This window comes from Lederbergia citri, assembly GCF_018343625.1.
Lineage (GTDB): Bacteria > Bacillota > Bacilli > Bacillales > Bacillaceae_C > Lederbergia > Lederbergia citri.
In genome coordinates, this window is record NZ_JAGYPG010000003.1 from 3,102 (window position 1) to 60,772 (window position 57,671).

The following is a 57,671-nucleotide window of genomic DNA, read 5'->3' on the forward strand; positions in this document are numbered from 1 at the left end:
AAGCCCCCCTCAAGATGAGATTTCCCATCGCGCAAGCGAGTAAGATCCCTGAAAGATGATCAGGTTGATAGGTCCGGTGTGGAAGTGTGGCGACACATGGAGCTGACGGATACTAATCGATCGAGGACTTAATCAAATACGGTTTGCCTTCTCTATTATTTGGTTTTGAGGGAATGAAAGATTTCTCTTGAAAAATACATAAAACATATTATAATAAAATATGTCGATTATGAATTGTCTGGTGGCGATGGCGAAGAGGTCACACCCGTTCCCATCCCGAACACGGAAGTTAAGCTCTTCAGCGCCGATGGTAGTAAGGGGCTTCCCCTTGCAAGAGCAGGATGCTGCCAGGCAAGACCTATCATTCCGCAGTAGCTCAGTGGTAGAGCTATCGGCTGTTAACCGATCGGTCGTAGGTTCGAATCCTACCTGCGGAGCCATGCTTCCATAGCTCAGTTGGTAGAGTGCATCCATGGTAAGGATGAGGTCACCGGTTCAAGCCCGGTTGGAAGCTTCCAATGAAGAATAATATAATGGCCCCTTGGTCAAGCGGTTAAGACACCGCCCTTTCACGGCGGTAACACGGGTTCGAATCCCGTAGGGGTCACCATTTTTAATAATATGCGCAAAATATTGGAGGATTAGCTCAGCTGGGAGAGCATCTGCCTTACAAGCAGAGGGTCGGCGGTTCGAACCCGTCATCCTCCACCATGTTTGCCGGCCTAGCTCAATTGGTAGAGCAACTGACTTGTAATCAGTAGGTTGGGGGTTCAAGTCCTCTGGCCGGCACCATTTTTTTTTTTTATTTCGGTGGGGTAGCGAAGTGGCTAAACGCGGCGGACTGTAAATCCGCTCCCTCCGGGTTCGGCGGTTCGAATCCGTCCCCCACCACCATTTACATAAAATATGGATACATTTCTGATAAGTGGGTATTATACATAGTATCAATTTTTATCCGATGGGCTATAGCCAAGCGGTAAGGCAACGGACTTTGACTCCGTCATTCGTTGGTTCGAATCCAGCTAGCCCAGCCATGAGCCATTAGCTCAGTCGGTAGAGCATCTGACTTTTAATCAGAGGGTCGCAGGTTCGAATCCTGCATGGCTCATTATCCATCTCGTTAACAGTTGCTTTGATTCTTCAAGGCTTCTTTTTCGTTACGTACCTTTTTAATAGGGGGGCCTTAGCTCAGCTGGGAGAGCGCCTGCTTTGCACGCAGGAGGTCAGCGGTTCGATCCCGCTAGGCTCCACCAACAACAATTTTAAAAAACAGTATGTCCTGGACTTTGTTCAGGGCTTTTTGTTTTATTCTTATATGGATAAAAAGACAAATTTAAAATAATCCATTGGAACAGTGTTAATATAACCCCAATCTGATCATAATCCAAAACTCTTAGTGTAATAAGTTGCAATGGAAAGATTAGCAAAAAGATAATCAACATTACTCTGTTGCTCTTCATCCAAGGTATCTTTTCTTTTGGACGTTTTTTCTTAAAATCTCGAATAATCCAAATGGTAGCCAAACATAAAAAAAGTATATCTATTGGGAATAGGATGTTTCCAATAGCAAATTCTGTTCCTAAAGTGTCCCCCTTAAAATAAATAGTTTCTGTGGAAAAAAACATTGAAGCAGATTCAATTATCAACAACAAAAGCCATATTAACAAAAGCCAGTGAAAAGGCTTTTGAGCTCCTCGCCATCCTAAAAAGATTACGGACAACAATACAGAAACAAATAAAAATAATAGCCAGTAATCACCGTAGATCCCGCTGCCTCCAATGCCCAACCACCCCGACCATGTATACGAGGAACCATCAAAGAAGCCTCTTATAATTGGTAGCCAGAACGTAAATCCACTCACCATTACATACAAAAGAATTAAGCGTAAAAGAAAATTGGAACGCTTTTTCATTTAAGATCTCTCTCCTCTGCATTATTGCACTGTTAGCTTATTTCAAGATTCGAATGTTAATTACCTCTATTTTTTTAGTGCATATATATACAAAAAAATGTTGAGTTGAGCCATAGCTATTAAAAAAGTTATGATGATTATAAAAAGGGATGGAGGAAAACCTATGAAAAAGATTTCAATATTAGGTGTTCCCATGGATCTTGGACAAACACGGCGAGGGGTAGATATGGGGCCAAGTGCGATTAGATATGCAGGGGTCTTAAATCGACTTGAGAAATTGGATTACGATGTTGAGGATATAGGCGATATCGCTGTCAAAGTCGATAATCATGAAGAAGAAAACCATACAGTATTGAAAAATTTGAAAGCGATTGCAAAAATTAGTGAAGAAATAGCACTTTCTATTCAAAATATAATCGAAAATAAACGATTTCCGCTATTATTTGGAGGGGATCATAGTATAGCTATTGGCACAATTGCTGGGATTAGTAAATATTATAAAAATCTTGGAGTTATTTGGTTTGATGCCCACGGCGATTTGAATACGGAGGAAACGTCACCGTCAGGGAATATTCATGGAATGCCTCTTGCAGCTAGTATGGGTTTTGGTCATCCTTTGCTTACAGGCATTGGAGGCTATAGTCCGAAAGTAAACCCGGAGAACGTTGTCATCATCGGTGCAAGGGATTTAGATAAAGGAGAAAGAGAGCTTATTAAGAGTAAAAACATTAAAGTTTTTACAATGCACGAAATTGACCGTTTAGGAATGACGAGGGTCATGGAAGAATCTATTGATCTTCTAAAAAAGAAAACGGATGGTGTCCATTTATCTGTTGATTTAGATGCACTTGATCCTCATGATGCTCCAGGAGTCGGAACTCCGGTTTTAGGGGGGATAAGCTATCGAGAAAGTCATTTAGCAATGGAGATGCTTGAAGAAACAAAGCTCATTACTTCTGCCGAATTCGTGGAAGTTAACCCAATTTTAGATGAAAGGAATAAAACAGCTGAAGTGGCCGTTGCCTTAATGGGTTCATTGTTTGGAGAAAAATTATTATAAAAAAGTAATAGCAGTGGTTTGTAGGTCGCTAGATTACCTTTTCCCTGAACTTAGGTCGCTAGATTACCTTTTCCCTGAACTACAGACCACTGCATGATATTTGTTTAAAAGTTTATCTAGTTCGTAGCTTAGTTTAACTACACGTTCATCCAAAAAGGATGAGGATAAGCCAAGTTCCACCATTTTAGTTCGATGAGATTCAATTTTTACTAATAAGTCTTCTGCCTCCAATCGCACTCGAGTCTCCTTCATATTATTTTTATCATCTGTATATCCATTTTACAAAATATTAAACAACAAGTTGCAAAATTTGTTAAGATAGAGGTAATGAGAATTTTGTCGATAAAAACTTGAGGGGTCAATTATAATAAGTGAAACCTTTTTTATATTCATACGTATGAATGGATAACCGCATAGAGCGGGAGGTAGAGAGAGAATGGATGCAATTGTAAATCAAAGAGTTAGGGATGTATTAAAGGGCGATCAGGAAGCATTTGGGGAAATCGTGGAATTATTTAAAGATAAAGTGTTTCATTTATGCTATCGAATGCTCGGAAATCGACATGAAGCCGAAGATATCGCGCAAGAAGCATTTGTAAGAGCTTATGTAAACATTCATAGTTTTAATCAAGGTAGGAAATTTTCCACTTGGCTTTATAGAATTGCAACTAATCTCTGCATTGATCGGATTAGAAAAAAGAAGCCCGACTATTACCTTGATGCTGAACTGGCTGGTACGGAAGGATTGACGATGTATTCTCAAATCGCTGCTGAGGGAAAATCTCCTGATTCCGAAGTAGAGACGATAGAACTCCAAGAGAGGGTTCAACAGGAAATTCTCCGCCTCCCTGATAAATATAGGATTGTAATAATATTGAGATATATTGATGATCTCTCGTTAAATGAGATCAGCGAGGTCTTGGAAATGCCGATCGGAACGGTCAAAACTCGAATACACCGTGCGCGGGAAGCGCTTCGAAAGCAATTGAACCATTTGTAGAAAGGTGAGAAGGAAAGTGAAGGCATGTCCAGAAGAGATTATTCTCTATATGCAAGAGTCTTTAGATAGTGACCTATCTCATGATAAAGAACAAATATTAAAAGATCACTTGCAAAAATGCCCAGAATGTCAAAAACATTTTCAAGAACTAAAAAGAATAGAAGCCTATATAAAAAGCCCGTCACATATACGAGTTTCCAGCGGATTTACTACTGGTGTCATGGCGAGGTTACCGAAAGAAAAAAGCAGTGCAGGTGTAAAGCGCTGGTTGCGCAATCATCCCATTTTAGCAGCAGCCTCCCTATTCATACTCCTTATGGGAGGAAGCGTACTAAATATTTGGAATGATGATCAAAAGTTTTCTGTAACAAAACAACCTAATTTAATAGTTGAAAATGATACAGTGATCGTCCCTGAAGGTGAAGTAGTAAATGGGGACATAACAGTAAAAAATGGAAACCTTCGAATTGAGGGGAAGGTTAACGGCAATGTTACCATTATTAATGGTAAACGATATCTAGCTTCAGCTGGAGATGTTACAGGGGATATTGAAGAAATTAACCAAATTTTTGAATGGCTCTGGTATAAAATAAAAGATGGCGGCAAAAAAATAATTAACCTTTTTGAAGGCGAATAAGTAAGAATAAAAGGATTGCACTTGCAATCCTTTTTTCATCTTGTTACATTCTTATCCATGTAGTTGGTTTCAGTAATAATATGTTATAATGGATTAGTTATTATCCATACTTTTAAGTGTAGAGTACTTCTGAATTTGAATAAATAGATGGAGGAAGTAACATGCCGTTTGCAGATCTTACCATCTTGGGTGTCTTATCTCACGTAGTGGACATTCTCCTCGTTTGGTTCGTTATATATAAAATGATTATGTTCATCCGGGGCACTAAAGCCGTCCAACTGTTAACAGGGATTTTTGTCATCATCCTTGTTTGGATCTTAAGTGGTGTCCTTCATTTGAATACATTGAACATGCTAATGGAAACAGTGATGACATGGGGTTTTTTAGCGATTATTATTATCTTCCAGCCTGAGTTAAGGCGTGCACTAGAGCAGCTTGGTCGAGGCAAGTTTTTTGCGAGAAGTGGAATTCAGGAAGAGGAAGAGCAGAAGAAAAGATTGGATGCTATTATAAATGCAGTTAATTATATGGCAAAAAGACGAATTGGCGCTCTCATTTCTATTGAAAAAGAAACAGGAATGGGGGACTATATTGAAACAGGAATTCCCCTACATTCAAATGTAACCCATGAACTATTAATTAATATTTTTATACCGAATACTCCACTTCACGATGGAGCCGTGATTATACAAAAAACGCAGATTGCTGCTGCTGCCTGTTATCTTCCCTTGTCGGAAAGTCCCTTTATCTCTAAAGAGCTGGGGACAAGGCATAGAGCAGCACTTGGTATTAGTGAAGTAACAGATTGTTTAACGATAGTTGTTTCTGAGGAAACGGGTGACATATCTGTTACAAAAAATGGCGAATTACTACGGGATTTATCGTTAGAGCAATTTCAAGCAGTATTAGAAAAAGAACTCACAGACGATAACAAATCAAAACAGTCTTCCTCATCCATTTGGAAAAGAAGGGAGAAGACAAAGAATGGATAAATTTATGGAAAATCCTTGGTTTGTTAGAATCATATCGATGTTGTTAGCCATTTTACTTTTCGTTACAGCTAATGATTATTTCGGAGGAAAAGATACTGGAACAATGCCGAACGATATGGAAAATGCTAATACTGATACGATAACAAACGTACCTGTTGAAGTGTATTACGATTCCGAGAACCTCGTCGTCACAGGAATACCTAAAACAGTTGATGTGAAGATTGAAGGACAGAGGAGATTTGTAGAAGCAACGAAAAGACAAAGAGATTTTACAGTTTATGTTGATTTATCTGACGTACAAATAGGACAACATCGTGTTCAAATTTTATATAAAGATATCTCTGATAAATTAAAAGTTAATATAGAACCTGCTTACGCAGATATTTCAGTTCAAGAAAAAGTAACGAAAGAATTCGGAGTAGAAGCAGAGTTTAATCGCAGTATACTTGCAGAAGGATTTGAAGCTGAGCGCCCTGATGTAGAACCTAAAACAGTGAAAATTACAGGGGCCAAGGATGTTATTGAAAAAATTTCGTACGTGAAAGCTACCATTGACGCAAGTGGTTTAATTAATGATACCATTCGACAATATGCAAAAGTGACGGTTCTTGACCGAGAATTGAACAAGCTTGATGTATGGGTCGAACCTGAATCTGTTTTAGTAACGATTCCGGTTACAAATCCTAGAAAAAATGTTCCAATAAAGATTAATACAACTGGCACACCACCGGATGATATCAATATTAAAACAATCAGTACTGTCACACCTGAAGTGATGATATTTGGAAGAACTGAAGTTTTACAAAATGTCGATGAGCTTGAAGTGACAGTGGATGTTAGTGGTATTCGTGAAGATACCGAAATCGAAGTTCCAATTAAATATCCGCTTGGCGTTAACAAAATAACGCCGGATAAAATAAAGGTCAAAATTCTGGCAGAGAAAAAGCTAGAAGAAAGAACTTTAAAGGATGTAAAAATAGAAAGTAAAGGGCTTAGCTCTGACTTAAATATGGAGTTAGTATCCCCTGCAAATGGAACAGTTTCCCTAAAAGTTACTGGCGAAAAGGACACTCTAGAGAAAGCAATTAAAGGTGATTTCCATGTGATTTTAAATATGGATGGCCTTAAAGCTGGAGAACATGAAGTAGATTTAGTAGTTGATGGTTTAAATGATGTGCAATGGGAATTAACGGAAAAAAAGGTGAAAATACGGTTAACAGAAAAGGAAAATGTCTAAATGAACTTTGTTCGAAGAAGGAGCGATAGATACAATGGGTAAATATTTTGGAACTGATGGAGTAAGAGGGGTAGCAAATTCGGAGCTGACGCCGGAGTTGGCTTTTAAATTAGGTCGCTTTGGAGGTTATGTTCTAACAAAAAATTCAGATCGCCCTAAAATTCTCATCGGCCGCGATACCCGGATTTCCGGTCACATGCTGGAAGGGGCTCTTGTATCGGGATTGTTATCAATTGGGGCGGAAGTCATGCGCTTAGGTGTGATTTCTACACCGGGAGTTGCCTATTTGACGAAAGCGTTAGGAGCCCAAGCTGGCGTCATGATTTCTGCTTCACACAATCCAGTCGCTGATAATGGAATCAAGTTTTTCGGACCAGATGGATTTAAATTGTCAGATGAGCAAGAAGAAGAAATCGAGGCTCTACTTGATTTAGAAGAAGATACCCTACCGCGACCAGTTGGGAAGGATCTTGGTCTTGTAAGTGATTATTTTGAAGGTGGACAAAAATATTTGCAATTCCTCAAGCAAACAGTAGATGAAGATTTCTCCGGTATTCACGTTGCGCTTGATTGTGCACATGGAGCTACATCATCATTGGCAACTCATCTGTTTGCAGACTTGGATGCAGATATTTCAACGATGGGCTCATCTCCAAACGGTTTGAATATTAATGACGGAGTCGGATCGACACATCCTGAAGCGTTAGCTACTTTTCTAAAAGAAAAAGGAGCAGATGTAGGTCTTGCATTCGATGGTGATGGAGACCGGGTCATAGCTATTGATGAAAATGGCGACATAGTGGACGGGGATTATATCCTGTACATATGTGCAAAGCATATGAATGAGGAAGCACGCCTAAAAGAATCAACTGTTGTTTCAACTGTCATGAGTAATCTAGGATATTACAAAGGCCTTGAACAACTAGGCATTAATAGTGCTCAAACTGCTGTAGGTGATCGCTACGTCGTTGAAGAAATGAAAAATAACGGATACAATCTCGGAGGAGAACAGTCCGGTCACATTATTTTCCTTGATTACAACACAACTGGTGACGGTCTTTTAACGGGAATACAACTTATCAATATTATGAAGCTTACTGGAAAGCCACTTTCAGAACTTGCGAGCGGCATGAAAAAATATCCGCAAAAGCTAGTGAACATCCGTGTAACAGACAAACACCACGTAACAGACAATGAAAAGGTGAAGGCAATTATTGAACAAGTGGAGTCTGAAATGAATGGAAATGGACGGATCCTCGTTCGCCCATCGGGTACAGAACCACTCGTTCGTGTAATGGCTGAAGCCCCAACTAAAGAAGCATGCGAAGATTATGTTGATCGCATCTCCGCTGTCGTAGAAGCAGAAATGGGATTAAAAGAGTAATCGCTGTAGAAATTAAGATGCAAAAGAGTGTAGTTGAAGCTCGATTGCATCTTTTGTTTTGTTGGAGATGACGGCACTGATTCGCTACGATCGTAGTAATTTTATTAATTGGTCTCGAATCCCATAATAATCGACGAAACTCAGTGCCTTTTCCATTTGGTCGAGAATCTGACACTAAATCTCGGTGAACATATTAATTTTTCCATTTGATCGAGAAATCGGAGATAATACTCGACGAAACTCAGTATCTTTTCCGTTTGGTCGGCAATTTGGCATTAATTCTCGATGAAACACTTTAGTTTTTCTATTTGGTCGAGAAATCGGAGATAATACTCGACGAAACTCAGTATCTTTTCCGTTTGGTCGAGAATTTGGCATTAATTCTCGATGAAACACATTAATTTTTCTATTTGATCGAGAAATCGGAGATAATACTCGACGAAACTCATTAATTTACCAATTTCATCGAGAATCCCGAAATAATGGGCTTGACGAAACCGATCCATAATCTAATTTTGTCTCACATTTAAGGCGCACTAACCTTTTATAAAAATAAGAAGTTAATAATTTTCAAAACTAGATCATTACTACATCACTTAGTATATTTACCTAACTACAATACTAATCCTTCGGTTTTAATAGCTGCAAAATCAAATATGCTTGCTGCATATGCAGGCTCATGACATATTGATTCGCTTGTAATAAAATATTTGCTATCGTATAATTCATGATTTCTTTTGCGATGTCGGCATCTCGGATTCTTGATTCTGCAGCAACAAGATTTTCCTCCATCGTCATCGTATTATTATATGCGTGTTCCAGCCTATTCATATAGGCTCCTATTTTAGAACGCTCTGTAGAAACCTGGCGAATGGCTTCATCGAGACCTGACATTGCATCTTCCGCACCTTGCCTCGTATCTATTTTCAAATTAGCAATTCCAATTTCCGCTGCACCCATATTACCAATCGACAATTCAATATATTGGCCTGCATTCGCTCCCGTTTGGATACGAAAAGAACTCCTAGAACCATCCAGTAACGGCATAGAGTTAAACTGCATATCCTTGGAAATGCGCTGAATTTCTTCTTTTAATTGTTCAAATTCCAATGCTAATGCTTTTCGATCCTCATCCGTATATGTATCATTTGCAGCTTGAACACTTAATTCTCTCATTCGTTGTAAAATAGCGTGAGTCTCATTCAAGCCGCCTTCTGCTGTTTGCAGCAAAGAAATTCCGTCTTGAATATTGCGTCCAGCCATATTGAGTCCGCGAATTTGGGCGCGCATTTTCTCAGATATCGCCAAACCTGCTGGATCATCACTCGCCCGATTAATCCTCATCCCTGTTGAAATTCGCTCAAGTGATCGCTGCGAGATGGTGAGATGGCGATTCATTTGATTAATCATCGATAAACCAGTGCTATACCATTTTCCCAGCATCCTTCCCGCTCCTTTCATGAGGTCATTTAGAGTAATATCGGCAAGTTTTAATAATAATAAAGTAAAAAACCTAGAGAATGTATATTTCTCCAGGTTTTAATCCCATGTTATCCCCAAACCTCTTTCGCAATTTCAACGATATATTTCAATTTTTCCCATTGTTGTTCTTCAGTTAATTTATTGCCATGATGCGTTGAAGCAAAGCCACATTGCGTACTTAGGCAAATTTGTTCCAATGGGATGTACTCGGAAGCTTCTTTAATACGAGCAATGACCTCATTCTTATCCTCTAATTCGCCTTTCTTAGAAGTAAGAACCCCTAGAACAACTTTTGCGCCTCCTCTTGGAATGTATTCCAAAGCTTTGAAATCACCGGAACGTTCGTCGTCGTACTCTAAAAAGAAGCCGTCCACTTTTTCCTTTGCTAATAAAGTTGGGGCAATCAAATCATAACTTCCTGAAAATGCCCAATTTGAACGATAGTTTCCACGACAGAGATGGGTTGTAATGTATAAATCATCTGGTTTTCCTTCCAAAACTCCATTTACCACACGAAGTGCTAAATCAATTAAATATTCTCTTGAATAAGCACCATCGTTAAAAGGAATATCTGGCGAGGAAAGACCCGCAATATATACATCATCTAATTGTAAATAGCGGACTCCCGCATCATAAAACGCTTTGATTGCATCACGGTATGCTTGAATAATATCATTTGCGTACTCTTCAATGTCAGGATAAATGCTTTCATCACGGATTCCGATATTAAATAATTGGTTCGGACTTGGAATCGTTTGTTTCGCAACCGCACGGCCAGCGACAATTTCTTTAAATTCAATAAAATCCTTCACGTGTGGGTGATCTGGGTTGAATGAAATTTTTCCAGTGTTACGGATATTGTATCTTTCTGTTTCTTCGTTTCCGCTAAAAATATATCCAACATCAGGCACATAACCCTCGACTCCATTCAAATGCTCAAGAAAATCTGTGTGCCAAAATCTGCGTCTGAACTCTCCATCTGTTACCGCTTCTAGACCAACTTCAATTTGTTTATCAACAATTCTTTTAATTTCTTGCGTTTCCACTTCACGTAATTGCTCAGCTGTAATCGTTCCTTCTTGAAAATCTATTCTCGCCTTATGCAAGTTATCAGGTCTTAATAAACTTCCTACTTGATCTGCTCTAAAAGGTGCTTTTATTAATGTTTTTGTCATGATTCATTTCTCCTCTTTTTTAAAATGTAATATAAGTAAAACAGGTTAAGACGCGAATTACGGCCACCACCTCCTTTAATGGCATTCTCCTTAAATGATAGGGTCCCAATTTAGGAGGCATCAGCGTTTTGTTCAAGAGTGTCTAGATAGAGCCCGAATCGAGACAGAAACCGGTGCTTTACTGTAATTCAGTCCCGATTGAGCCTAAATCGAGACAGAAACCGGTGCTTTACCAGAACTCAGTCCCGATTGAGCCCGAATCGAGACAGAAACCGGTGCTTTACCAGAATTCGGTCCCGATTGAGCCCGAATCGAGACAGAAATCGCTGTTTTACCGGAATTCAGTCCCGATTAAGGCCGAATCGAGACAGAAACCGGTGCTTTGCCAGAATTCAGTCCCAATCGGGCTCATTTTCAAATCAAACTCCAACTTCCTCTCTAATTGCCCCAAAAACTTGTTCCAAGTCAGCAATTAAATCCTCTACATTTTCAATGCCTACGGAAAATCGAAGCAACCGGTCGCATATTCCGCGTGCGTTCCGCTCTTCTTCTGGGATATCTGCGTGAGTTTGAGTGGCCGGATACGTAATAAAACTTTCTACACCACCAAGGCTTTCCGCGAAAAAGATTAACTTGAGCTTTCGCAAAAAGAAATCTACCCAATCACTTTCCCAAAGACGAAACGCTAGCATGCCACCTTTTCCGGAGTATAAAACATCCGTAACAAGGGGTTCGTTTCGTAAGAACTCAACTATTTTCTTCGCATTTTCATCATGTTGTTTCATCCGCAAATGAAGAGTTTTTAATCCTCTGATCAACAACCACGAATCAGTTGGAGAAAGAACTGCGCCAATTGCATTATGGAGAACAAATAATTTTTCACAAAGAGCATTCCCTTTTGCTACGACCAATCCCGCCAACACATCATTATGACCTCCAATATATTTGGTTGCGCTATGTATTACGATATCTGCACCTAATTCTATTGGTCTTTGAAAATAGGGCGTTAAAAATGTGTTATCAACAATCAGTAATAAATTATGTTTTTTGGCTAGGCGCGAATATTGACTAATATCAATTTCTTCCATCAACGGGTTAGTCGGACTTTCAATGAAAAGTGCCCTCGTTTTTTCTGTAATATGCTTTTCCATCTCGTTGATATCTTTGAACTTTGTATAAATTGTCCTGATCCCATAAACATCTGAAAAATGTTTTAATAAGCGGTACGTTCCACCATAAACATCCTCCGGAACGATTAATTCATCGCCGGCTCGAAAAAGTGAGAGAACTAATTGGATGGCGGCCATTCCAGAGCTGCATGCAAATCCTCGATCTCCTCCCTCTAAATTAGCGATTCCTTCTTCGAGAATGGTACGAGTAGGATTTTTGGTTCTCGTGTAGTCATAGCCAGTTGATTCTCCAAGTCCAGGATGCTCATATGCCGTTGATAAATAGATAGGGGGACTAATCGCCCCGGTTTTTGAGTCGCTCCGATTCCCTAATTGTGCCAATTTTGTTTCGAAACTTGTAACCGTCATGATGTTCAGCCTCCAACAAAAATAAAAAGGACCTTCTAGAAAAAAGAAGGTCCTCATAAACGAAAACAACTTCTTATCTTCTAGGTTAATAACCTATTGGAATTAGCACCGGTGCCACAAAGGTCGGTTGCTGAGACTTCATAGGGCCAAATCCCTCCATCTCTCTTGATAAGAAAAATTATTAAATTATTGAATGAGTTAGTGTATCTTACTTTAATACATAAGTGAAAAAAGTGCAAGGATAAAAAAATAAGAACTTTTATTATTCTGATAGATTCGGTACAATAGTACAAAGGACTTTTTGCCTAGGACAATAGGAGTGAGTACAGTGAAAAATGAAAGTGTAATGCACACTACATCATTAGTTCGTGAAATTTTAAATGCTCTATGGATTATCGTCGGATTATATGTTATTGCTACAAGTGTGGATGCATTTTTCACTACTAAGGACAAGTGGCTGTTTTTACAACTTGTAATCATCTATCCCACTCTTACTTTGGCGATGACAATGGGAATGCTCGAAATTTGTCTTCGAAAAATAAAAAATCATATGGAGTACATTGTGATTTTAGGTGTTAATATCGTTGCGAGTGTAATCATTTTGTCATTATACGAAAAGCCAATCCTTATTTTTCTTTTAGTTTTTCCTGTATTAGTTTCATTATATTTTTATAAATCAAAGTTGCTAAAATTTGCATGTATTACAGGAATCTTATCCGGAGTACTCATATATGCACTATCCGATGAGGTCCGCACTTATTATAAACACTCTGATATGATTATTATGATTGCCGTTGTATTGGGAACGTCATTAATCATTCACAGCTTAATGAAGCATAGCCTTAGACTGGCGAATGAACTTTTAAAAACAACAGAGGAAAAACAATACTTATTTTCTAAAAATGTTCAAATGGAAAAGCTTTCGCTATTGGATCCAGTCACAGAACTATACAATCATCGCTCTTTTCATGAATATTTAGAGTCATTGTTGAGGATGGATACCATTAATGAATTAGATTTACATATTGCTGTCTTAGATATTGATAATTTTAAGAGAATCAATGATACTTATGGCCACCAAATGGGAGATTTGGTCATTATGGAAGTGGCGAATCAAATCAAGTTTTTTACCGAAAATGACGATTTTGCTTTTCGTTATGGCGGAGAGGAATTTGCCATCATCAATATCGGATTATCAACGGAAGAATTTTTAGAAAAAATGGAAAATATCAGACGAGGAACTTCAAAAGTATGCCTAAAGGAATTGGAAGGAAATTGTGTAACAGTCAGTATAGGAATACAGAAATTATTGCCGGGAATGAGCAAGGATGTTTTGTTTAATGGGGCTGATACGTCTCTTTACATTGCTAAAAAATCGGGGAAAAATAAAGTAATCGTGAATTCGATTGAACGACCACCGGTAGAGGTTTTTTCCTGACAAAAACGCCAAGAGGAGTTGATTCTCTTGGCGTTTAGACTATAAAACAATATCCAATTTCCTTTCTCTTTTCCATAAATACATAACGAAGCCAATTACGATTGCAATTAATAGGATATAACAAGCGGGGACAAGCCATATTGGCAGCCACATGCTGACGACGAGGTTAAGTAAATATTTTAAACCAAAAATGAGTAATCCTAATATAACTGGAACTTGTATACCTATAAGTGCAATATAGCTTGGGACGAGATTAGAAATACTCATCGAAATGAATGTTAATAAGAATCCCAATACATAAATGGCACATGTTGAAAGCACAATGTATTGGAAAAACGTTAAGTTATACCAATAAACTCCTCCAATAAAAGAGTTAAGAGGGACCTCGAAAAATATCGAGGGATGATTTAATGAATAAATACCTAAATATATCGCAAGCAACACTGTCATGACAATAAACGCCGAGATCAGCCCGGCAGCAAGTTTCCTCTTAAAAATCGATCTACCCACTTTTGATGTATATTGTAAATCCACTAGATTTCTTGAACGATCACTAAGAAAAATAGGAGAAATGACAAGTACAACGCTAATCAAAACGGCAATCGCAATATTCGTAATGATATCACTAAAATTTGATAACGAAACTTCTGGATACAGATCATATTGTCCGGTCTTTTTTAATTCGTTTAAGTGTTGTTTGCCGAAGGAATTAGCTCTGCCGATTTCATTTGCAATGATCATTTCCTGATTTTTATGGAACTCTAGTAATCTTTCTCGCTCTTGGAGTTCCCAGAACAAATCAACTTCTTCGTTGAAAATGACTTTATAACGTAGTTCCTCTAATTCTTTATTGTCATGGTCAGCATTTTGGTATTCTATGTAAGATTGAATACCTATTTTTTTAAAATCCTCTCTTCCTCGAAAAAACTCATCCGCTTTTCTCACTTCTTCATCGTATTTTATCTTGAAATCTGCCTTTTCAGATTCATCCATATGGGGTCCATAGTTTTTAACCATTTCAGCGCCGATTTGATAGGAATCTAAGGATGGTCTACCGTTAGGAAAATGTTTGATATTAAAATCAATCAAAAAGTAGTACAAAATCAAATTGACGAAAGCTAAAACGAGGAGTATTTTCCAGTTTAAGATTTTTCGAATTTCTAGTAATAAAATCTGCATATTATTTCTCCTTACGAGATATCTAGTTTCGCGAATTTTTTCAATGATACGTAACAACAAATGGCGAAGATCGCTGTCCAAGCTAGGATAGTACCTACTTCATAATACTTGAACATCATCAGCCCACTTGCCCCCATCCACCACTGGTGCGGATTTAAAACGAGGTTGGATAAATTAAATCCAACGAATAACTTTAACTTTAAAGAGCCTGGTATAAAGGCCGGTAAAATAAACAAGGCAATAAAAATAACGGCAAATAATATAAACGTAAAATAGCTGTTTTTCAGCATAGCGGATAGGCTAAAAGTAAAAATGGAAAATAAAAACATACAAACATATGAAACGATAATGGCTAAAAGCAAATAGGTCAAAAAGGAGAAATCCCACCAAGATATGTACGGGAAATTGTAATCCCAATTAAACCCGCTGCTAATCGCCGTTTTCCATAAATAAGAATAATCAAACACGATAAAAAAGGCAGCTAGCATAACAATCAGTAAAAACGTAGTAATGATGGAAGTTGTCATTAACGATGCCTTTAATTTATCGAGCATTAATTTTCTTCCTCTACGTGTTGTATAAGTAACCAGCTGGGTTCGATTTTCAAATTCAAAGTTCGTAATTAAGGCAGTTGAAAGTACGATTAAAATCATTGCCTCAATCAAGATGGTTTTAAAGAAAGTGCGAAATAAAAGGCTATGCATAGCATATGGCTTCCCGGCAAAAAACCATTGATTGTATTCCTTATTCTGTTTCAATTCCTCAAAACGGTTAGCAAATTTATCGTATTCATTCCTGAGTGTTTCAGCAGCAGCACCACTCAGTCGATAACCGTGTATTTCCTTTTCGCCAATTTTTTTAATATTAAATTCCGCATAAGTAGAATCAAGAGATTTTGCCATCCCAACATACATTTCTTTTAAGTGCAGCTCGTAAAAAGATTGAAGTTCTTTTGATGTAAAATGTTCTTGATTCTCATAGTTTAATTGAGCAAAAAAGTCTGATGCATGCTCAAACGTTTGCCCTGATTTTTCTTCAGTAATGGAATTCAAATGGGATAATTCAGGCTGCAAGTCTTTTTCAAGTTTCATCAAGGATTCTTCCGTAATCTCTATGCCGTACTTTTTAGCAATTTGATTCACAACTCCCAATTCTTTTTTAAAATCAGAAGAATCATAGACTAAAAAGACATTCCAAACTGAAAACAAAAGCAATAGGCCAAGAATAATCGGTGAGGCAAGTGCTTTTTTACATTCCAATAAAATAATTCTCATGGCTTACACTTCCACCATCAAGTTATCGCGGTATTCATACAAAAAGACATCTTCCAAATGTGGAAGGACCGGAACCCAATCCTTGTCCATTTCTCTTTTATGAACAAAACGTACCAATACATTTCCACGTTCCTGTTTTTCGCCAATAAGAATATAATTTTTGCGGAAAGTTTCCAATTCATCGTTTGTGATGGACGTTTCATAGATGAATCCATCAAGCGTGTCGCAAATAGACTGGGCAGTGTCCTTAAAAAGAATCTCATGATTTTTTATCATAATCACTTGATTGGCGATCGATTCAATATCTGAAACGATATGTGTAGAAATGATAATTAGTCTATCCCGAGAGAGTCCGGTTAAGAGCTGACGGAATCGAGCTCTCTCTTTTGGGTCAAGCCCAGCTGTCGGCTCATCCAAAATCAATATTTTTGGGTCATTTAATAACGCCTGAGCGATGCCAACACGCTGGATCATCCCACCCGAAAACTTCCTCATTTTTTTATTGGCAACATCACTGAGCGCCACTTTTTCGAGCAGCTCATGAATGATAGGCAATGCCGTTTTTTTATCAATTCCTTTTAGAGCGGCAAGATACAATAAATACTGCTTCGGCGAATAATGTTTATAAAAGCCGAAGTTTTGCGGTAAGTATCCTAGGATATCACGGTAATCCTCGTCAAGATCGACAATATTTGTCCCGTTATAAAGGAGTTCACCTTTTGATGGAGAAATGAGTGTAACGAGCATTTTAATTAACGTCGTTTTCCCGGCACCATTTGGAGCGAGAAGCCCATAAATACCTTTATCAAATTCAAGATTGATTTGTTTTAAAGCAGTAAAATCTCCATATTGTTTGCTAACATCTTTTACGACCAACATACTAAAAAACTCCCTCCGCTGGTTTTAATCGGACCAGCTTGCTTAAGTAAAGAACATACAGAATAATACTGCCAGCAAGGACGATTCCGTAGATAAAAATCGGGATGGTCATCAGAAAATGAATGTATGCTTGATTGTTTACAAGACTCAGCACGATATTAATCCCAATCCAACCTCCTCCAACCTGAAGGGCAGTAAATCCTGAACGACCTTTCATGAATACCACTAGAAATATAATCGAAAACAAGAATAGGGCAGTCGTCGAGATCATAAAAGTTCTAAAAAACTGCAAAGTATCGTAAAAAGAAACAAGAGAAATAATGCTAATTGTGTTCACGATAATGGAAATGATGCTGAAATTAAACATGCGAAAGGCAGCGACTTGATACAGGTTATACTTTGCAACCATCTCCACTTCAAAGGTCGCACTATGCTTCTTATGGAAAAGGTCATAAAGTGATAAGGCCATAAAAAGGAGAGGTGAAATCAAAAAGACAAACCCATATACATCTGTTTCATTTACATTGGATGGCTCAGTAATTGTCAAAAATAAAAAAAACAGGACAGCCATGGCCGATAAGGTTATTAAGATCCCATCCCTTGGGTTCGTAAATAAATAACGAAATCCGATTTCTTTGTATAGATTTAGCAAAAAAGAAGGGAAGGATTCTTTTCGTTTCACTCCAGCTCTGACAATCGTTCTAATTTCTTTTTGAATAATCTCATCATCAGGCATTGGGATATGGAATTTTTCTTTATTCATGCTGATGCACCTGCATTTCCTTTTTAATAAGTTTGATTGCTGCATAATACCTTGTTTTGACGGTGGATAGCGGAGCTTGTACCATTTCAGCGATTTCCTGTAGCGTATACTCCCCAAATAGTTTTAGACGGACAATTTGCTGTGAACTTGTCTCCAATCGGTTGATAATCCTAGTAATTTTTTCAACATCTTCTTTGTATTCAAAGGAGACTGTCATATCCTCTGGACCTTCAAAGTCATGACCTTCTAGCGACTCCGTAAGCTTCCAATATTGATAGTTTTTCGAGCGAAAATAATCCACCAATCGATTGGATGCGATTTTGTAAAGCCAAGTCCGAAAAGAAGCTTTTTTGTCATCGAATTGTCCGATTGACTTCAGTATGCTTATAAAAATTTCCTGAGTTAGATCAAGTGAAAGGTCGGAATCAATCGTCTGCTTGTACACAAAGGCATACATTTCTCGATAGTATTTAGAAATCAACTCATTAGCGGCCTCTTGGCTGCCATTTTTCTTTATTTTCTTAATCCAGCGCTGCTCTTGTTTCATCATCTCACTGCCTTCTAACCATATATTCGTAAGCAGAGGAAAAAAAGTTTTAATAAAATCAAATAAATTTTATAAATGGCTCGAGAACACTCGTGACTTTAGTCATGAGATGAATCGAACCACTTTTTTGTTTCTTATTACGCACATATGTTCTATAATAATAGTAACACTTTTCTAAAGGAGGTATATCGTTTTGAAACAGCATAAAGCCTATAAATTTCGCATTTACCCTAATCAAGAACAAACCAGTTTAATCAACAAAACAATTGGATGTGCTCGCTTTATCTTTAATCACTTTTTAGGTAAGCAGAAAAACAAAGAGACTTATTGGTATGTCGTTGAAGAAATGGTTCAAAACGGTCAACTCCCTCGGAATAACTGGAAAGGTTCATTCTTCAATAAAAATGAATCCATTAAATCGGTTAAAGAACTTAAACAACATTATCCTTTTCTGAAAGAAGTGGATAGTATTGCTCTACAAAAATCTGTAGAAAACCTTCATGATTCTTACACAAGATATTACAAAAAACAAAATAAAGCTCCTCGTTTTAAAAGCAAAAAGAATCCTGTGCAATCTTATACAACGAAATATACGAACGGAAATATCGCGATTGATGGCAATAGAGTTAAGTTGCCTAAATTAGGTTGGGTTCTATTTGCCAAAAGTCGCGAAGTCCATGGTCGCATACTTAATGCCACCGTTAGACGCAATCCCTCTGGTAAATATTTTGTATCCATTGTGGCAGAAGTAGATATTCAATCACTTCCTAAGACCAATCAGGAAGTTGGTATCGACTTAGGATTAAAAGATTTTGCGATTTGTTCCAATGGCACAGTGTACGAAAATCCGAAATTTTTACGAAAGATGCAGCATAAGCTACTCAGAGCACAACGGACATTGTCCAGAAGAACAATCGGTTCTTCTAATTGGCATAAGCAACGCATAAAATTAGCTCGTATTCACGAACGCATTGTCAATGCCAGAAAAGATTACTTGCAAAAAATATCTACAGATATTGTCAAAAACCACGACTTAATCTGCATAGAAGATTTGCAAGTATCCAATATGTTGAAAAATCATACATTAGCCAAAGGGATTAGTGAAGCGTCCTGGGCAGAATTCCGCACAATGTTGGAATACAAGTGTAAATGGTATGGGAAACAACTGCAAACAGTTGCGAAAAACTTTCCTAGTAGTCAGTTGTGTTCTCATTGTGGATAACAAAACAAAGAAGTTAAGAATTTACATTTGCGTGAGTGGACTTGTCCATCTTGTCTTATGCAACACGATAGAGACCGAAACGCAAGTTATAATCTACTTGCCGAAGGCAAAAGACTATTGTTAGCCTAATAAATGCTAAACCGTAGGAACTATGGGGATAGCCTACTTATCTTGCTCCAAAAGGAGTAACGGCGTAGGAATCCTTCGACTTTAGTCGAGGGAGGTTCAACTTACTCACGAGTAAATGAAAAAGTTTCTTACGTTAAACGCTAAATATCGAAATGCATCTTGTAAATTTCGGGATAAATGTTAATATTTCAATAGTAAATAAATTGGAAAAAATTTCATAAAGGAAAGTCTGTTAAAAGGGGATGGAATATGAAGGATATTAAAGAGAATTCAATCAAAATCCTAGTGGTACTGCTAATTATTTCTTTATTTTACAATTTAAAGTTATTAAAAGATATAAGGGAATTTAAAAAAGAAGTTAACTTTCAATACGAAACGAAATTACATAATATAAATACGGAATTATATGCCGTATTAAAAACGATGAATACATCCATTTCAAATAATAAGATATACATAGGAGAAAATGGAATTGTTAAAGACTATTATGAAAGAGATCTTAGGCAAGTAGCTAGAACTTTTCAAGATTTGTCAAATCTTCATAATTCGCCAAATTCTAAAGCAGAGTTCAAAAAGATTAATATTTTGCCATTGGGAAATATATTGAATTCTTACTCTGAATTTTTGGATTTATTATATAAGAAAAATCAAAATGCATCGGAACAGTATATTGATTTAGTTCCAAATGATTTGGAGGGAATCTCCATCATAAAAGAAACAATGTCGGATCTTATAAATATTATTAATAGTGATGAAGGAAAGAAAGATAGCTTGATTAATATATTGCAGGAATTCACGAATTACTCCAAATCAAAGGAATTTGAAGAAAAACGATTAAAAATCGAGGAATTAAATAAAGCATTGACTCAAGGTTAAAAAAAGCAAAAGTGCCGACTTATGGCACTTTTGCTTTTTAAGGTCTCTTGTCCCAAGGTTCTACCGTTCCAATCATATGGACAGGTCGGTCCTGTGTAATGGCTTTTATGACGCCAGCTGAAATTTCCTGATGGGTAAGCCAGCGAGAGCGGTTATATTCAATGATAAACCCAAGCTGAACTTGTCGATAGAGGCACGAATTAGGAACATTTACTTGATTAATAACTTCTTGTAAATTCGTACTGCTTCCTAGAATGTGAAACAGTCGCCAAGGCTGTTCATATAGTTTATTTTCTTCAGCGATAATCGGAAGTACATGCTCAGCCCCGGAGTGAATCCAAACTACTACAATATCAAAAGGACCGTTCTTTTTGATTAATTGCTGTATTTGAGCTCTAAACGAATCTTCATCTCGATAATTGACCAAAGCTGGAGTTATCGCTGCTGAACGGTTTACCCGTTTAATAAGTTCATCCATCCGAGCTTCGTTCCGAGCAACAACAGATACATTATATCCATCGGAAAGAAACAAAGAGACGTCAGCTAACATTCCAGTCCCGCCTACGACGAGAGCATGCTTCAAATCGATCACCTCTCGCGAATAAAGCCTATTAATTTTTGGCTACTAATAACAGATAGGGCAATTAATAAAGGAACCATTACAAATATAAAAATTAGATTGATGGAGGAATCAATTCCTATACCAATTGTGTTAACAGAAAGCTGAATCATTTTGAAATATATATAAAAGAACACAACACTTAGGAAAATTTTCACCAAAGGCATGGTCTCACCTACGTTTTCTATGTATTAACTATAGTGTGGCAGAAAAGTCTGCAAACTTCAATCTAGCTTTTTCGTCAGTAAAGGTATTATCATAGTTTAAAACATGCTTGAAAGAAGATGGGAATATGGAAGTAAGCATTACAAAAGATTACGAACTAATCGCCAAACTAAATAAATCAGTCCATGATCTTCATGTCGAGTTGTACCCTAATTATTTCAAAGAATATGATTTTAATAAGGTTAGGAGCTTCTTTGAAGGTATCATCCAAAAGGACAATCAGTTGTTTTTGCTTTTAAAAAGCGAGGATGAAGCTTTGGGGTATGCATGGGTTGAAATAAGAAAGTACCCAGAAAATGTCTTTAAAAAAGGATATAAATCGGTATATGTTCATCAACTAAATGTTTTAAGAACTAACCAAGGGCTTGGCTCCGTGTTAATGGATAAAATCTATGAAATAGCTAAAGAGCAAAAGATAAAATTGGTAGAGCTTGATTATTGGGCTAATAATCAGGCAGCTGAGAGATTTTATCAAAAGCAGGGCTTCACAAAATATCGGGAGATTTTGTATAAGGAGTTGTAAGAAGGGATAAAAAACAAAGAATTATCCCTTTTAGTTCTTTAATTCGTTTCCTGCTGCAGTGAGAAACATAGTCATCAATTTATTTTTTTTCTTTGGATAAGAACCATCCACCAATAGCAATTAGAAGCATAACCGCCCAAAAGATTGTGTTCCATATGGGACCTTCAACAAATTCATGTGAAATGATGTGTAAAGCTTGATGCGCTAGAGTATGCATTAATAACTTAACTCCAACCCAGCCAACAATTAACATCGCTGCAGTTTCCAAACTAGGGCGTTTCGTCAATATCCTTACGAAGTATCCGGCTGCGAATCGAATGACGATTAACCCTGCAATCGCACCTAATATAATGACGATAAACTTTGCGCCATCCATACCACCTATTTGAAACATAGGTGTATCAGGTAATGCAATAACTAGAGCCACTGCTGCTAATATAGAATCAATCGCAAAAGCTATGTCTGCCAATGCAATTTGGGTAACAGTCAAGGCATAACTTTTCCCACGCATCTCTTTATTTTTGTTTCTTTTAAGTAAATGTTTTAAAGCGATGAAAATTAAGTAAGCAGCTCCAATAGCCTGAACCTGCCATACGTGAAAAAGGAATGAAATAATAAAAATGGCACCAATCCTAAATATAAAAGCCAGTAACAAACCAATATTTATTGCTTTTTTTTGCTGATTTTCTGGTAAATGCTTGGCCATAATAGCTAGAACTAGAGCATTATCAGCAGATAATAACCCCTCCAGAAAAATTAAAACAATTAAAACCCAGCCGTATTCTAGTAATAAAGAAATTTCCATATGTCACCCGAATCATTTTTAGTATAGGAAATTGTGGTTATAGCATTTTCCACTTTTCAACAAGTTTGAATCTATCTTTTTTTATATCCCAGATATAATACCCTTGTAACTACTACCTTATTCAGCGTTCTTTTCTTGTGTTGGTGATCGTTTTTTACTTATGATATCCCCCACTCAAACCATCTCCCATGCCCATCCGTTTCCCCAATAATATGACACTCTTCAATACCGTTAGCGTAGTAATCGAGATGAAGTTTGCGATCCCACATATTGTTGTAAAGATGAAATACATCCCTTTTAGCTCCAATTGTTTTAATAATTTCAAGCAGCTCTAGCTTTAATGCTTCAGGCATTTGATTCGCCACATGTGTATGGAAGATGCAAAGGGCGCTATCTTCAGGAGCTAGCCTGGCAACTTCGGGTAATAACGAAACTCCGTCTCCTTCAATTAAATCAACTGGATTTTCCATAAAAAGTTGAGCAGCTTTTTCAAAAAGTTCCACTCGATCCTTGTGTTCAGGCCAAGTGAGTGACTTGAGCCAAAGTGCATTTTCCGGGTCTGTAATATCACACAAGTGCAGATCTAACCCGACTCTTGAGGCAACAGGAGGAATATCTTCTATGTAGGCAGGGAATTGTCGACCACGAATTTCCGAAGTGATTTGTACTTTTGATGTCTTATTACCATAGAGATGACCGTTTCAATAGGAATAACTATACCGATCCCATAACAGCTGCAGCCCCGCACTCGTTCCTATTTCTATTAAGCATAAAGGCTTTTTCACTTTGTCATACATATAGCAAAAGCTTGGAAATAGGTATGCACTGCGCCGTACTTCATTTGTCTGGACTCGTTTTGTTTGCAGAAGCTCAATGATTTCATTTCTATAAAGCAAGCAGAAATCTTTAAACTGAGGAAAAATATTGTCTAAGTTGCGTGGCTTTTCTACGATACTAGGATAATATTCTTTCAAAGGATGCTTGATACCCGATTGTAAAAGGTAATGGACAGCTCCTAAAAATAAGTTAGGAACTGGTTGTCCTTCTAGCGCATGAGAACTAAGCTCAAGCAAGTCTTGGTCTTCGGAGATGTTTAATGATAAATATTCATATAACGGGCTTGAACCTTTGCACTCCCGTTCTGCAAATGCTTTAAATCGATTAGATAGTTGTGTGATCTCCATTTTTGCCTCCTTTATATTTTTTTAAAAAGAAAATTAGAATCCCGCAGATGAGGGCAATTCCCATAAAGGTGAATACGAAAAAGAGAGGGTCGACTACATACCCAAACGCTACCTTAGAATCCAATCCGACGGAGTTTTTTATATTAGGTGTATAATTTTTAGTGAGAAAATAGCCATATAGAATAGATCCACCAAAATATATTAAGTGAAGTGCTAAGGATGCAAGTATTGCTTGAATCAAAATTTTCATATGTACATACCTTTCGAAATGATATATATCTAGTATAATACCTTCATTATGAAAAAACAGGTGATAAAGGATGATTCATCATATTGAGTTATATGTTTCCGACTTGAAAAAGTCCATCGATTATTGGGGATGGCTCCTTGAAGAGTTGGGATATAAAATTTATCAAAAATGGGATAAGGGTCAGAGCTGGAAGCAGGGGGAAACGTATATCGTTTTCGTTCAGACAGAGGAGCGGTTTTTAGATATTCCATATCATCGCTGTCGTGTCGGGCTAAACCATCTAGCATTTCATGCGCGATCCCGTCAGCATGTCGATGAAATGACGGCCAAGCTGAAAGAGAGAAACGTTAATATCCTCTATAAAGATAAACATCCTTTTGCAGGAGGGCCAGATTATTACGCTGTGTTTTTTGAAGATCCAGATCGGATAAAAGTAGAACTTGTAGCTCCAGAAAGTGGTGGCGAGAACAAATGAAACAGTTAGAAAAAGCGATTGAGCTTAGAAATAATGGAAAGCTTGAGGAAGCGAATAAACTTCTTGTTCGTCTTGCGGTACAGTTTCCAAATGACGCAGGGGTTCAATATCATTGTGCCTGGAGTTTCGATGTTTTAGGCAAGGAATCCGAGGCAGTACCTTATTATGAATTGGCCATAAAATTAGGGCTAAATGATTCGGATGCAAAAGGCGCATACCTAGGCTTGGGAAGTACATATAGAACACTTGGAGAATACAAGAAGGCAAGAAAAGTGTTGGAAGAGGGAATTGAGTGCTACCCAGACTATCTTGCTCTAAGAGTTTTTCATGCCATGACACTTTATAATGAAAAAGAGTATGAAAAAGCGATGGAGATTTTATTATTAACACTTGCACAAACAAGTTCCGATGAATCTATAAAAACGTATAAAAGAGCAATCGAATTTTACGCAAAAAACTTAAACGAAATCTGGAAATAACTAAGGTTGTCGATTTTACTTAATCGACAACGAATTGTTTTTAGTCCAATATAAACCCCAGAATCCGTGACTGCTGTTGTTCTTAGATTCCCATGAGCGAACAAGTTCGGATTGGCATTGCCCATTGCGAAGCCTTCCCCTACTTGCAGGTGGTCCAGATTATTATGCTGTGTTTTTTGAAGATCCAGATCGGATAAAAGTAGAGCTTATAGCTCCAGAAAGTGGTGGCGAGCAAATGAAACAGTTAGAAGAAGCATTGAGCTTAGAAATAGTGGAAAGCTTGAGGAAACGAATAAACTTCTTGTTCGTCTTGCTGAAAAGTTCCCGGATGATGCGGTAGATCCCCCAATATCAGTTCTTAAATTGACTAGGCTGTAGATATTAAATGCGTGCTGCATTACAGGATGCAGACCAGATCTTATTGATCGCCACCTACCATATCTTAATCAATCTTATATTACGACTGGGCACAATTCTATAATAAGAATTGTGCTCTTTCTTTTGTATAGGCCAGATAATTGAATACCAAGCATCTTTAAAGAAGTATTCATATTAAAATATAGAAGAAATTGTGTTTGAAGAATTGTACTTGAACAATTGAATGAAGAATAGCTGAATATGAAATTGCAATAAAATAGTATTAGATTTTATTAAACAGGGAAAGGTAAAGAGAAAGCATTTTCTTTGATAATTTTCAATAGTGGGTTTATAATTATCTCAAATTAATATATCTTTAATTAGAGATATTTTAATTCAAATGAAATATTGGAGGTTATACAACATGGAAAGATTATCAGGAAAAGTTGCAGTAATTACAGGTGGTGCAGGCGGCATCGGTAAAGTAACGGCAGAAAGATTTCTAAAAGAAGGCGCTAAAGTCGTTTTAGTAGATTTGTTTGAAGAATCACTTCATAAAGCTAAAGAAGAACTAGACTCTTTTGGTGAGGTACTTACAGTTCAAGCGGACGTTTCAAAAGAATCCGATGTAGAAAGTTATGTTAAAAAAGCAATTGAACATTTTGGTAAAATCGATGTTTTCTTTAATAATGCAGGAATCGAAGGAAAAGTAGCTCCTCTTGTGGATCAAAAAATGGAGGACTTCGATAAGGTAATTAGTGTCAATGTACGTGGAGTATTTTTAGGCTTGAAATATGTTCTACCAGTCATGACTAAACAAGGTTATGGTAGTGTGATCAACACTTCGTCCGTAGCAGGATTAGACGGTAGTCCTGGTGTATCACCTTATATCGCTTCGAAACATGCAGTAGTCGGATTGACAAAAGCATCAGCAATTGAAGTAGCAAATGCTAATGTACGCGTCAATTCAATTCATCCATCGCCTGTTAATACAAGAATGATGCGTTCTTTAGAAGAAGGATTGAATGTAGAACAAGAAACATTAGCACAAAGTATTCCTTTAGGACGTTATGGTGAATCAAGTGATATTGCTAATTTAGTTTTATTCCTTGCTTCCGATGAAAGTGCATTTATCACAGGAGTTCAGTATAGAGTTGACGGTGGTATGGGAGCGTTATAAGGTATCTAACAGCATATATCATGTGTAACAAATGAGGATCTTTTATTAGCCATTTAATGAGAGAGGATGGATTGACATGAGTAAATTGCAAAATAAAGTAGCGGTCATTACAGGCGGGGCATCGGGCATCGGTGCTGCAACAGCAAAATTATTTGTTAAAGAAGGCGCAAGAGTAGTGCTTGTGGACTTAAACGAAGAAAAAGGGAAAGCCTTTGAAACAGAATTAAAGGCACAAAATGCAGAAGCGCTTTTTGTAAAAGCAAACATTACAATTGAAGAAGATGTACAAAATGTTTTCAAAGAGGCAGTGGATGCTTTTGGAAAAGTAGATATAGTATTTAATAATGCAGGGATTGGACGTGTAACACCAACAGAGGAGCTATCCTATGATGAATGGCGCAACACGGTGAATGTAGACTTAGATGGTGTATTTTTAGTAGCTCGTGAAGCCATTCGTGAAATGCTAAAATCAGGTGGTGGAACTATTGTCAATACAGCTTCTATGTATGGTTGGGTAGGTTCACCTGGGTCGGCAGCATACAATGCAGCAAAAGGTGGAGTTCTCAACTTAACACGCTCACTTGCGTTAGAATATGCAACTAAAAATATTCGTGTAAACTCTTTAGCACCAGGCTTTATTGATACACCAATTATTCCTGAAGAAAGTAAAAAGCAGCTTGCTTCTATAACACCAATGCAACGTCTTGGTAAAGCAGAGGAAATGGCAAAAGCAGTATTATTCATGGCTTCGGACGATTCATCCTTTATGACAGGCAATACATTAACAGTTGACGGTGGATATACGGCACAATAAGAAAATAACAATTTTAAACGTTGCATTTCTATTTAAAGCGTATTTTGATCAAACATTTTCAAAAGACGCTTTTTTTTTGTTTGTTATCAACTTAGGTTGTCGATTTTACTTTAATCGACAACCCCAATTGATTTTAGTCCATTATAAACTCCCGAATCCGTGACTGCAGTTGTTTTCCGGTTTCCATACGCGAACAAATCTGGATTTGCATTGCCCATTGCGAAGCCTTTCCCTACAGCAGACAACATTTCCTTATCGTTCATACCATCACCAAACGCGATCGCCGCTTCTTTTTCTATATTCATTACATGCAATGTTTTCTTTACGGCTTCACCCTTATTAACTGTATCTCGGATGACATCATAGCAATGCCTCAAACCGTCGACATTTACTTGGGAAAAATGGTAACTCGAATCAATCTCGTATAACTCAACTTCCTCCGGCTTTAAATTGATTAACGTTGCACCTAATATTTGATCAGCGACATCTGTTGTGAACAGTTCATTATATTTTGTTTGGAATTTATCAATGAAAAGGTCCACATGTGGTGAATCCATTGAAGTGAAGTAATTTTTCTCACTTGTATATAGGACGATTTCATGGCCATGCTTTTTAGCAATCGCAACGAAATCTAGCACAATTTCACGGCTCATCGGTTCATCTACGATTGTTTCACCTTGGTATTTTGCAAGTGCACCGTTATATCCAATGAAGGAATCAACATTCAACTCCTCCGCAAGATCAGCAATTTCATGGAGCGGTCTTCCTGTAGCAAGAAAAACTTGAATCCCTTTTGACTGCGCCTGTAAAATTGCCTGTTTAGTGGTTTCTTCATATGTGTGATCTAGTTTTAAAATAGTTCCATCTATGTCTAAAAATAATGCTTTATAGTCTGCCATTCGATTCTCCTTCAACTATTTTAATTCCATTTTAACAGATGCATGCCCATTTTCGACTTTAACCTCTGCTTTAGCACCATTGACAAGGGTAATTTGCGGTGGAACATGACCTATATCGGCATCATAAGCGATTGGCAACCCAGTCATTTGAGAGAGACGTTCCATTGCATCCCATGTTGTAAAACCTTCAACTTTTTTCCCAGCCGGAGTTCTGCCAAAGATAATTCCACTCGATTGTTCGAACCAACCTGTATAGTGCAGCTGCAACACGGAACGATAAAAATCAGTGGCACTCATTTCGCAGTTTTCAAAATACCAAAGGATTTTATCATCGGGTACATATTTTTCCCGAAAAGCTTTTATATCTGCATATGGTGTCCCAACTAAATTTTGCAGCGTGTCGATACATCCTCCTAGGAGCCTGCCATCTATTTGAAGTGGCTTTCCATCTAGAGTTTTCCAGCTTGTCGGCGTATCTAATTCAAATACATAAGGATTAGGCTCTTTATCATGATTCCATTTAGATTGATACTTTTCAGAAGAAGTTTGGAAGATTGTACTGCCTTCAGATCCCATGAGTACATCCATAAACTTCTTGGTCGTATCATCCCATTCATTACTCCGTAAATCAATTAAGTTCGTACCATGGGCAGTAGCAATCCCAGTCATAACCGTAATTGAAAATAAAAGAGTACTAGTATCAGAGTATCCTAATATCCATTTTGGCTGAATCCGATCCCATTGCAAAATTGGGAGAATTTCCATCAAAATTTCCCCGCCCCAAGGAGGGATAATCGTATCGATATTAGAGTTTTGCAGCATCGAATTCAATTCCGCTGCACGGATGATTGCTTCAGCTGATGCTGCTTTTTCGTTCGTCCATGGTGTTTTTCCAACTTCGACTTGAAAGCCACGTTTTTTAAATTGTTCAATGCCGCCAGTCAAGATCGAGTGCAGTTCTTTAGGTACACCAGAAGAGGGAGCGGTGATGCCAATTGTACCTCCAGCTTTTAACGGTTTTGGATAACGAATCATCGAAATCTCTCCTCTCATAATTGAGACTATTTTAGAGCAATAGGAGGCTAAAATAAAGTGTTCAAGCGAAAAACGTTTTCCTTTGAGTAATTAGGGAAGAACTTACAAATAATAAAGTCATAATCTTGTAAATGGAGATGGAGCATATGTCGAATGTTAATCCAATGCCCAAAGAAGAAGGTTTAGATCATACGCTAAGCTTAGCGAGAGAAGGATATTTATATATCCCGAATAGACGCCATAGTTTTAATTCCAATATTTTTGAAACACGTTTGCTTGGCAAAAAGGCCATTTGCATGGGCGGGAAAGAAGCCGCGGAGCTATTTTATGACGAAGAAAAATTTATGAGACAAGGAGCGGCGCCGAATCGGGTGTTGCAAACATTGTTCGGAGCGAAAGGTGTTCAAACTTTGGACGGGGCGGATCATAAGCATCGAAAGGAAATGTTTATGGCTCTTATGTCACAGGAAGGAATTAAGGATTTAATTAATTTAACGAGAAATGAGTGGGAGTCTGCAATAGCGAAATGGGAAGACATGGACGAAGTCGTATTATACGAGGAAGTTCAGGAAATATTATGTCGAGCTGCATGCGGGTGGGCTGGTGTACCCATTCAGGAAGATGAAATACAAGCTCGAACTAAAGAGTTTGGTTCTTTATTTGAGTCGGTTGCAGCGATTGGGCCGAACCATTGGCTAGGAAGAGCAGCGCGGAATAACATTGAAAGATGGATTAGTGGGCTGGTTGAAGAAGTTCGCAATAACAAGTTAAACCCTCCAGAAAATACAGCCCTGCATCAATTTTCTTGGCACCGCGATGCCACAGGCAATCTGTTAGATGCTGAGGTTGTGGCGGTGGAAGTCGTTAATATTATCCGCCCAATCGTAGCCATTGCCATTTTCATTAATTTCACGGCACTCGCCATTCACCAATATCCTGAGGAAAAGGTGAAGCTTCAATCGAGTGATCAAAAATATACCGAAATGTTTGTCCAAGAAATACGCCGTTTTTATCCTTTCTTTCCCCTTGTGGCTGCACGGGTAAAAAAAGACTTTATATGGAATGGATATAAGTTTGATGTCGGCACGTTAACGTTGCTTGATCTATATGGAACGAATCACGACCCAACGATTTGGGATAATCCGGATTTGTTTAATCCAGAACGTTTTTCCGAATGGGATGGTGGACGATATTCCTTTATTCCACAAGGTGGCGGCGAATATCATTCGGGACATCGTTGCCCAGGTGAGTGGATCACTGTGGAAGTGATGAAAGCTGTCGTCGATCAATTAATAAATCAAATGGAATTTGAAGTTCCTGAGCAAGATTTAAGTTTTAGTTTGGTAAATATGCCAAGTATTCCAGCAAGTAAGTTTGTGATTAATCATGTGAAAAAGAAGTAATTTCTAGCAGACACTCGGGATGTCTGCTTTCTTATATTTGGGAAGAACTACTCTCAACTAACATAATATTTTCATATATTATTATTGACCAGGAAAAAATATTTATAGTATGATATTACTGTTTCGTTTTTTTAGTCAAGGATAGAAAGGAGCATCGTAAGTTAGTATTATGAAGCGCCAGAACTAATCTGTTCGAAGAAATTTTAGATTAGTTGACGAGGTGGAGGTTTATCGAACATTCGGCGGATGCCTCCCGGCTGTAACACACAGTCGAACTTTCTTTCTCAAATCACTGAGGTGACTCGGTGGACAAAAGAAAGAGAATGTGCACATACAGAAAAATAAAACAGAGATAAGGGGGCAAGTATGCCCCCCGTGCTTGCTTGCCTCCTTATATAGGAGGAAAAACTTATGTGCGGCATTACAGGTTATATTGGAAATCAAGATTCGAAAGAAATTTTATTAAAAGGCTTGGAAAAGCTTGAATATAGAGGGTATGATTCCGCAGGGATTGCATTAAGCAACGATAGCGGCGTCCATATTTTTAAAGAAAAAGGTCGCATTGCAGATTTAAGAAGTGCCGTAGACGGAGAATTATTTGCGCAGGCTGGAATCGGACATACCCGCTGGGCAACGCATGGAGTGCCAAGTCGTTCCAATGCGCACCCACATCAAAGCACTTCAGCTCGTTTTACTTTAGTCCATAACGGAGTCATTGAAAACTATACATTATTGCAGCAGAAATACTTACAAGATGTTTCATTTCAAAGTGACACGGATTCTGAAGTGATTGTTCAATTGGTTGAAAAGTTTGTGGGAGAAGGAATTGACGCAGAAGAAGCGATCCGCAAAACGTTGGCGTTATTAGAAGGATCCTATGCAATCGCGATTATCGATACAGAAAACACAGATACAATTTTCGTTGCGAAAAATAAGAGTCCTCTACTTGTTGGTGTCGGAGACGGATTCAATGTTGTAGCGAGTGACGCGATGGCGATGATTCAAGTAACGGATACGTATATCGAATTGATGGATCAAGAAATGGTCGTATTGCAAAAGGATGAAGTGACGATTAAAAACCTTGCTGGTGAGGTCGTTAATCGAGATTCGTATAAAGCGGAAATTGATGCGAGTGACATTGAAAAAGGAACATATCCTCACTATATGTTAAAAGAAATTGATGAACAGCCCCTTGTAATGAGAAAAATCATTCAGGCTTACCAGAATGAAAAAGGGGAATTGGAAATCGCGGAAGACATTTTAAATGTAGTGAAGGAATGTGACCGCATCTATATTGTTGCGTGCGGAACGAGCTACCATGCAGGTCTTGTTGGAAAACAATTCATTGAAAGCATGGCGAAAATTCCAGTTGAAGTTCATGTCGCAAGTGAATTTAGCTACAATATGCCACTTTTATCTGAAAAACCGCTATTCATTTTTATTTCTCAGAGTGGTGAAACAGCGGATAGTCGAGCGGTTTTAGTGCAAGTGAAAGAAAAGGGCTATAAAGCTTTAACTATCACCAATGTCCCAGGTTCAACGCTATCACGGGAAGCAGACTTCACAATGCTTCTTCATGCTGGACCAGAAATTGCTGTTGCTTCAACGAAAGCCTACACTGCACAAATTGCCGTATTAGCCATTCTTGCAAATGTAACGGCCAAATCTCGTGGGCTAAATCTCGGATTTGAGCTAATTCATGAACTTGGAATCATCGCAAATGCAATGGAAACACTCTGCGATTCAAAAGAAGAATATGAAAAAATCGCAAGTGAATTCCTGCCATTTACACGCAACTGCTTCTTCATCGGCCGCTCAATAGACTACTTCGTATGTCTAGAAGGAGCCTTGAAACTAAAGGAAATATCCTATATCCAAGCAGAAGGCTTCGCAGGCGGCGAACTCAAACATGGAACTATCGCCTTAATTGAAGACGGAACACCTGTCATCGCCTTGGCAACCCAAGAAAACGTCAACTGGAGCATCCGCGGCAACGTAAAAGAGGTCGTCGCCCGCGGTGCCAACCCATGCATCATCTCAATGGCAGGGCTTGAAACAGACGAAGATCGTTTCGTCCTACCAGCTGTAAACGAATTACTAACACCTCTTATCTCTGTCATCCCACTCCAACTGATCGCTTATTATGCTTCCTTACATCGTGGCTGCGATGTCGATAAACCTAGGAATCTAGCGAAAAGTGTAACGGTGGAGTAGGGAGTATAAATATTAGAAACTTCTTCTTAGCTGTTATTAAATGCTACATGCCAGAAAATACTGGATTTGAAAGTAAATCTAGAAAGTAATTATTTTATTAAAAAATGGTTTGGACGTTTTTTGTCCAAACCATTTTTTGTGTAGTTAAATATTAACTTTTGGAACGGTGAAAGGATTTTAGTTAATAGTTTTTACATTAATTACAGTATTTGTTGATGATTTTTTATGCAACCATTCATAAATAATAGGGATAATAACAAAGCTGTTAATGGTTGATGTTACCATACCGCCGATTACCACAATACCAAGTGTTTGAGAAATAACAGTATCGGCATTATGCGAAAGTGCAAGTGGTAACAACGTAAGGACTGTTGCAGCTGCTGTCATTAATATTGGTCTTATCCTTGAAAGGCTACCATTTAATACAGCTTCCTTAACAGGCATTCCTTCTTTTCGGTTTCTTTCAATTTTATCAATTAAAACAATACCATTCGTAACCACGATACCTGTAAGCATTAGAACACCAATTAACGCTGCAAGATTCCATTCACCGTGGAAGAGAATTAATGTTATTACTACTCCACTTAAAGCAAGTGGAATGCTTATTAGTACAGCTAATGGTGCTTTCCATCCTTTGAAAATTGAAGAAGTGATGAGCAATACTAAAAGGATAGAAAAGGCAACGGCAACAGACATATCGAAAATCATTTCTTTTACTTGTTCAGAAATTCCACCTAATGAGTACGTTACATCTTTAGGAAGTTTCATGCTGCTTAGAGCATTTTCCGCTTGACTTGATACTTTACTAATATTATTTGATGTTATTTGAGCTGTCACAAGGGAGAATGGGTGACCATCTCTTTCGCTAATGGTTGAAGGCGATTGATCTTTAGTGATTTTAGCAATTTGGTCAAAACGAACTTCTTCCCCATTAGTTCCTATTAAAGTTTCAGCGGCAAGTGATGCTAAAACATCATTTACGGTGGCATTTAATGTAATAGTAGAATTTGTTCCTGTTGCAATTTGATCTAAATATTGGTCAACAGGAAGTGCTTTATGATCAACCGTAATCGTGGCATCTTTAGAAGATGACATGTAACGGTTGACAACGGTTAGGATGTCAGCAACTCTAACCCCTTTATCTTGAATTGCCTTTTGGTCAAATGTCACTTTATATTTAGGCGAACCATTTGTTAAATCCATTTTGCCATCTACACTCAGGTTCGTAATTTTTGATAGGTTTGTTCTAGCCTCTTCAGCTACTTGGTCCAATGTTGCTTGGTCTGATCCTGTAAACAGAATCCGCATTTGTGAATCATCTCCAGAAATATTCTGGCTTGTTACGGTATAAGTAACATCTTTAGATAACGACGGAAGCTGCTTTTGTAATTGATTTATAACAGAATCAGTATCCTTTTCGTTCTTCAAGACAACGGATAGGTTAGCAACATTTGGGTAGGTGATAAATCCTCCACCTTGGTCAAATACATCATCACTTTGTGGTGTCATCGTTGAACCAAAATTAGCTGAATACGCTTCGACTTTTTGATTTGCTTTCAGAGCTTTTTCAACTTTTTGCACTTCAGAGTCTACTTGAATTAATGTGCTTCCTTTTGGCAATTCCGCTTTTATGGCAATTTGACCAATTTTTCCATTAGGTAATAAACTTACTGGAAGAAAAGCAGAATAGATACCAGCACCTAAAAAGACTAAAATCGAAACGATTATCATTGCTTTTTTGTGTTTAAATGCAGATTGCAATACTGGTTTCATGGCTGAATCAAGTTTGACAGATTGTCTTTCACTGTTTCCGCCTTTCCATCCCATAAAAGCAAGAGCAGGAATGACAAGCATCGCAACAAAAAATGAAATGGTAAGTGCAATCACGACTGACCAAGCGAATCCGCTATATGATGCACTAATGACTCCTCCGACAAAAGCGATTGGAACATAAACTGCAATAGTTGTTAAGGTAGAACCTAATATTGCTGGAATCATTTCAGCAACAGATGATGCAAGAACGGAAAGTAAAGATTTGTCCTTTTCTTCTTCTCGTCTTCGGTACATGTTATCTAAGATTACTATAGAATCATCAACAATACGTCCCATAGCTACAATTAATCCAGAAACGGTTAATATGTTTAACGTGATACCCATTGATTTTAAGAAAGCCGTTGTTGCGAGTAAAGAAATTGGCAATGAAATTGCAATTAATAATGTGCTTCTTACATTTCTAAAAAAGAAAAACACACAGATCATCGAGAATAAACAGCCAAGTAAACCTTCTCGAAGTAAGCCAAAAAGAGAACTGTTTAATTCTTTTTCTCGGTCAAGTAATACCTGAAATTTAACATCTTTTGGATTTATCGTATCTAATTGTAGATGTGCCACTCGGTCTTTTACTTGTTCTGCCACATCTGTGATATTCGCTGATGGTGTTTTGATTACATTTAACGTTACACTAGGTGCACCGTTTGTTCTGGAAACTGTTTTTACGTCATTTAAGGAATGAGCAACAGTTCCAAATGCTGAAACAGGAATACTTTTTCCTTCTTTATTCTTAATTGTTGCATTTTCCATTTGCTTTACAGTTAACGGCAGTCCATCAAATGATACTGGAATGGATAATTGATTGTTTACAATATTCCCTTGTGGCATTGATGGGACGGCTAAAGCAAATGATTTATTCACATCATCCAATGTTAATCCGTTTTTTATTAGGTCTTTCATACGTATGGTTAATACATATCCATCTTTTGCTCCTCCAAAAACCGAAACATCCGCTACACCAGGTACTGATTTAATTTGTTTTTCAATATCCTGTGTTGCAGTGGAAAGAAGTGTTTGCTCATCCAATGTTGAGCTTGTTACACTGTAAGTTAAAATTGGGAATGAACTTGTTGTTAATCGTGTAACCGATGGTGAACTTGTAATGGTAGGCGGTAAATCTGCATTTGCCAATGCTTTGTTCACTTGATCTTCAGCTTGTTTCATATCTGTATCCATCGGAAAATACAAACTCATAAACAATCCACCATCATAAGAAGTGGTTTCAACATTTGATAAACCATCTACTGTCTTGACGGCACTTGCTAGATTTTCAGTCACTTGCTGCTTTACCTGAGCTGCTTGTAAACCAGGTGCTCTCATACTAACTGTTAGGGTAGTATTGTTAATCCCAGGCAAGTAATCTCTTTGCATCTGATAAGCAGAAATGCCTCCCCAAGCCAAAATGATGACAACACACACAATCATAAGAATAGCCCTTTGCATGGTTGCCTCCACTAATCTTTTCATTGTTACCCTCCTCAAAGTATTTCAAAAATGATACTTCCATATATTTGAGCAACCTGAGTATATAAAATGAACCTGTATGTTATCTGAATAAAACATTAATATTGCATTAAAATGAAAAATGAATACTTTAATCGTGCTACATTATAGAGAGACAAAAGGTGGAAGTAATTATTATCCTGCTCATAATAAAATTGGAGGCATATATATGTCCTATTTAATATCTTTATTTGAACAACACAGTTATCTAATTTTATTTATAGGTATTTTTCTGGAGCTTTTGGCTCTTCCAATTTCAGGAGAATTTTTAATGAGCTATGCAGGGTATTTTGTCTATCAAGGAAAAATGAATTATATTCTGGCTCTTCTTACAGTGTTTTTGTCAGCGGGTTTGGGTATTACAGTAACCTATTTGATTGGGAAGGCAGGAGGATATAAACTTATCGAAAAGTACGGGAGGTATATCCATCTTGGACCCGAAAGATATAAAAAAACAGCTGATTGGTTTGAACGGTCAGGCAGTAAATTATTAGTTATTGCTTATTTCATCCCTGGTGTAAGGCATTTCACGGGTTATGTTTCTGGAACTTCAAAAATTTCTTTTCGAAAATTTATCATACCTGCTTACACAGGTGCTTTTTTATGGGGAATTTGTTTTATTACCTTGGGAAAGGTGTTAGGGCCTAAATGGGAGGTTTTCCACCAAGCAGCAAGTAAATATTTCATTTTTTTTGTAATTGTCTTGGCTATTTTGTTTTTAGGATATATGGCTTACCGGTTTTATAAAAATCAAATCAAAGACTTTTTTATTCGTTTGATAAAAAGGTTGATGAATCGTTTAAAAACAATAAGAGCCGCCGAATTATTTCTTATTTTCCTCACTTTAGGTTTAATTGGAATAGTTATTTTGATGCTGGGACTAGCCCAAGACTATTTATATAATGAATTTACTCAGTTTAACGATGTTGCTATATACATGGTTAAATCAGTCGCCTATATGAACTGGATAAGAGGGTTTTTAGTATTTCTATCCCCAATTGCACTGGTTTCTGTTGTAGTAGCAACCATGATTCGCATTTGGATTAAAGGACGTAACAGGGGCTTGGAATATCTCCTGCTTGGAGTTTCGCTACTAGGAGCAAAACCTTTTCATGAGGTGGTCAAGAAGGCATTTTTATATCTGCAAACCTTTAGTTTCTTTAGAGAATTTCATTCTGCAAATTTTCCTGATAAAAATTCTATGATTATAATGATCGTGTACGGAACATGCTTGTTTTTACTCGTTCGACATACAGAAAAAAAGTATGTGCCTATATTCGCTCCTTTATTTGGTTTGATTTTATTAACAAGTCTGGCGTTTGTAAATATTGCATCTAACCATATCCTCCCTAGTGATATTGTTGGTGGATATGTATATGGCGGTGTTTGGATATTTTTTAATTTCTTGTTGTTTGAAATGTTGCGTCTCGCAATGGAAAAATTCAAAATTGAGTTGGATCAATAGATACTTTAAGTCTTTAAATTAGATTAGGAAGGATGGTGCCTAGTGAAAACGCATATTCTTTTAGTCGAAGATGAAACACAGATTGCTCGTGTCTTAAAAATGGAATTGGAATATGAAGGTTATCAAGTTACCGTGGAACATGACGGTAAAGCAGGATTAGAGACAGCAACGCAGAATGAAATAGATTTAATTTTACTGGATGTAATGTTGCCGGGATTGAGTGGAATTGAAGTGTTAAGGAGATTAAGAAAAGAAGATAGAGTAACTCCTGTTATACTTTTAACAGCTCGGAACTCAACATTTGATAAAGTGGCAGGATTGGATCATGGGGCAAACGACTATGTAACAAAGCCCTTCGAGATTGAAGAATTATTAGCGCGAATTCGGGCTTGTCTTCGGAATAACCTTAAACGGGAAACTAAAGATGAAGAGACCTTATTGACTGTTGAGGATTTAACCATCAATTTGGAATCAAGAGAAGTGAAACGAGGCGGGAAATCCATTGTATTAACTCCGAAAGAGTATGATTTCTTAGTTTATCTAGTACTGAATAAAAATAAAGTTGTTACACGTGAGAACATTATTCTTAAAGTTTGGGGGTATGAGTACGAAGGCGAGACTAATGTCATTGATGTATTTATTAGACACCTGAGAATAAAAATTGATGAGGGTTTTTCAAGTCCTTTAATTACTACCGTCAGAGGAATTGGCTTTACCATAAAGGAGAACACGGATGAAGATTACTACAAAAATTAATCTACTAACGACTGCTTGGATGCTGTGCATATTAATCCTTGTCAATTTTGTGGTCTTCTTTCTATTTATGAAAACAACAGTGAATATGGAAGAGGATATGCTTTTTCAAAAGGCTGGGAATATATTAAAAGACATTGATAACAACCTATCGTCTAGTGAAATTGAGAGAAAATTAGAAGAGTATTTAACTGAACATTCCTATATCAGAATCATTGATAAAGGGAACAAGGTAAGTCATGAAGTTTCGAATGATAAGTTACTCTCAAAAAAAGTAAAGGCAAAGTATAAAATAAGTAAACAGGCTAATACTCATCTGATTTCTGCTGAAAAAGGAGAGGAACAAGTATTGGTCGTTCACGTTCCCATTATTAATGGTAATCAAATTCAAGGAAGTTTGGAAATTGGCGAACGATTACAAGGGTTAGAAGCAAGAAGAGAGATTCTTCGGGCAATCTTAATATTCTGTACGACTTTAGCTGCATTTTTATCCTTACTTGGAGGAAGATGGTTAGCTAATATGATTATGAGACCGATTTCCAAGATGATTATAACAATGGAGGAAATTGAAAAGAGCGGTGTCCCTAAGACCATCCCCATCCAGAATAAGACAAAAGATGAACTCCAAACAATGGCTCTAACTTTTAATCGTATGATTGATAGACTTCAGGTAAACATGGAAAAACAAAACCAGTTTGTTTCTGATGCCTCTCACGAATTAAAAACGCCTTTAACAGTCATTAAAAGCTACGCAAATTTATTAAGAAGACACGGTTTAGAAAATACAGAAATAGCACAGGAAGCCATTAAAGCCATTCATTCTGAGGCAACTAGAATACAAAAAATGTCTGAAACTTTTTTGGATTTAGCTACCCTAGAAAGGGAAAATGTATTAGAAATAATTGATGTAAATGTGGTCTCATTATGCCAGGATATAATAAAGCAATTAAAAGATGTATATAGACGAGAAATAACTTTACATTTTGATGAAAATCCGATCATCATTCGTGCAGATGAACTAAAGATTAAGCAGGTAATTATTATTTTATTGGATAATGCCGTTAAATATAGCAAAGAAAAAATAGAAGTCTACTTAGAAAAGAATGAACAAAATGTAATTATACAAGTAAAAGATTATGGGATTGGAATCCCACAAGATGAGATTAATAATATCTTTGAAAGATTTTACCGTGTTGATAAGGCAAGAAGTCGAGAGACAGGAGGCACTGGTTTAGGTCTGCATATTGCTAATAGCATTATGAAATTGCACGATGGTGAAATAAAGGTAGAAAGTACAGAAGGATTGGGGACTAATGTAAAGTTATTTTTCCACAAATAATACAAAGTAGTAATATTGGTATTTCAAAATTCAAAGATATTTTAAAAAAGAAGTTGGTACTATCAACATCAACATCTAATTTTCTTTCAGCAACTACCATAGATGCTTTATAAAAGACATTTCTCAATTCCTTTCCCTTTAAATTTCAGTTCTTTTTCTACTATATCCCCTGTAACTCCCTCGGTACCCATGGAACTTTGTTCTCCTCTGCTGTAACTAAGTTGGTACCTGAAAGGGGAAAAGGGAAGGGAAGAACGAAGGAAATGTGGTGAGACAAAATGCCTCCAAAAGAATCGGGATGCGTACCAATGGTACGTCTTTCTCAGTTTTTTATTAATCAAACGTTTGATTAGTTTTGGTTTCTGATCATTTTTTTGTTCAATATGCCCCCAATCCCTTGCCCAATAAGTATGTCCCTGTTACTTTCCTCTTCCTCATGCTAAAAAGTCGGTACCTACTGCTAAATAGTTGGTATCTAAACGGCAAGGAAGCCGGAAGAGCAGCGGGTAGTCTTATATGTATTCAATCGGATTTTTCGTCGTAAAATCAATCAAAATTCGAGGCTGGATCCAAAAGTGATCCACATTTTATCTGGTCGTTCAAAAGAAATAAAAAGTAATTTTCAAAGTTTAATTCTTTAACAAATCCAATACTTTCTTAATAGTGGATTCCTTTTTTAAATCTTTTGGGGTGAATATATAAATATGATGAGCGGGCATTTCAAATTCACTTTCTAGGTAATACAGCTTTTTATCATTAATAAATGGTTGGGCTATCATAGAAGGTAGTAAAGTAAAATAATCTTGTTCTTCTATCATTTTTAACACGATTGCAGTTTGATTCATTGATAAGGCCGGTAAGTGATTGATGCCCGTTAACTCCATGAACCATTCAAAGAAAGCATCTCCCCAATTGTTTAATATAAATTTCTTACTGTTTAAATCATCAACTGTAATAGGCCTATTCAGTTGAAATTTGGATACAAATTTAAAATGGTCCTCAATGTGTTCATGTATTAGTAAATTTGGATGAGTTGGTTTTGTATAAGATACTCCAAGGTCTATAACTCCATCTAACACTTTGCTAATAGTATTCTCTGATGAATGAGTTTTAAGTTCTAAGGACACATTTCTATTTTCTATTGCAAAAGTGGATAGAGCGTTTCTATAGATATAGTTCCAAGCTGACGATGGACCTCCTAACACTAAACGGTCAATATATTGACCATCTAATGCTAGCTCTTTTTTACTTTCCTCAACTAATTCAATTATTCTTTTTGCATAAGGTAAAAATATTAATCCCGAAGGAGTAAGTTCGACCCCTTTGTTTGTTCTTCTTAGTAATGGCTTTCCTAATTCTTGCTCAAGGCTTTTTAGCCTAGCCGAAACAGTTGATTGGGCTACATGTAACATTTCAGCACTTTTTGTAAAGTTTTTATAGGTTACCAACGATAAGAATGTATCTAATTGTTCTTTATCCATGTCAACAATTTTCTCCTGTTTTATTATCGGAAAATCCGATTACAGCAATCCGATATATTCGTTAAACAAATAATACTATATGGGATACAATTTAATCAAAGACATTATTTCTTATAGGAGAGATAAAATATGTTCAATTATCTGATTTTTGATGTGGACGGAACGATTTTAGATACCGAAGTAGCAATATTAAAATCTCTACAAAAAGTGTTGGCACGTGAAGGTGAAGAATACCAAATAGAGGAATTGAGATTTGCCTTAGGAATACCAGGAAAAGAAACACTTCGAAGACTAAATGTGACTGATGTAGAACGTATTCATTTAAAGTGGGCGAATGCAGTATTAGAATTTTCCGAAGAAGTAAATGTATTTAAAGGGTTAGAAGAGATAATAAAAGTTCTATCAAATAAACCTGTTAAAATGGGTATTGTTACTTCCAAAACACACCAAGAATTAAAGGATGAATTTGATCCATTTGGATTAAGCTCTTTTTTTCAATACACAATTAATGCTAATGATACCGAGAAGCACAAGCCACATCCCGACCCCTTATTAGCTTGTTTAGAAGGTTTAGGTGCTACTCAACGTGATGCAATTTACATTGGGGATTCAATCTATGATATGCAATGTGCAAAGAGTGCTGGGGTGAGATTTGCTCTTGCTTTATGGGGAGCTAAGACGGTAGAACGGTTTGAATCAGCAGACTATATATTAAAAGAACCGAAAGATATTTTAACTTTATTAACAAATAAAAGACTGTATGAATAGGAAAATATGTGATGTTTAAATTCTATTGATTTGGTCGTTTAAGGTGTTTTAAATACTTTTGATAAAGGGTGTGTAATTATTAAAGCAATTATTTTTGATTTTGATGGTACTCTTGCTGACACCTTGCCAATTTGTTTTTATGCGTTTCAAGCTGTATTTAAGGAATTTGACAACATTCAGGTTACTGCAGATGTGATTAAGGCTATGTTCGGTCCATCTGAGACTGGAATTATCAGGGAAAATCTAATAAATTCAAATCATGATAAAGCAATCGAATTATATTATGAAAAATATATTGAAAAGCACAAAGAACTCGTTTTGGATAATGAGAAAATTAACGACTTACTTCTGCAATTAAAAAGCGATGGTTATAAATTAGGAATTGTAACAGGGAAAGCAAGAAGAAGTCTGCTTATTTCTTTAGAATGCCTTAATATGAATGACTTATTTGATATAATCATTACTGGTGATGATGTCTATACACCAAAACCTCATCCGGAGGGAGTAAATAAGGCATTGGAACATCTTAAAATAAAAAACACGGAAGCTGTTTTCCTAGGAGATAGTGAAGCCGACATTCTGGCTGGTAAACAAGCCCATGTACATACAATCGGGGTCCAATGGTTGCCAAATTACCAGACATTAGAGTTTAGTGTTCAACCAGACCAAATGTTTAGTAGCGTAGACGAATTCATACAACACTTACAAACTATAGGTATGAACAACTGTGAAAGCAAGTAAAATTATGAACATATGGCTTTTTGGACTTTTAGTCGTATTGACAACATCTTTAATGGGATCTTCTTTCACGATTGGAAAGATTGGACTTGAGTACGCTACACCTATCATGTTGGTTGCATTACGATTCCTCTTGGCAGGGGTCTTAATGGCGATTATCGTAAAATGTTTAAGAATCCCGCATCCAAAAAAGGGTTCAGATTGGATAAAAATAGCACTGATTGGATTCTTTCAAACGGCGGGTGTCATGGGATGTATCTTTTTCAGTTTACGCACGATAACATCGGGGCAATCAGCTATATTAACATTTATGAACCCCCTTTTGGTTGTTATATTTGGAACACTTTTTATGAAAATGACATATAGTTGGCGACAATGGATCGGTGTTATTGCAGGTTTTGTTGGTGTATTTATTACGCTTGGTGCACAGGTAAACTTTCAGATTGGAACACTATTGGGTTTTCTTTCAGCCATTTCGTGGGCAATCGGAACACTACTAATCAAAAAATGGGGCGTTCATATTAATACATGGGTTTTAACGGCTTATCAAATGTTGTTTGGCGGTCTGATCCTATTCATTGGTAGTTTTCTATTGGAAAACCCTTCATTTCAAATTACCACCTTGTCGATTACCATTTTATTATGGTTAGCATTAATGGCTTCCATTGTACAATTCGCTGTCTGGTTTTATCTATTAAAAACAGGCGATGCCGGCAAGACAAGTGCATTCTTGTTTTTAGCCCCATTTTTCGGTGTTCTCACGGGCTGGTTATTATTGGATGAAATGATTGATTGGAATGTAATACTCGGCGGTGTTTGTATCTTTATTGGCATATTCATGGTCAATTGGACTTCTAAGTCAAGATATAGTAAAAAATTAAAAAAAACCTTATTCCATTAAAAGGTGTTTTAATTAATAAAGTTCATAACAAAACAGAAACCATTCTAAAATAGAGGTTTCCATTGCAACCATATTGGAAATGAATAATGCGAAACAGGACGTTAATCTTCATCCAAAGCATATATCTACTATGTCTCTATAAAAAATTAACGGTTCTTAAATAAAAATACGTTCCTTAAATAAAATTAATGTTCCCAATCCGAGGGTTTTCCCGGTATTTGTCCGGAAGACCTTCGGTTTTTTTTATGCCAAAATTGGAGGGAATCTAATCTTGATCAAAGATATTAAAGATCTATCGACATATGGAATGCTTGATCCTTTTAGGACTCAGATCATAGTTATGACAAGGGTAAGCTCATGGTGTACCTCCACAACCCAAAACCCAAAACCTGTAATGCCATTTTTCTTGTTCAAGTAAATGGAAGAATAGTTCAATAGCACTCACAAAGTATTTTGTATTTCCTGTATAATATAATGAGAAATAAATACCATACAAAAGGGCATGGAAATTTAGTGGTAATATAATATTCAATGTTAACATTCCGAGATTTTTAGAATGATTAATATGAAACTATTACAGGAGAGTCCTAAAATGAAAAAGAAAATGAACTATTTAATCTTACTTTTAACAATCATCTTTATGGTTGGTTGTACCAATATAGAAGATGCATCCATTACAGATGTAGAAACAGATTCACAAGAAGTAACCACAATTGAAACAAATAAAAATAATGAAAAAGAAGAAACTATCACAACGGTTGCTGATAAACCAGCAGTAGAGGAAACAACAACCCAACCAAATAATGAACTGTTCGCAGGATACGAACTTATTGAAGTTGATGGTGGTGATTTGTCTGGTTATCGTCAACCTAACGTCGTTGTTGACATTGGTTATGGGGACCGTGAATATTGGGCATTTACAAATGAATACGGACAACTGGTACGTGTCATTGCTGACAAAATCATCCTACAAGATGATAGTAAGGAACCTGTAACATCTTCTGGTAGATACTATTCAGACGAAGCAAAGGTTCCTGGTGTCGAACGTGACGATTTAGATGAAGGACATATCATTGCGGATTCTCTCGGAGGGGTATCGAATGCTTATAATATTACCCCACAAGATAGTACACTCAACCGACACGGTGATCAAGCCTATATGGAAAAGGTGATCCGTCAAGCTGGTGGAGCTACTAATTTTGAAGCAATTATCACATATCCGAATACGGAAACACAGATTCCTTCTCATTATAAGTACACTTACACTTTAAAAGGGAATAAGATTGTTGATGAGTTTGATAACAGCAACCCGGATAAAGTAAACGAATCACTTGGTTTAACAGGCAGTAAATCTTCCGAATCAAACAGTTCAAACACAAGTTCAAGCAAAAGCGGTGATCTTTCTAGTGTTGATACAAATGGTAATGGGAAGGTAACGATTAAAGAAGCAAAAGATGCGGGTTATAAAATGCCAATTACTCGTGATCATTGGTTGTACCAATATATGGATGATCGTGATAACGACGGTATGGTAGGTGAGTAAACCCCTAGAACTTTGAGGCAAAATAAATGAACAAAAGAATATTTTCCTCGTTGGACGATTTATTACAATTTACAAATGGTTGTTTGGGCAGGAACAACTGAAGTTAATGGTCATATCATCTATAAAATTTGTACGATGAGTATATTATTATTTTTCACTAACGGGTGCTTTAATTAAGTTCAAAACAAAACAGAACCCGTTACTAAAATGATGGTTTTTTGTTTCATTGCAAACATATTAGAAGTGTATAATACGAAACAGGACGTTAATCTTCATCCAAAGCATATATCTACTATGTCTCTATATAAAATTAACGGTTCTTAAATAATAAAAGCGTTCCTTAAATAAAATTAATGTTCCCAATCCGAGGGTTTTTCCGGTACTTTTTCCGGCAGACCTTCGGTTTTTTTTCACCAAAATTGGGGAAAAGTCAGCGGAATTCAATATCAATTCAATCCCATTTCCAGTCGTATTTTCAATCGCCAGTATCCTCAAAATCCTTGTCTAGTAAGGGTTCTAGTCTCTCCTGGTTTGTTTCTCCACAATATTAATTCGGTATCCTTTCCAGTGTTTTTCCTCACTTTTTCGAGCCAGTAGGCCATCTAGTTTTCATTCGAAAAGGAACGTAATTTTTTTATCAAAATCATTGCAAAATCGGTACAATTTCATGCGAAAATCGGGAAAAAGGCGGGAAAGTAATTTTTTTATAAGAGAAAACGGGGAGTAAAAGGGGGTGAGCCTTTGGGAGATAAGGGATAGAGAGGAGTGAAAGGGAGAAGGGGCGGTGGAACGTAACTTTTCGATAGGGACAGGTTTTAATCATTTAATTTCAAACCTTGTCCAGTTAGGATTCAGTTCGGTCTCTTCTCCTTTTCAGTTGTTCTCTCACGGTATTAAATCAGTATCCTTTCCGGTGTTTTTCCTCACACATTAGGTTCAGAAAGTCCTTCGTCATCTACTCCGTATTCATACGAAAAGGAACGTAATTATTTTATCAAAATGAATGCAAAATCGTTACAATTTTGAGGGAAAATCGGTGGAAATCGGCATTTTTATTTTTAAATGAATAGTGCGGTATGATCACGATTTCTTTTGTTGATATTATTTTTACAACCTCTTAACAATAAATTAACATTCTTTACAAATAACAACAAAAACATTCGGGTTTAGGTCAAAAGATCTTAGGTATAAAGTATTGTTTTTGGTTTAATGTTCGTAAATGAGGTTGACCGACCTATATGGATGCGGTAATTTGAAAATAGATGTCATAGAAATTTAAGGGAGGGTAACCATGAAGATCTTTTTTGGAAAAAAACTACTATCTTTGTTAATGATCTTTAGTTTAGTAGTTCCAGGTACTCTAGTAAACTTTGCTCCTATGGTTAGTGCGGCAGAATTAACACCAGGATCAGGCGAAGATTTAATTATTTCGGAGTACATTGAAGGAAGTAGTTTTAACAAAGCTATAGAGCTTTATAATGCTACGGGTACTGATGTTGATTTAAGCCAGTATACACTTGAGCTTTATTCAAACGGTGCGAGTGCAGTAAGCCAGAACTTAACCTTAAGTGGTACTTTAGCAAATGGTGAAACCTATGTTTTATATCATGGACAAGCATCCGAAGAAATTAAGAGCAAAGGTGATTTAGCAAACTCTACTGTCATTAATTTTAATGGCGATGATGCGATTGTTCTTAAAAAAGGAAGCACAGTGGTTGATTCAGTAGGCCAAGTTGGAGAAAGAGTTAATAATTTAGCAGATGTTACTTTAGTAAGAAATAGTAATATTACCGTTGGCGATAAAAATCCAAATGATCCTTTTGATCCATCTGTAGAATGGACAAATCTAGGAAAAGATATATTTACAAATCTAGGATTACATACAATTGATGGTTCCAATTCCGGCGAACCAGATCCAGACCCAGAAGAACCGGTTGAAGCTATTACAATTGCTGAAGCACGCAGTCAAGGAACAGGGGAAGCAAAAGTAAAAGGTATTGTAACAGCAAAACTAAAAAATACTATTCATATCCAAGATGAAACAGCAGCAATAGCAGTTCGTCCAACCTCCCTAGAAGTTCAAATAGGTGATGAAATTACCGTAAGTGGTTCATTGCAAGAGTTTAGAGGCTTATTACAATTAGATTCTGCAACTTTAGTAGAAAAAAGTGAAAATGTAGTTCCTGAACCAGTTGAGCTACAAGGGGAAGAAATTAATGAAGAAAATGAATCGAAACTAGCGGTTGTAAATAATATTGAGCTAGTAGATGTTAATCAAGGTAATGGCTGGGCAAATTACACAGCTAAAGCAGAAAACGGTACTCAATTTTTGGTTCGTGATGAAACGGGCACATTAGAATTGGCTGTTGGAACAACCTATGATTCCATTACTGGTATTGTTCAACAGTTTGATAATGATTATCAAATTATTCCTCGTGGACAAGCTGATATTGTAGTCGATGCATCTGCAGTTCAACCTGTTACTGCATCTCCTACACCTGGATTAGTTCCAGCGGGGACAAAGGTATCTTTAAACACAACAACTAAAGATGCTACCATTTATTACACAACCGATGGGACAGAGCCTACAGAAGAAAGTAAAGTATATGTCGAACCTATTACTATTGATAAAGAAATTTCAATTAAAGCAATTGCAGTAAAAGAAGGTCTTACTCCAAGTAAAGTAAATACTTTTGTCTACACTACTTATAATGTAGAAGAAGGAATTAAAATCCACCATATTCAAGGTGAATCTCATGAATCACCAATGGTTGGACAATTTGTCGAAAATGTAGAAGGAATTGTTACCTATATTTATAAACTGGGTGGTAATAATTACTTCCATATGCAAACTCCGGATGATAAAAAGGATAATAATCCGAAAACATCTGAGGGTATTGTAGTTTTTACAGGAAATAAAGCTGCAAATGTTAAAGTTGGTAATTTAGTTAGTGTTACAGGAACCGTTGATGAGTATCAAATTGATGGATACAATGATACAAAACGTGATACTGATTTAACTGTAACTCAAATCAATGCTCGTGATGACCGTAGTGGAACTGTTAATGTTCTAGAAAACAGTGTTGAACTTCCAGAACCAGTGAAAATCACCAGCGAAAATCTACCAAGTGAAGTAATAGATAATGATAGCTTTAAAGAATTTGATCCAGAAGAAGATGCAATTGACTTTTGGGAAAGCCTAGAAGGAATGCGAGTTGAAGTTGATACCGTTAAGGCTGTAGCGCCTCAAGAGCATGGTGATTTAATCACTGTCCTAGACGATAGAGAAACGGATACAATTTATGGTGGTGTATTACTAACTGAAGATAATGCAAACCCAGACCGCATTCAGTTTAAAATGTATGATAACGATGCTGCGAGAGATTTTGAAGTTGCAACCGGAGATAAATTTACTGGTCCAATTATTGGTTTTGTAAACTATGGTTTCCAAAACTATAAAATCTACGTAGATTTATCGATTATGAAGGCTAAACACGTTAAAGGTGACACTGTACCTGAAACAACAACCATTGAAAAGGCAGATGACAAATTAACGATTGCTTCTTACAATCTAGAAAACTTTTCTAGTGAAACTAGTGCGGACAAGGCTCAGAAATTAGCAAGAGCATTCGTAAAAGATATGGAAAGCCCTGATATTATTGGTGTAACAGAAGTTCAAGACAATAATGGTGCTAAATCAGGTGATGCTGCAGCAGATAAAAGCTATAAGCGTTTAATCGATTTTATTGAAGCTGCTGGTGGTCCACGTTATGAATATTTAAATATTGACCCAATTAACAACCAAGATGGTGGTGCACCAAATGCCAACATCCGCGTTGGATTCTTGTATAATCCAGATCGGGTTTCTATACCTGAAGGCATTCCAGCAGGTAATGCAACAACTGCTGTAGGTTATGAAAATGGTAGTTTAACACATAATCCAGGGCGTATTGACCCTACGAATTCTGCATTCAATAATAGCCGCAAACCACTGGCTGCACAATTTAACTTCCAAGGTGAAGATGTGATTGTTATTGTGAACCATTGGAACTCCAAATCCGGAGATACTCCATTATTTGGTTCAACACAACCGCCTTATTACGGAAGTGAAGTAAAACGAAAACAAATTGCTAAAATCGTGTATGATTTCGTAGAGGAAATTAAAGATGATAACCCATATGCTAACATCGTATCTGTTGGTGACTTTAATGACTTCCAATTTTCAGAGGCTCTGAGAATCCACGAAGGTAAATTAATGACCAACATGATTAACCACGTGGATCCAAGTGACCGTTATACTTACTTGTTCCAAGGAAACTCTCAAGTATTAGACCATATTTTGGTTTCTAATAACTTAGTAGACAATACAGAAATTGATATTCTTCATATCAATTCTGACTTTACGGATATGGCAGGACGTGCAAGTGACCATGATCCAGTTATGGTTCAAGTTGGGTTTGCAGATTTATCCAATAAAAACTTTGAATTAACGGTCATGCATACGAATGATACTCATGCTGCGTTAGACAACATGCCTAAGACCGTAACTGCAGTAAAAGATGTAAGAGCAGAAAAACCAGATTCACTTCTTCTACATGCAGGAGATGTATTCACAGGAACATTGTATTTCAATGAATTCCATGGTCAAGCAGACCTAGCGTTTATGAATTTAATGGGCTTTGATGCCATGACATTTGGTAACCATGAATTTGACTTAGGTTCCTCTCCTGAAGGTCACCAAGCTTTAGCTGACTTTATTAAGGGAGCAGAGTTCCCATTTGTGAGTGCAAACGTTGATTTCTCAAATGACGATAAATTTAATGGGTTATTTAATGACTTTATTACCGAAGAAATTGAAAATGGCCAGATTTACAATGGAATTATTAAAGAAGTCAATGGAGAAAAAGTCGGTATCTTCGGACTAACAACAGAAGAAACAGTTGATATTTCCAGTCCAGGTTCAATTGCATTTGAAAACTACCTCCAGCAAGCAGAGAAAGCTGTCGAAGCTTTCGAAGCAGAAGGTGTTAACAAGATAATTGCATTAACACATATTGGTTTTGACGATAATGCACTGGTTGACAATGACTTAATCCTTGCCGAAGCTGTTGAAGGTATTGATATTATAGTCGGTGGACATAGCCATACTACTTTATCTGAACCAGTAGTAGTTTCTAAAGATGCAACACCTACGGTCATCGTTCAAACTGGTAATGCCAATAGTAATTTAGGTGTACTCGATGTTGTCTTTGATGAAAATGGTGTAATCATTGAACATGCTGGTGAATTAATAGCTATTGGTAGTCAAAAAGATGACCAAGAAGCAGCTGGAATTTTAGCGCCGTACAAAGCAAAAGTGGATGAAGTAGCTAAGGAAGAAATTGGTGTGTCAACCCCGTTAGAATTAGAAAACCCACGTACAAATGGAGATGACACAAAACCAAGTGTACGTAAAAACGAAACAATTCTAGGGAACTTGATTACAGATGGAATGCTTATAAAAGCAAGAGAATTCACTGGACAAAATGTTGTTATGGCGTTGCAAAACGGTGGTGGTATCCGAGCAGCAATTGATGCTGGTCCGATTACCGTTGGTGAAGTTATTACTGTTTTACCGTTTGCTAATACTTTGGCAACTATGGAAGTCACTGGATCCGAGTTAAAAGAAGCATTTGAAATCTCCTTAAGTAGATATCCAGGAGAAAATGGCGGTTTCCTACATGTTGCAGGTGGTAAAGTAGAATTCGACTCTACTAAACCAGCAGGAGAACGCGTAGTAGAAATTTATATTAAAGATGCTAACGGCAACTTTGTACCAGTGGATGATAATACAACATATACCATTGCAACTAATGCCTTTACAGCTAAAGGTGGAGACGGATATGATGTATTTGCAAAAGCCTATGAAGAAGGACGTGTAACAGACCTTGGACTTTCTGATTGGGAAAACTTCCGTGATCATTTAATAAGCGTAGGTAGTGAAGGGATTCCGACTGAAATTGAAGGAAGAATTGTAGATGTTAATTCAATTCCAAATGAAGAACCGATAACTGTAGTTGTTAAACCTGAAAGAAAAGGTAATAAATATCAAATTGACGCCGATCTATTAAGCAAAGTAGAAAAAGAGGCTACTGTCATTGTTGAGATTTCTGAGCAAAAGAATACAATCATTTCCTTAAATGGAGGAGCGATTGCAAAACTAAAAGAGGCTGATGGAAATCTAGTAATCTCTAATGGTGTTTTCGATCTACAAATACCTGCATCAAACCTTCCAGATGGAGCAACAGACATTAAAGTTAAGGAAGTCAAAGTAAAGGACAAATCAGCCCTAGTTGTATATGACTTTACAATTAATTCTATGGGTAAAGATTATAGCTTTAGGAAAGAAGTTACTTTGTCCTTTACTATTGATTCTAAACAGGTCAAAAACCCTGAAGATGTAAAAGTTCTCTACGAAGCTAAAAAAGCATGGGAACTAGTCGGTGGTAATTATAATGAAGGAAAAATTACTGTAACTACTGACCGCCTAGGTACCTTTGGTGCATTCGAAAAATAAAATAATAGCAAAAATTTCTCAAGGCCATAGAACAAGATTCTATGGCCTTTCTTCATATTATTTTGTAGAAAAATCAACATGGTTTAGAATGCTCGCAATCTGTGTGGTCGGTTACGTTATGATATGATTCACAAACCATTATACGTGAGCTATGAATGGCAAATAGAAATCAAGATATTTATGAAGCAGTAGCTGAATGTGGTTTTGTTGATTTAACACATTTAAACTAATACTTTAAGAGAGTATATGGAATAACCACATTTGAATATATGTTACATATAAATTAATATGAAGGAATTGAGAGGAACTTTGAGGGAGTTGTATTATAAATCGGACTTCTTCTGATGTCTTTAGGTAAATCAAAAAATAGTCTACTAAAGGAGTTAGAACTTGAAAATAAAAGACTTTACTTTGACTGCAATTTTTTTATCCATTATTTTATTACTTGCTTTCTCACCATTTGGGTTTATACATTTAGGTGTAATTAAAGCGACTTTGATTCATATTCCAATCATTATAGCCTCGATTATTTTAGGTCCAAAAATTGGTGCTTTTCTAGGGCTTATGTTTGGATTCACTAGTATTGCAACTAATACGATCAGTCCAACATTGTTATCATTTGCTTTTTCACCAGTAATTCCTGTTTTAGGAACAAGTCAGGGAAGTTTTTGGGCTTTATTTGTTGCACTTGTTCCAAGAGTAATCATTGGGTTTATTCCTTATTACCTATTCAAGGTTGTTCAAAAAGTTATAAAAAAGAATGAGTCGAATCAAAAGCCGGCTTTATTTTTAACTGGCTTACTTACAACGTTCATTCATACATTTTTAGTTATGGGTTCAATCTCTTTGATATTTAATGAAGCCTATGCTCAAGCAATTAATGCCGGTAGCATTAATGCCATTTATAAAGCCATTATAGCTGTGTTTTTTACAAATGGCCTTGCTGAAGCAGTCCTTGCTGGAATTGTAACAATGGCAGTGGCACCGCCGTTATTGAAGGTATCCAAAAAATGAATAATTCTTTAATTAAGGTCTACCGATGTTGTAATAACAAGATTTTTCTTCTTTTGAAGTGGTTAATTTGGATTTGAAAGTTGGAGATATTATTTGATTTAAACGGACATTCCTTTCAATCCTTATCGGTACTGGTTCTATAGGCCGTCTGTTTTAATTCAATTCCTTTCCAATACAGTTAGGAAGAACACGGAATAGAGAAAAGACCTCCAAGAGAAAAGTTTCTTTTCCCTTGCTTTCTTTTTTATTCCCAATTAGTGAAACAAGATTCCGAAGGACTACAGAATTAGAGTGACCTACCCCTAATCGGGCAAACTATCCTAATGAAGCAGCATATACAATACAGAAAAAGGTGAACAACAATGAGTAACAATAAAAAGCATGTATTATTTATCGGGGCAGGGCGAATGGCCCAAGCCTTGATTAAAGGACTAGACAAAAATGAATTTGCCATTCTTGTTGGCAACAATGGAAATGAACAGCGGCTACGTGATATAAAAGAAACCTTTGATGTGGAAATTACCACTCACTGGTCACAAGAGATTCACAAGATGGATATCATTATTCTTGCCCTGCCACCAGAGTCTCATGAAGTTATCCTCGCAAAATTATCTGAAACCATTAGTGGACAATTAGTCATTACGGTAGCGGCAGGAATTGATCCAACTTACCTCGAATCCAGGCTTCCTAAAGGGACACCTGTAGCTTGGGTTATGCCTAATACAGCGGCTATGTTAGGTAAATCAATGACTTTATATACACTCGGTCAACACGTGAGCCAAGAACTACAAGAGTGGATTGAAGAATTAATTTGTGGTATTGGTGAATTTGAAAAAGTGACAGAGCAGCAAATTCATGAGCTGACCGCTGTAACTTCCAGTGCCCCGGCATTTATCTATCGGGTTGCGGAAGCACTCGAAAAAATAACAATAGAGTCAGGTGTCAGTAAAGTTCAAGCAAGAAAGCTAGTAGCCAACATGATTGCCGGTTCTGCAGAAATGCTAAAAACAAATGTGGCTCCTGCTGAACTTGCAGATGCGGTAGCCACTCCTGGCGGTTCAACAGCCGCTGGTTTAGAGGTACTAGACACAAACCATTTGGACCACTTAATGATTGACGCCATTGAAGCGTGCCGGCAAAAAGCAATGTTGCAGGAGTAAACAAACATAAAGTCCTTCCATTCAGAATGATGGGAGGACTTTTTAATTAAGTAGTCACTGGAGTATTTGTTAATACAATAGGCGACGAACTGAATAAGCAAAATCATCTTCGTCGTTTGTTTCTGTAATTAAGTCTGCTTTTCGAAAGAACAAAGAGGGCATTTGAAAGTTCGTTATTTAACCGTTAAGCAAAAGTTTGTTTAAATAAAAAATCAATACAAATTCGGGCTGGATCTAATGGTCATTCAGTCTTTTTATTGTGTTCAATGTTCTCTAATACCTGTCTACTAAGGCTCTCAACTGTTTTCCAATACCTAAATCAATAGGATTACCAATCTCTATCCACTTTATTTCCTAACTATTACACCGCCATCCCAAAATTGCTATACTTCTGTCTTTTCTCCATTCAGGGAAGTATTTAAATAACAGAAAAAAACAGTGGGAAAAGATGATAGAGGGCGCGGTTTAAGCCTTGTATTTTATAATCAATTGGCATCAAATGATACCCGTTTGGACTATTGTCAAAATGCGGTCAAATTGGACGTAGTAAAGTCGATGTTTATGGTCAAATTATCTTTCCTTTAAGTAAAAATATATTGCTAGTATAGATTCAATATCTATAAATATCTGGAGGCAAAAAAGATATGCATCCGGACAAATCGTGCTATACTCTAGTAGTTAAAATGAGGAAAAGGTGGTATTCATTATAAACATCGTTTGTACCGGTTATGGTGTTATTGCACCTAATACAAATAATATAGACCAATTTTTGTCTAACTTAATAAATGGCGTATGCTGTCTGGACGTTTATGAAGGAGAAGGTCCCAATAATGAGACGAACATTTTGGGGTTGATTAAAGAAGAATTGGATGAGGATAAGAAGCTAAAAAGACTTCCAAGGGTAACAAAACTAGGAATCACTGCAGCAAAGGAAGCCATTGAATCTGCTAGATTAGAAGTTAAAGACAAAAAAGTTGGTCTTTTCTTTGGTATTTCACTCGGAGCCATCCGGGAAGATGTTTTCCAGGATTCCCTTATCTATACACATCAAGATCAATTTCGGAAAATCCCTATCACCTTAGCCCATTATTGTAACTATCACAGCATTACTGCTGCAATCGGACATGAAATTGGTACAAATGGAATTACTAAGACCATTTCGACTGGATGTACCTCCAGTTTAGAAGCGATTGAAGAAGCGATGGTTTATCTAAAGAGTGGAAAGATTGATGTAGCCATTGTTGGCGGAAGCGACAGCCCAATTTGCAAAGGAACAACCTATGGATTTGCGAAAACAAGAGTCATTCCGTTGAATCAGTCCTTAGAGGAGGGGGCGGTTCCTTTTCAAGAGAGCAGCAAAGGGTTTGCAATGTCCGAAGCATCTGGTGTCATTGTATTGGAAAGAAAAGAAGATGCCGTCAATCGAGGAGCCAGTATTAGAGGGGAAATTGTCGATATTGTTTCCAATAATGATGGAATCTATATTTTCTCTTTGGACGAATTAGGAGACCAAATGAAACAGGCGTTACAAGAAGTAACAGAGAATCGGGTTCCTGATTACATCAATAGCCAAGCACTTGGCATTCAAATCAACGATCAGATTGAAAAAAGATGCTCGAAGGAATTATTTGACCACAAAATGCCGTACACTTCGATTAAAAGTATGTATGGAAATCCATTTGGAGTTACCGGAATCCTACAGGTTATCGCTTCTCTACTGAGCATTGAGCATAGCTTTATTCCCCCTACCATTCGGACCTCAAAGGCTGGTTACGAAGAGATGAACATTATTACACGGACAAAATTTCAAGAAGTAAACGAAGTGGCCATTACCAACCATGGATATGGTGGTAATAATGCCTGTGCTTATATCAAAAAATGTTCTGAGTAATGACCAAGGAGTGATTATTACGGTTATCGGATTGTTAATTTGCACGATTGGACTCATACCGATGGTGTTGGCGATCAATATCAAGAAGATATATAGAGAATCCAAACTGTCCAGAGGGTTATTTTTCTATATGATCTTTATTACGATATGGCAGATTGATATAGGGGTTCTTTATTTCAATGAGGTGTGGAGTGAAAAAACGGTTCTGTTTCTCTTTAAGCTCTTTCGGATCGGCCCTACTTTTGCAGTTGTGATGATTTTTTACATTGCCTACCTGATTTTAGAGGGTGAACCAACTACACAGGACAATCACAAATGGTTAAATAGAAACATTAAGAAACTATTCAACAAGAAGATTCTCTATCTACTGATTACTCTTAGTTCCATTATCTATCTTATCAATTGGACCGATTTAGGAATCTCTAGCTTGGAACTGAGGACGGGAAGTTATTCATCTATCAGTTTTTATTTTCCTGTGTATGGGCCCTTTAATCTGATATATGTTTTGTATGAGGCTAGTTATATATTTATCTTGATATCCGTCTATTTGCTCTCAAAGACAATCGTGAATATTTTTATGATGAAATTCGTTAACATATTTTCAATCTATTCCCTTTTGCTCTTTTTTACGGGATTTCTTAATTTCTCTCCAGATACAGGATGTGTAACAAGCAGCATTGGAGTAATCATATTTTGTACGTTAATCATGTTTGAATTTGTGAAGCTGAATAACAATATGAAGTTGGACTACTATCAATTAATGCAAAGACAAAAGAAGCTGGATTATACAGGCAGTCTGGCTGCGAGCTTAATACATGAGGTTAAAAATACGAATCAAATCATAAAGGGTTTTTCTAAGATGCTGAACAAGAGTGACTACATGACAGAAAGAGATCGAGGCTCTGTCGATATGATTTTGAGATCATCGGAACATTTGGGCAAACTCGCAAATAACTATAAAGAATACATGAAGACCTCAAAAATAGAATTGAAAATAGATGATGTAGAGTCAGTCATCAATAATGCCATTGATTTTTCACAAGAAATTTTGAATGAGCACCAGGTGAAAATTGAATTCACTAACCATTACAAGCCACTCAAGGCATTTATAAATAGAACCTATCTGGAGCAAGTTTTTATCAATCTCATCAAAAATAGTGTCGAGGCGATTCCGGCTAACAGAGACAACAAGAAAATAACCATCGTAACTGAAATTGTTGACAATAGCATAGTTATACATTTTTCAGATACAGGAAAAGGAATACATATTGAGAATTGGGAAAGCGTATTTGATCCATTCATGTCTTTTAACGATAAAGGGATGGGATTAGGACTCCCCTTTGTCAAAAAGGTGATTATCGAGCATTTAGGGAATGTCAATATCGTTGAAAGTTCTCCCGAAGGAACCCGGTTCCTAATTGAGATACCACAGAATGGGATATTGAATATGCAGTAATGATAAGAAGGAAAGCCACTTGAATAGAGCGGGTTCTTCTTGGTTATAAATAGCAATATAGGCAATAAGTCGGATGGTGAACTCTG

At 36.9% G+C, this 57,671-nt stretch carries 44 protein-coding genes, 9 tRNA genes, 1 rRNA gene, 3 pseudogenes and 1 riboswitch; of the genes and pseudogenes, 39 read left to right on the forward strand and 18 right to left on the reverse strand.

Annotated elements, in window-relative coordinates; all coding sequences use genetic code 11:
• Positions 1–237: 237 nt before the first annotated feature.
• From rrf to KHA97_RS16150, 10 genes are all read left to right on the forward strand, one after another.
• Positions 238–353, forward strand: a 5S ribosomal RNA gene (rrf, locus tag KHA97_RS16105).
• 12 nt (positions 354–365) lie between these two features.
• Positions 366–440 (forward strand) — tRNA-Asn (locus tag KHA97_RS16110).
• Between the two features lies 1 nt (position 441).
• Positions 442–514: transfer RNA gene (locus tag KHA97_RS16115), tRNA-Thr, on the forward strand.
• Positions 515–535: 21 nt separating this feature from the next.
• Positions 536–610, forward strand: a tRNA-Glu gene (locus KHA97_RS16120).
• 25 nt (positions 611–635) lie between these two features.
• Positions 636–711: transfer RNA gene (locus KHA97_RS16125), tRNA-Val, on the forward strand.
• A gap of 5 nt (positions 712–716) precedes the next feature.
• Positions 717–792 (forward strand) — tRNA-Thr (locus tag KHA97_RS16130).
• Between the two features lie 17 nt (positions 793–809).
• A tRNA-Tyr gene (locus tag KHA97_RS16135) sits at positions 810–894 on the forward strand.
• 65 nt (positions 895–959) lie between these two features.
• Positions 960–1,034 (forward strand) — tRNA-Gln (locus KHA97_RS16140).
• Position 1,035: 1 nt separating this feature from the next.
• Positions 1,036–1,108: transfer RNA gene (locus KHA97_RS16145), tRNA-Lys, on the forward strand.
• A 69-nt stretch (positions 1,109–1,177) separates the two neighbouring features.
• Positions 1,178–1,253: transfer RNA gene (locus tag KHA97_RS16150), tRNA-Ala, on the forward strand.
• Positions 1,254–1,262: 9 nt separating this feature from the next.
• On the opposite strand, the gene KHA97_RS16155 is transcribed toward KHA97_RS16150, so the two are convergent.
• On the reverse strand, positions 1,263–1,913 hold the full coding sequence (locus KHA97_RS16155; RefSeq protein ID WP_213125826.1) for a hypothetical protein: 651 nt from the start codon (positions 1,911–1,913) through the stop codon (positions 1,263–1,265).
• 163 nt (positions 1,914–2,076) lie between these two features.
• Here KHA97_RS16155 and rocF point away from each other — a divergent pair, with 163 nt between their 5' ends.
• Positions 2,077–2,973 carry an arginase gene (rocF, locus tag KHA97_RS16160; protein ID WP_213125827.1) on the forward strand — a complete coding sequence of 299 codons (897 nt, stop codon included), beginning with the start codon at positions 2,077–2,079 and terminating at the stop codon, positions 2,971–2,973.
• A 63-nt stretch (positions 2,974–3,036) separates the two neighbouring features.
• On the opposite strand, the gene KHA97_RS16165 is transcribed toward rocF, so the two are convergent.
• Complete coding sequence (locus KHA97_RS16165) at positions 3,037–3,210, reverse strand: Spo0E family sporulation regulatory protein-aspartic acid phosphatase (protein ID WP_213125828.1); 174 nt, start codon at positions 3,208–3,210, stop codon at positions 3,037–3,039.
• A 199-nt stretch (positions 3,211–3,409) separates the two neighbouring features.
• Here KHA97_RS16165 and sigW point away from each other — a divergent pair, with 199 nt between their 5' ends.
• From sigW to glmM, 5 genes are all read left to right on the forward strand, one after another.
• Positions 3,410–3,973, forward strand: a complete 564-nt coding sequence (sigW, locus tag KHA97_RS16170; protein ID WP_213125829.1) for an RNA polymerase sigma factor SigW — start codon at positions 3,410–3,412, stop codon at positions 3,971–3,973.
• Positions 3,974–3,989: 16 nt separating this feature from the next.
• Positions 3,990–4,610 carry an anti-sigma factor gene (locus tag KHA97_RS16175; RefSeq protein WP_325167478.1) on the forward strand — a complete coding sequence of 207 codons (621 nt, stop codon included), beginning with the start codon at positions 3,990–3,992 and terminating at the stop codon, positions 4,608–4,610.
• Positions 4,611–4,771: 161 nt separating this feature from the next.
• Positions 4,772–5,602 (forward strand): diadenylate cyclase CdaA, encoded by an 831-nt coding sequence (cdaA, locus tag KHA97_RS16180; RefSeq protein ID WP_213125830.1) that lies wholly within the window; start codon positions 4,772–4,774, stop codon positions 5,600–5,602.
• Positions 5,595–6,839, forward strand: coding sequence for a CdaR family protein (locus KHA97_RS16185; RefSeq protein ID WP_213125831.1), 1,245 nt, complete (start codon positions 5,595–5,597; stop codon positions 6,837–6,839). Before cdaA ends, KHA97_RS16185 begins: the two co-directional genes overlap by 8 nt.
• Before the next feature lie 34 nt (positions 6,840–6,873).
• Positions 6,874–8,223, forward strand: a complete 1,350-nt coding sequence (gene glmM / locus KHA97_RS16190; protein WP_213125832.1) for a phosphoglucosamine mutase — start codon at positions 6,874–6,876, stop codon at positions 8,221–8,223.
• Between the two features lie 621 nt (positions 8,224–8,844).
• Here the strand turns inward: glmM and KHA97_RS16195 are convergent.
• The 3 genes from KHA97_RS16195 to KHA97_RS16205 form a co-directional block, all read right to left on the reverse strand.
• Entirely contained in the window at positions 8,845–9,666 is an 822-nt protein-coding gene (locus KHA97_RS16195; protein ID WP_213125833.1) for a flagellin N-terminal helical domain-containing protein, read from the reverse strand.
• A 107-nt stretch (positions 9,667–9,773) separates the two neighbouring features.
• A complete protein-coding gene (locus tag KHA97_RS16200) occupies positions 9,774–10,880 on the reverse strand; it encodes a 5-methyltetrahydropteroyltriglutamate--homocysteine S-methyltransferase (RefSeq protein ID WP_213125834.1) in 1,107 nt (368 codons plus the stop codon).
• A 419-nt stretch (positions 10,881–11,299) separates the two neighbouring features.
• Positions 11,300–12,418 (reverse strand): methionine biosynthesis PLP-dependent protein, encoded by a 1,119-nt coding sequence (locus tag KHA97_RS16205; protein ID WP_213125835.1) that lies wholly within the window; start codon positions 12,416–12,418, stop codon positions 11,300–11,302.
• A 70-nt stretch (positions 12,419–12,488) separates the two neighbouring features.
• Positions 12,489–12,593, reverse strand: a riboswitch (SAM riboswitch).
• A gap of 153 nt (positions 12,594–12,746) precedes the next feature.
• Here KHA97_RS16205 and KHA97_RS24495 point away from each other — a divergent pair.
• Complete coding sequence (locus KHA97_RS24495) at positions 12,747–13,856, forward strand: GGDEF domain-containing protein (protein WP_213125836.1); 1,110 nt, start codon at positions 12,747–12,749, stop codon at positions 13,854–13,856.
• Between the two features lie 39 nt (positions 13,857–13,895).
• Here the strand turns inward: KHA97_RS24495 and KHA97_RS16215 are convergent, their stop codons facing one another.
• The 5 genes from KHA97_RS16215 to KHA97_RS16235 are packed head-to-tail and all read right to left on the reverse strand — an operon-like array spanning position 13,896 to position 18,501.
• Positions 13,896–15,035 carry a hypothetical protein gene (locus KHA97_RS16215; RefSeq protein ID WP_213125837.1) on the reverse strand — a complete coding sequence of 380 codons (1,140 nt, stop codon included), beginning with the start codon at positions 15,033–15,035 and terminating at the stop codon, positions 13,896–13,898.
• Positions 15,036–15,046: 11 nt separating this feature from the next.
• On the reverse strand, positions 15,047–16,309 hold the full coding sequence (locus KHA97_RS16220) for an ABC transporter permease subunit (protein ID WP_213125838.1): 1,263 nt from the start codon (positions 16,307–16,309) through the stop codon (positions 15,047–15,049).
• 3 nt (positions 16,310–16,312) lie between these two features.
• Entirely contained in the window at positions 16,313–17,188 is an 876-nt protein-coding gene (locus tag KHA97_RS16225) for an ATP-binding cassette domain-containing protein (protein ID WP_213125839.1), read from the reverse strand.
• A gap of 1 nt (position 17,189) precedes the next feature.
• Positions 17,190–17,951 (reverse strand): hypothetical protein, encoded by a 762-nt coding sequence (locus KHA97_RS16230; RefSeq protein WP_213125840.1) that lies wholly within the window; start codon positions 17,949–17,951, stop codon positions 17,190–17,192.
• A complete protein-coding gene (locus tag KHA97_RS16235; protein WP_233713596.1) occupies positions 17,944–18,501 on the reverse strand; it encodes an RNA polymerase sigma factor in 558 nt (185 codons plus the stop codon). The genes KHA97_RS16230 and KHA97_RS16235 overlap by 8 nt, the downstream gene beginning before the upstream one ends.
• 190 nt (positions 18,502–18,691) lie before the next feature.
• On the opposite strand from KHA97_RS16235, the pseudogene tnpB reads away from it, so the two are divergent.
• Positions 18,692–19,849, forward strand: a pseudogene (tnpB, locus tag KHA97_RS16240) (IS200/IS605 family element RNA-guided endonuclease TnpB).
• A 249-nt stretch (positions 19,850–20,098) separates the two neighbouring features.
• A complete protein-coding gene (locus KHA97_RS16245) occupies positions 20,099–20,725 on the forward strand; it encodes a hypothetical protein (protein WP_213125841.1) in 627 nt (208 codons plus the stop codon).
• Between the two features lie 37 nt (positions 20,726–20,762).
• On the opposite strand, the gene KHA97_RS16250 is transcribed toward KHA97_RS16245, so the two are convergent.
• Positions 20,763–21,308, reverse strand: coding sequence for a short-chain dehydrogenase (locus KHA97_RS16250; RefSeq protein WP_213125842.1), 546 nt, complete (start codon positions 21,306–21,308; stop codon positions 20,763–20,765).
• Positions 21,309–21,636: 328 nt separating this feature from the next.
• On the opposite strand from KHA97_RS16250, the gene KHA97_RS16255 reads away from it, so the two are divergent.
• Positions 21,637–22,092, forward strand: a complete 456-nt coding sequence (locus KHA97_RS16255) for a GNAT family N-acetyltransferase (RefSeq protein WP_213125843.1) — start codon at positions 21,637–21,639, stop codon at positions 22,090–22,092.
• Positions 22,093–22,171: 79 nt separating this feature from the next.
• On the opposite strand, the gene KHA97_RS16260 is transcribed toward KHA97_RS16255, so the two are convergent.
• The 3 genes and pseudogenes from KHA97_RS16260 to KHA97_RS16270 all read right to left on the reverse strand — a co-directional run bounded on the left by KHA97_RS16260 (position 22,172) and on the right by KHA97_RS16270 (position 24,331).
• Positions 22,172–22,897 (reverse strand): TerC family protein, encoded by a 726-nt coding sequence (locus KHA97_RS16260; protein WP_213125844.1) that lies wholly within the window; start codon positions 22,895–22,897, stop codon positions 22,172–22,174.
• Between the two features lie 158 nt (positions 22,898–23,055).
• A pseudogene (locus KHA97_RS16265) lies at positions 23,056–24,081 on the reverse strand (DUF2332 domain-containing protein).
• Complete coding sequence (locus KHA97_RS16270; protein WP_213125845.1) at positions 24,059–24,331, reverse strand: hypothetical protein; 273 nt, start codon at positions 24,329–24,331, stop codon at positions 24,059–24,061. Before KHA97_RS16270 ends, KHA97_RS16265 begins: the two are co-directional and overlap by 23 nt.
• Before the next feature lie 70 nt (positions 24,332–24,401).
• Here KHA97_RS16270 and KHA97_RS16275 point away from each other — a divergent pair, with 70 nt between their 5' ends.
• The 5 genes and pseudogenes from KHA97_RS16275 (at position 24,402) to KHA97_RS16290 (ending at position 27,636) form a co-directional block, all read left to right on the forward strand.
• Entirely contained in the window at positions 24,402–24,806 is a 405-nt protein-coding gene (locus KHA97_RS16275; RefSeq protein ID WP_213125846.1) for a VOC family protein, read from the forward strand.
• On the forward strand, positions 24,803–25,285 hold the full coding sequence (locus KHA97_RS16280) for a tetratricopeptide repeat protein (protein ID WP_213125847.1): 483 nt from the start codon (positions 24,803–24,805) through the stop codon (positions 25,283–25,285). The genes KHA97_RS16275 and KHA97_RS16280 overlap by 4 nt, the downstream gene beginning before the upstream one ends.
• A gap of 145 nt (positions 25,286–25,430) precedes the next feature.
• Positions 25,431–25,502, forward strand: a pseudogene (locus KHA97_RS24720) (VOC family protein); the annotation flags it as partial.
• Positions 25,503–26,066: 564 nt separating this feature from the next.
• Positions 26,067–26,822 (forward strand): SDR family NAD(P)-dependent oxidoreductase, encoded by a 756-nt coding sequence (locus tag KHA97_RS16285; protein ID WP_213125848.1) that lies wholly within the window; start codon positions 26,067–26,069, stop codon positions 26,820–26,822.
• Positions 26,823–26,898: 76 nt separating this feature from the next.
• On the forward strand, positions 26,899–27,636 hold the full coding sequence (locus KHA97_RS16290; RefSeq protein ID WP_213125849.1) for an SDR family NAD(P)-dependent oxidoreductase: 738 nt from the start codon (positions 26,899–26,901) through the stop codon (positions 27,634–27,636).
• 110 nt (positions 27,637–27,746) lie between these two features.
• On the opposite strand, the gene KHA97_RS16295 is transcribed toward KHA97_RS16290, so the two are convergent.
• Both KHA97_RS16295 and KHA97_RS16300 read right to left on the reverse strand, forming a co-directional pair.
• On the reverse strand, positions 27,747–28,535 hold the full coding sequence (locus KHA97_RS16295) for an HAD family hydrolase (RefSeq protein ID WP_213125850.1): 789 nt from the start codon (positions 28,533–28,535) through the stop codon (positions 27,747–27,749).
• Positions 28,536–28,550: 15 nt separating this feature from the next.
• On the reverse strand, positions 28,551–29,570 hold the full coding sequence (locus KHA97_RS16300) for a S66 family peptidase (RefSeq protein WP_213125851.1): 1,020 nt from the start codon (positions 29,568–29,570) through the stop codon (positions 28,551–28,553).
• A gap of 146 nt (positions 29,571–29,716) precedes the next feature.
• Here KHA97_RS16300 and KHA97_RS16305 point away from each other — a divergent pair, with 146 nt between their 5' ends.
• Both KHA97_RS16305 and glmS read left to right on the forward strand, forming a co-directional pair.
• Positions 29,717–30,973 carry a cytochrome P450 gene (locus tag KHA97_RS16305; RefSeq protein ID WP_213125852.1) on the forward strand — a complete coding sequence of 419 codons (1,257 nt, stop codon included), beginning with the start codon at positions 29,717–29,719 and terminating at the stop codon, positions 30,971–30,973.
• A gap of 411 nt (positions 30,974–31,384) precedes the next feature.
• Positions 31,385–33,187 carry a glutamine--fructose-6-phosphate transaminase (isomerizing) gene (glmS, locus tag KHA97_RS16310; RefSeq protein WP_213125853.1) on the forward strand — a complete coding sequence of 601 codons (1,803 nt, stop codon included), beginning with the start codon at positions 31,385–31,387 and terminating at the stop codon, positions 33,185–33,187.
• A gap of 177 nt (positions 33,188–33,364) precedes the next feature.
• Here the strand turns inward: glmS and KHA97_RS16315 are convergent, their stop codons facing one another.
• Positions 33,365–36,484: an efflux RND transporter permease subunit gene (locus tag KHA97_RS16315; protein WP_213125854.1), complete on the reverse strand. Its 3,120-nt coding sequence runs from the start codon at positions 36,482–36,484 to the stop codon at positions 33,365–33,367.
• A 205-nt stretch (positions 36,485–36,689) separates the two neighbouring features.
• Between KHA97_RS16315 and KHA97_RS16320 the strand changes: the two genes are divergently transcribed.
• From KHA97_RS16320 to KHA97_RS16330, 3 genes are read left to right on the forward strand one after another with little or no spacing between them, the layout of a single operon-like run.
• The gene (locus tag KHA97_RS16320; protein ID WP_213125855.1) at positions 36,690–37,985 is read left to right on the forward strand and encodes a VTT domain-containing protein; all 1,296 of its coding nucleotides are present in this window, start codon (positions 36,690–36,692) and stop codon (positions 37,983–37,985) included.
• 42 nt (positions 37,986–38,027) lie between these two features.
• The gene (locus tag KHA97_RS16325) at positions 38,028–38,741 is read left to right on the forward strand and encodes a response regulator transcription factor (protein WP_213125856.1); all 714 of its coding nucleotides are present in this window, start codon (positions 38,028–38,030) and stop codon (positions 38,739–38,741) included.
• The gene (locus KHA97_RS16330; protein WP_213125857.1) at positions 38,719–40,077 is read left to right on the forward strand and encodes a sensor histidine kinase; all 1,359 of its coding nucleotides are present in this window, start codon (positions 38,719–38,721) and stop codon (positions 40,075–40,077) included. Before KHA97_RS16325 ends, KHA97_RS16330 begins: the two co-directional genes overlap by 23 nt.
• A 629-nt stretch (positions 40,078–40,706) precedes the next feature.
• On the opposite strand, the gene KHA97_RS16335 is transcribed toward KHA97_RS16330, so the two are convergent.
• The gene (locus KHA97_RS16335) at positions 40,707–41,558 is read right to left on the reverse strand and encodes a LysR family transcriptional regulator (protein WP_213125858.1); all 852 of its coding nucleotides are present in this window, start codon (positions 41,556–41,558) and stop codon (positions 40,707–40,709) included.
• A gap of 129 nt (positions 41,559–41,687) precedes the next feature.
• Here KHA97_RS16335 and KHA97_RS16340 point away from each other — a divergent pair, with 129 nt between their 5' ends.
• From KHA97_RS16340 to KHA97_RS16385, 9 genes are all read left to right on the forward strand, one after another.
• A complete protein-coding gene (locus KHA97_RS16340; RefSeq protein WP_213125859.1) occupies positions 41,688–42,326 on the forward strand; it encodes an HAD family hydrolase in 639 nt (212 codons plus the stop codon).
• A 75-nt stretch (positions 42,327–42,401) separates the two neighbouring features.
• Complete coding sequence (locus KHA97_RS16345) at positions 42,402–43,067, forward strand: HAD family hydrolase (protein ID WP_213126432.1); 666 nt, start codon at positions 42,402–42,404, stop codon at positions 43,065–43,067.
• 4 nt (positions 43,068–43,071) lie between these two features.
• On the forward strand, positions 43,072–43,965 hold the full coding sequence (locus KHA97_RS16350; protein WP_213125860.1) for a DMT family transporter: 894 nt from the start codon (positions 43,072–43,074) through the stop codon (positions 43,963–43,965).
• 592 nt (positions 43,966–44,557) lie between these two features.
• The gene (locus KHA97_RS16355; RefSeq protein ID WP_213125861.1) at positions 44,558–45,508 is read left to right on the forward strand and encodes a DNA/RNA non-specific endonuclease; all 951 of its coding nucleotides are present in this window, start codon (positions 44,558–44,560) and stop codon (positions 45,506–45,508) included.
• A 1,378-nt stretch (positions 45,509–46,886) separates the two neighbouring features.
• The gene (locus KHA97_RS24115) at positions 46,887–52,064 is read left to right on the forward strand and encodes a 5'-nucleotidase C-terminal domain-containing protein (RefSeq protein WP_233713598.1); all 5,178 of its coding nucleotides are present in this window, start codon (positions 46,887–46,889) and stop codon (positions 52,062–52,064) included.
• Between the two features lie 390 nt (positions 52,065–52,454).
• A complete protein-coding gene (locus KHA97_RS16370; protein WP_213125862.1) occupies positions 52,455–53,078 on the forward strand; it encodes an ECF transporter S component in 624 nt (207 codons plus the stop codon).
• A gap of 362 nt (positions 53,079–53,440) precedes the next feature.
• The gene (gene proC / locus KHA97_RS16375) at positions 53,441–54,238 is read left to right on the forward strand and encodes a pyrroline-5-carboxylate reductase (RefSeq protein WP_213125863.1); all 798 of its coding nucleotides are present in this window, start codon (positions 53,441–53,443) and stop codon (positions 54,236–54,238) included.
• Between the two features lie 694 nt (positions 54,239–54,932).
• A complete protein-coding gene (locus KHA97_RS24500) occupies positions 54,933–56,129 on the forward strand; it encodes a beta-ketoacyl synthase N-terminal-like domain-containing protein (RefSeq protein WP_325167479.1) in 1,197 nt (398 codons plus the stop codon).
• Positions 56,095–57,585, forward strand: a complete 1,491-nt coding sequence (locus KHA97_RS16385; RefSeq protein WP_233713599.1) for a sensor histidine kinase — start codon at positions 56,095–56,097, stop codon at positions 57,583–57,585. The genes KHA97_RS24500 and KHA97_RS16385 overlap by 35 nt, the downstream gene beginning before the upstream one ends.
• Positions 57,586–57,671 lie beyond the last annotated feature (86 nt).

Bases quoted from the DNA above. Each gene is read 5' to 3' on its own strand.
- KHA97_RS16155 (WP_213125826.1), bottom strand. From the start codon at position 1,913: ATGAAAAAGCGTTCCAATTTTCTTTTACGCTTAATTCTTTTGTATGTA.
- rocF (WP_213125827.1), top strand. From the start codon at position 2,077: ATGAAAAAGATTTCAATATTAGGTGTTCCCATGGATCTTGGACAAACA.
- sigW (WP_213125829.1), top strand. From the start codon at position 3,410: ATGGATGCAATTGTAAATCAAAGAGTTAGGGATGTATTAAAGGGCGAT.
- cdaA (WP_213125830.1), top strand. From the start codon at position 4,772: ATGCCGTTTGCAGATCTTACCATCTTGGGTGTCTTATCTCACGTAGTG.
- KHA97_RS16185 (WP_213125831.1), top strand. From the start codon at position 5,595: ATGGATAAATTTATGGAAAATCCTTGGTTTGTTAGAATCATATCGATG.
- glmM (WP_213125832.1), top strand. From the start codon at position 6,874: ATGGGTAAATATTTTGGAACTGATGGAGTAAGAGGGGTAGCAAATTCG.
- KHA97_RS16195 (WP_213125833.1), bottom strand. From the start codon at position 9,666: ATGCTGGGAAAATGGTATAGCACTGGTTTATCGATGATTAATCAAATG.
- KHA97_RS16200 (WP_213125834.1), bottom strand. From the start codon at position 10,880: ATGACAAAAACATTAATAAAAGCACCTTTTAGAGCAGATCAAGTAGGA.
- KHA97_RS16205 (WP_213125835.1), bottom strand. From the start codon at position 12,418: ATGACGGTTACAAGTTTCGAAACAAAATTGGCACAATTAGGGAATCGG.
- KHA97_RS16215 (WP_213125837.1), bottom strand. From the start codon at position 15,035: ATGCAGATTTTATTACTAGAAATTCGAAAAATCTTAAACTGGAAAATA.
- KHA97_RS16220 (WP_213125838.1), bottom strand. From the start codon at position 16,309: ATGAGAATTATTTTATTGGAATGTAAAAAAGCACTTGCCTCACCGATT.
- KHA97_RS16225 (WP_213125839.1), bottom strand. From the start codon at position 17,188: ATGTTGGTCGTAAAAGATGTTAGCAAACAATATGGAGATTTTACTGCT.
- KHA97_RS16230 (WP_213125840.1), bottom strand. From the start codon at position 17,951: ATGAATAAAGAAAAATTCCATATCCCAATGCCTGATGATGAGATTATT.
- KHA97_RS16235 (WP_233713596.1), bottom strand. From the start codon at position 18,501: ATGATGAAACAAGAGCAGCGCTGGATTAAGAAAATAAAGAAAAATGGC.
- KHA97_RS16245 (WP_213125841.1), top strand. From the start codon at position 20,099: ATGAAGGATATTAAAGAGAATTCAATCAAAATCCTAGTGGTACTGCTA.
- KHA97_RS16255 (WP_213125843.1), top strand. From the start codon at position 21,637: ATGGAAGTAAGCATTACAAAAGATTACGAACTAATCGCCAAACTAAAT.
- KHA97_RS16260 (WP_213125844.1), bottom strand. From the start codon at position 22,897: ATGGAAATTTCTTTATTACTAGAATACGGCTGGGTTTTAATTGTTTTA.
- KHA97_RS16270 (WP_213125845.1), bottom strand. From the start codon at position 24,331: ATGAAAATTTTGATTCAAGCAATACTTGCATCCTTAGCACTTCACTTA.
- KHA97_RS16275 (WP_213125846.1), top strand. From the start codon at position 24,402: ATGATTCATCATATTGAGTTATATGTTTCCGACTTGAAAAAGTCCATC.
- KHA97_RS16280 (WP_213125847.1), top strand. From the start codon at position 24,803: ATGAAACAGTTAGAAAAAGCGATTGAGCTTAGAAATAATGGAAAGCTT.
- KHA97_RS16285 (WP_213125848.1), top strand. From the start codon at position 26,067: ATGGAAAGATTATCAGGAAAAGTTGCAGTAATTACAGGTGGTGCAGGC.
- KHA97_RS16290 (WP_213125849.1), top strand. From the start codon at position 26,899: ATGAGTAAATTGCAAAATAAAGTAGCGGTCATTACAGGCGGGGCATCG.
- KHA97_RS16295 (WP_213125850.1), bottom strand. From the start codon at position 28,535: ATGGCAGACTATAAAGCATTATTTTTAGACATAGATGGAACTATTTTA.
- KHA97_RS16300 (WP_213125851.1), bottom strand. From the start codon at position 29,570: ATGATTCGTTATCCAAAACCGTTAAAAGCTGGAGGTACAATTGGCATC.
- KHA97_RS16305 (WP_213125852.1), top strand. From the start codon at position 29,717: ATGTCGAATGTTAATCCAATGCCCAAAGAAGAAGGTTTAGATCATACG.
- glmS (WP_213125853.1), top strand. From the start codon at position 31,385: ATGTGCGGCATTACAGGTTATATTGGAAATCAAGATTCGAAAGAAATT.
- KHA97_RS16315 (WP_213125854.1), bottom strand. From the start codon at position 36,484: ATGAAAAGATTAGTGGAGGCAACCATGCAAAGGGCTATTCTTATGATT.
- KHA97_RS16320 (WP_213125855.1), top strand. From the start codon at position 36,690: ATGTCCTATTTAATATCTTTATTTGAACAACACAGTTATCTAATTTTA.
- KHA97_RS16330 (WP_213125857.1), top strand. From the start codon at position 38,719: ATGAAGATTACTACAAAAATTAATCTACTAACGACTGCTTGGATGCTG.
- KHA97_RS16335 (WP_213125858.1), bottom strand. From the start codon at position 41,558: ATGGATAAAGAACAATTAGATACATTCTTATCGTTGGTAACCTATAAA.
- KHA97_RS16340 (WP_213125859.1), top strand. From the start codon at position 41,688: ATGTTCAATTATCTGATTTTTGATGTGGACGGAACGATTTTAGATACC.
- KHA97_RS16350 (WP_213125860.1), top strand. From the start codon at position 43,072: ATGAACATATGGCTTTTTGGACTTTTAGTCGTATTGACAACATCTTTA.
- KHA97_RS16355 (WP_213125861.1), top strand. From the start codon at position 44,558: ATGAAAAAGAAAATGAACTATTTAATCTTACTTTTAACAATCATCTTT.
- KHA97_RS24115 (WP_233713598.1), top strand. From the start codon at position 46,887: ATGGTTAGTGCGGCAGAATTAACACCAGGATCAGGCGAAGATTTAATT.
- proC (WP_213125863.1), top strand. From the start codon at position 53,441: ATGAGTAACAATAAAAAGCATGTATTATTTATCGGGGCAGGGCGAATG.
- KHA97_RS16385 (WP_233713599.1), top strand. From the start codon at position 56,095: ATGCCTGTGCTTATATCAAAAAATGTTCTGAGTAATGACCAAGGAGTG.